Raw genomic sequence first — 56,891 nt, 5'->3', positions numbered from 1 at the left:
CTCCGCCCGGGTCACGACGGCACCACCAGGTTGACCGCGTCGAGCCGGGGGACACCGCGTTCGTCGCCGAGCACCGCCCACGCCGCCGGGTCCATCGCGATGTGCACCCCGCCGGTCGCGGGCAGCCCGATCCAGCGCGCGATCAGCACCCGGGAGAAGTGTCCGTGTCCCACGAGCACGACGTCTCCCTCGGCGAGCCACGGCCGGACGTCCGCGAGCACCGCGTCGGCACGGGCGCCGACGGCGGCGGCGTCCTCGCCGTGCGGACACGGGTGCGTCCACACCGTCCAGTCCGGCACCGTCTCGCGGATCTGCGGGGTGGTGAGGCCCTCGTAGTCGCCGTAGTCCCACTCGTGGAGGCGCTCGTCGACCGCGTCCACCCGCAGCCCCGCGAGCTCCGCGGTCTCCCGGGCGCGGCGCCGCGGGCTGCTCAGTACCCGCACCGGGGGCGGGGCGTCCGGGCGCAGCGCCGCCAGCGTCGGGGCGGCCGCGGCCGCGAGCTCTCGACCCCGCTCGGTCAACGGGATGTCGGTGCGGCCGGTGTGCCGCCCGTTCTGTGACCACTCGGTCTGACCGTGCCGCAAGAGGAAGAGACGTCCCACCCGGCGAGACTAGGCCGCGGTGTAGAGCCGAACGGCCCCTGGCCGGGTATCGCCACTCCCGGGTACCATCCGATCACCATCGGTGAGCGCCAGGGAGGTGGGCCCGTGCTCGATCGAGCGGTCACCGCCTTCCTGCAGGCGGGCTGTCGGATGATGTGGGGCTTCGCGCCGCGCATGATCCCGCACATCGTCGCGGCCATGGGGCCGTGGGGCGCGCTGCGGTGGTTCGCCGCGAACATGCCTCGCTACCTGGTCACCCTGCAGGTCCTCGGGGGCCAGCGGACGCACCTGGCGGGCATGGTCGTGAGCCTGCACAACGGCTGCCTCTACTGCGCCTACGGCCACGGTTACGCGCTGGAGCTGCTCTACCTGCGCGACCGCGACCGGCTCTTCCCGCTCGACGCGCGGACCCTCGAGGCCTGGATCGGGCTGTCCTCGCGGGAGCTCGCCGACCGGGTGCAGGACGTGCTGCGCAACGCCGGGATGCACGCCGAGGCGGTGTGGGCGGACACCACGGTCGCGCTGGTCCGCGGCGAGCAGCAGCCCGTCGACGCCGCCGAGCACCGCCTCGCGCATCTGGTCCGGATGTTCGGCACCATCAACCGGATCGCCGTGGAGGCGGGGTGTCACGCCCCGGACGAGGCGCAGAACCCCGTCAACAAGGACCTCGCGGTGAAGAAGCGCAACGCGGAGCTGCGGGCCACCTCCGTCTAGCTCGGGCTCGGCGCACGATCGTCGGGGGCCTGGCTACGATGCGCCTCGTGGCGCCCCGTCGGTCCTCCCGCTCATGAGTCTCGACGACGCCGCCGTGCGTGCCTCGGGGCTCGAGGAGATCGCCCCCCACCTGCAGACCGCGCAGCGCAGCGTCGCCGCGCTGGGGATCGATCCCGAGACCTTCGTCCCGCGTTTCTACCGCACGCTGTTCGGCTACGCGCCGGGTCTGCGGTCGCTGTTCCCGCTGTCGATGGAGACCCAGCACTCGCGGTTCGGCCGGGCGCTGGTGCACGTGGTCACGCACCTGGACGAGCCGTCGACGCTGATCGGCTTCCTCGCCCAGCTCGGCCGCGACCACCGCAAGTTCGACGTCCGGGACGAGCACTACGCGGTCGTCGGGCAGGCCCTGCTGGTGGCGCTGGCCGACACCGGCGGGGCGGCGTGGACGGACGAGGTGGCCCGGGCCTGGGCCCACACGTACGCGTTCCTCGCGGGCAGCATGCAGGCGGGCGCGCGCAGCGATCCCGGCCCGGCCTGGTGGGGGGCGACCGTCGTCGGGCACGAGCGGGTCGAGCGGGACCTGGCGGTCGTCCGGGTCCGCACGGACGAGCCGTTCGCCTACCGGGCGGGCCAGTACGTGACCGTCGAGACCCCGCAGCATCCGCGGCTGTGGCGCGCGCTCAGCCCGGCCGTCGCCCCCGACCGGTCCGGTGAGCTGGAGTTCCACGTCCGCGCGATCGGCTACGGGAGCGTGAGCCGCGGGATCGTGGCCTCGGCCCGGCCCGGGGACCGCTGGCGGATCGGGCCGCCGATGGGGGCGCTGGACCGCGCCGTCGTCCCCGGCCGGGAGCTGCTGATGATCGGCGGCGGCACGGGCATCAGCCCGATCCGGGCGCTGGTGGAGCAGCTCGAACGGGCCGGTGGGCGCCCCGAGCGGGCGGTCGTGTTCTACGGGGCCCGTGACTGGGACTCGCTGCACGCGCTCGACGGCCTGCGCCGCACCAGCTACCGCAACCCCTGGCTGGACGTGGTGCCGGTCGTCGAGGAGCCGCCCGCCGTGCCCGGGCCGCTGGTCGGCAGGCTCGCGGACGTCGTCACCGGGTTCGGGTCCTGGGCCGACTGCGAGGTGGTGGTCTCCGGTTCGCCCGCGATGATCACCGCGACGATCCGCGCGCTGCGGGTCGCGGGCGCCTCGCTGGACCAGATCCACTACGACCCGTTCGTGACGGACTGATCCCGACCCCGAGCCCCGAGCAGCGCTACGGTCGAGGGGTGATCGCCGCGCTCGCCGACCGTGCCCTGGGCCTCGAGCCCGGCCGCGTCCGCTTCACCCGTCGTGAGGTCCGCACCCCGATGCCGGACGGGATCTCCCTGGTCGGGGACCTCTACCGGCCCGCGGAGGCCACCGGGCCGCTGCCGGTGGTGCTGGTCCGGCTGCCCTACTCGCGGCAGGCCTTCGGCGCGATCATGGCGCAGCCGATGGCCCGCCAGGGCTTCCAGGTCCTGATGCAGTCCACCCGGGGGAGCTTCGGGTCCGGCGGGCAGTTCCGGCCCTTCCGGCACGAGCGGCCGGACGGGCTCGCGACCCTCGACTGGCTCCGCGAGCAGCCCTGGTGCGACGGCCGGATCGCCACCACGGGGGCGAGCTACTTCGGCCACACCCAGTGGATGGTGGCCGGGCAGGCGGACGTCGTGGCGATGGGGCTGCACATCACGGCCTCCCGGATGACCGACACCTTCTACCCGGGTGGCGCCCCGACCCTGCTCAACGGGCTGAACTGGTCCGCCTCGATCGGGAACCAGGAGAGCGACCTGCCGCTGCTCCCGCACCCGCTGCGGACGCGGCGCGTGCAGCGGGCGCTGCGCCGCATGCCGCTGCAGGCCGCGGACCTGGACGTCGCGGGCGCGCCCGTCGGCTTCTGGCGGGACTTCACCGGCCACGGCGACCCGGACGACGAGTTCTGGGAGGCCACCTACGGCGAGCGGGACCGGGACGTGCCGCCGGTCAGCATGGTCACCGGGTGGTGGGACCTGTTCGTCCACGCCCAGCTCAAGGACTTCCAGACGCTGCGCGAGTCCGGGGTGGACGCGCGGATCGTGGTCGGGCCGTGGCTGCACGGCGCGCCCGCCGAGCTGCGCGAGATCGTGCGCACGGACGTCGCGTTCCTCGACCACCACCTGCGCGGTGGGCCCGCCCCGGAGGGCGCCCGGGTGCGGCTGCACCTGCAGCAGGCGGACCAGTGGCTGGAGTTCGACGAGTGGCCGCCGCCCGCCACCCCCCACACGCTCGACCTGGGCGCGCTGGCGGGCACGGAGGCCTCGACCTTCACCTATGACCCCGCCGACCCCACGCCCGCCGTCGGTGGCCCGTTGCTCACCAAGCCCGCCGAGCAGGCGGACCAGGGCCCGGTCGAGGTCCGCCCGGACGTCCTGCTGTTCACCGGCCCCGCGCTGGAGACCGACCTGGACGTGGTCGGCCCGGTCACCGCGCGGCTGTTCGTGCGGCCCTCGGTCGAGTACGCGGACGTCTACGTCCGGGTCTGCGACGTCGACGAGAAGGGCGTGTCCCGCAACGTCGTGGACGGGATCCGCAGGCTGGACCCGCGGTCGGTCCCGGCGAAGGACGTGACGGTGGGACCGGACGGGGTCTACGCGGTCGACCTGGAGCTGTTCCCCACCGCCTACCGGTTCCGCGCCGGACACCGGATCCGGGTCCAGGTGGCGGGCGGGGCGTTCCCGCGGTTCGCGCGCAACACGGGCACCGGCGAGCCGTTCGGCTCGGCGACCAGCGGTGTCCGCTGCCGGACCGAGGTCCTGCACTCGGCGTCGCACCCCTCCACGGTGACGCTGCCCGTCCTCGCGTGAGCGATCTCGACGCTCGCGTGCGCGATCTCGACGCCGTGCTCGACGCGGTCGGCCCCCGGCTGCGGGCGGCGCGCTCGGCCCGCGGGATGACCCTCGCCGAGGTCGGCGCCGAGACCGGCATCTCGGAGAGCACGCTGTCCCGGCTGGAGTCCGGTGGGCGCAAGCCGACCCTGGAGCTGCTGTTGCCGCTGGCCCGCGTCTACCGGGTGGCGCTCGACGAGCTCGTCGGCGCGCCCGAGACCGGGGACCCGCGGGTCCGCTTCACCCCCGTGCACCGGGACGGCCGCACCTACGTGCCGCTCAGCAGGCGGCCGGGTGGGGTCCAGGCGTTCAAGATGGTGATCCCGCCGGGCGGGGAACCGGACCAGAAGGTCCACGAGGGCTACGAGTGGATGTACGTGCTGGAGGGCAGGCTGCGGCTCGTCCTCGGCGACCGGGACATGACGCTCGCGCCCGGCGAGGCCGCCGAGTTCGACACCCGGGTCCCGCACTGGTTCGGCGCGGCCGACCCCCGGCCCGTCGAGCTGCTGGTGCTGTTCGGCACACAGGGGGAGCGGGCCCACCTGCGGGCGCGTGCCGGAGGTTAGGCTCACCTTCGTGATTCGTCGCCTGCTCCCCGCGGCGGTGGTCGGCCTCGCGTTGGCCGGGTGCGCGAGCGCCCCGGCCGAGGACCCCGCCGCCGCCACCCGCACCGTCACCCACGCCCACGGCACCACCGAGGTGCCCGCGGCACCCGCCCGCGTCGTCGTGCTCGAGCCGGTGCAGCTCGACACCACGGTCGCGCTCGGCGCGGTCCCCGTGGGCGCGGCCGTGCTCAGCGAGGCCGCGGGCGTGCCCGCGTACCTCAAGCCCGACGCCGACGCGGTCCAGACCGTCGGGACGGTGCCGACCCCGAACCTGGAGAAGATCGCGGCGCTGCAGCCGGACCTGATCCTGGGCACCGAGTCGCGGCACGCGGAGCTCTACGACCGGCTCGCCGCGATCGCCCCGACCGTGTTCATGGCGAGCCAGGCCGATCCGTGGCAGGACAACGTCCGGTTCGTGGGCCGGGCCCTCGGCCGCGAGGCGGACGCGGAGGCACTGCTGGGCGCGTACACCGACCGGTGCGCCGAGGTCGCGGCCACACACCCCGGGGGCACGGCGCAGCTCGTCCGCCCGCGCGACGGACAGCTGACCCTCTACGGGCCCACCTCGTTCGCGGGCAGCACGCTGGAGTGCGCCGGTTTCCGCACGCCGCCGCGGGACTGGGAGGGCTCGATCTCGGTCGACCTCTCGCCGGAGCTGGTGGTGCAGGCGCGGGCGGACCTCGTGGTCGTCACGGCCGCGAAGGCGGGCGACGAGAGCGCCGTCCCCGCCGAGATGGCCGCGGTGCGCGCCGAGGTCTTCCCGGACCTGCACGTGGTGGACCAGTCGATCTGGATCACCGGCGTCGGACCGCGGGGCGGGCAGGCGGTGCTCGACGACCTCGAGCGCCTGCTCGCCGAATGAGGTCGCTGTTCCGCACGACGGTCCGGGCGGTCACGCGGCCCTCGCCGGGCTTCGTGCGGGTCACCGTCGGCGGCCCGCAGCTGCGCCGGTTCGCGGCGGAGGGGGCGGACCAGCGGGTGAAGGTCGTGGTGCCGGGCCCGGGCGCGTCCGGGCTCGGCGGCCCCGAGCCCGTGCCGCTCGCCGAGTGGCGGGCCCGCTGGCGCGCGCTGCCCGACCGGCCCGCGCTGCGGACCTACACGGTCGCCGCCGCCCGGCCCGAGGAGCTGGACCTGGACTTCTTCGTGCACGCCGCCCCCGGGCCTGCGAGCGCCTGGGCGCCGGCGGCCCGGCCGGGTGAGGAGCTGCTGATCTCCGGTTCGGACCGCCGCGCCGCGACGGGCCCGCTCGCCGTCCAGTGGGCGCCCGGCGCGGCCCGCCGCCTGCTGGTCGCGGGCGACGAGGCCGCGGTGCCGGCGATCCGCGCGATCGTGCGGGAGACCGCCGGCGACCCGATCGTGCTGGTCGCGGCCGCGGACCCCGCGGACGTGCTGGTGCCGGGAGCCGAGCACGTCGCCTCGCTGGTGGCGGCCCTCGACCGGCCGTGGCCGGTCGACTACGCCTGGGTCGCGGGCGAGACCTCGCAGATCGCGGAGATCCGCAGGCTGCTCGCCGGGGTCCCGGTGGTGCAGGCCCAGGGCTACTGGACGAGCGGCCCCCGCTGAGCGTCCGCCCCGCTCAGGCCAGCCGGGACGCCACCGGGGTCGGGTTGCGGAACAGGTCCAGGACGGGGCAGTGCGCGTCCACCGCGTCCTTGAGCCGCGCGTAGTCCTCGGCGGGGGCCGGGCCCGTCAGCGTCACGAGCAGGCGCACCTCACCGAAGCCCGGTCGCACCGCGTCGTCCAGGCCGAAGAACCCGCGGACGTCCAGGTCGCCCTCGGTCTCGACGTGCACGTCGTCGACCGGGATCCCGAGCGTCGCCGCCCAGAACCGGTACGTGACGACCTGGCAGGACACCAGCGCCGCCAGGGCGGACTCGACGGGGTTGATCGCGGCGTCCTGGCCGCCGAGCGCGGGCGGCTCGTCGATGGTCACCTGGTGCCTGCCGATGCGCAGGTCGGTGCGGACGCCGTCTCCGCTGTCGCCGGTGGCGCGGAAGAGCGCGGCGGCCTTGTCGGGGGCGTCGGCGACCGCGGCGGCGGTGGCGTCGACGATCGCGCGCAGCTCGACGTCTCGGGAGGTGGTCGTGGTCATGGGGGTCTCCTGTCGCGGAAGGGGCGGGGTCAGTGGCCCCCGCGACAGAGGGCGGCCCCGGTCCGACACAGGTCGATGTGCCTGCGTTCGGTGAGGTGCCGCCGGATCACGGCCCGAGCACACGCGCTGCGGGCCGCCCCGTCAAGCCCCCTCCCGGATGGCGAGCGGCGGCACCGAATGTCCGGCCCGGCATGTCCGGCCCGACCCCATGATCCACCGACGGGGAGTGGACCGGTCGATCTCCGACCGCCCCGCTCCCGACGAGTGGATCACCGGCCTGAGGCCCGCCCGTCACGGGCCGGTGAAGACGACCCGGTTGCCGTCGGGGTCGTCGAGCCGGAGGATGCGCGACGACGTCGCCTGCTCGGGGGCCGCGTCGGCGATCCCGGCCGCGGTGAGGCGTGCGGCGAGCGCGTCGAGATCGCTCTCGTCCACCACCATGGAGCTGCGGCCCGCGCGGTCGGGTTCGGCCCAGACCTGGACGCCGAAGGTGTCCGACAGGTGCCACTCGAGGAGACCGTCCATCGGTGTCGCATCGGGCGCACGCCCGAACAGCCGCTCGTACCACTCCCGTGCGACGTCCAGGTCGCTCACGGTGGACTGGGCGAGTAGCCGGTCGATGCTCATCACGCCTCCGCAGTGCCGGACCCGGGAACGGTCGAGTCATACCCGCGGGGCGGGCCGGGCAACCCCGGTCGGCCCTCAGGCGCGGCTGCCCGGCGCGGTCCGGCTCCGGCCGTACTCGGCCAGTGCGGTGAAGGCGGCCTTCGGCTCCCACGGCAGCCCGGGGTGGGTGCGTCCGGTGCGGCCCGGTGGCAGGACCCTGACGATCCCGAAGCTCCCCAGGTCGAAGTCCTGCTCGGGATCGTCGGACGTCGGCAGGTGCCGGCAGGCGAAGGTGTACACGAAGGCGGTGTCCACCCCGCCCGCGTCGTAGACGTCGAGGAGGTCGAGCAGGTAGCCGGCCTGTTCGGCTTCGTTGCGCTCGACGGTCTCGGTGAGGTGCGTGGCCCGTCCGCTCTGCTCGTCGTAGCCGATGACGTCCCCGCGGCTGCCCCGGTCGGCGGCCCCGGTGAAGGGGGCGCAGCCGAACTCGGTGACCGCGAACGGCTTGCCCTGAGCGGTCATCGCGGCGAGGGTGGCCGGGAGGCCGGCGGCGTTGGTGGCGTCCCGGTAGCCCGCGTCGGTCGCGATGAAGTCGAAGGGCGCCCAGTCCACCGCCTCCAGAGGGAGCGATGCGTACCCTATGGGTCCGCCGAATCGCGCGCGGGCGCCGTCGACGGCCCGGGCCAGCAGGGCGTTCGTCCTGCGCTGCACCTCCGGGAGGACCTCCCGGAGGCGCGCGGGGTCCGCGAGCACGGCGGACCGCTCGGACAGCGTCGCCCCGGGCATCAGCCCGATCGTCATGATGCTGATCTCCGAACCGGTGAGGAACCGGACCTCCGCCCCCTCCCGTCGGATCCGTTCGGCGCGCTCGGCGGCGTCGAGGAGGAAGTCCAGCAGCTCGTCGGTGGTCAGGTCGTGGGTGAACGGGCAGTACCAGACCTCCAGTCCGACGGCCGCCGCGTGCCGGGCCGCGATCTCCAGGCGGTCCGCGACCCCGCCGGTGATCCGCACGGCGTCCGCGTGCAGCTCCTCACGGATGATCCGCATCTCCTCGCCGACGACGTCCGGGTCGAACGGTTCGTGGGTCGTGCTCCCGCAGCTCGTGAAGCCGGTGTCGTAGGTGACGCCCCAGGCGCGCATCGCAACCTCCTCAAGGTACTGGTCGTACCTTATCAGGCGAGAGGGTACGCTCCGTACCGTGGCGGCGGGGCGGCGGAGAGGCGCGGAGCTGGAGCAGGCGATCCTGCGTGCGGCCGCCGAGGAGCTCCGTGTGTCCGGGTACGCCGGCATGACGATGGACAAGGTCGCTCGGCGCGCCGGCACGAACAAGAACGCGATCTACCGGCGTTGGCCGCAGCGGGCCGCACTCGGTGTCGCCGCCTACAAGTACGTGGCGGACGCCCGCACGCCCACGGTGGACACGGGCAGTCTCCGTGGCGACGCCCTGGAGCTGCTGCGGCAGGCCAACGCCACGTGGTCCTCGCCCCACGGGGCGGTCCTGCGTGATCTCCTGGCGGCCGCCGCGGACGAGCCCGCCCTGCTGGAGCTGCTGCGCGAGCAGGCGGGAGGCGGCGCGTTGAACGCCGCCTGGTTCACGCTCCTGGGTCGGGCGGTGGCGCGCGGCGAGGCGCCCCCGGAGGCGGTGCAGCCGCGGGTGGCGGCCCTGCCGATGACGGTGCTGCGCGGCGAGTACGCCCTGCGTGGTGTCCCGGCCGTGCCGGACGAGGTCCTGGTGGAGATCGTCGACGAGATCTACCTGCCGCTGATCCGCGGACGGGGTGTGCCCTGCCCGAAGTCCCGGCCCGCCGGCTGAGCAGCGGCGCCGCCCGGTCCCCGGATCGTCCCGAGGACACCCGACAACACGAAGCGGCGCCGACGCCGGCCTGGACCGTCTGTGGGTCGTTGGATCACGCCCGCCCGGGCACCAGGTTGCTGACCAAGCTCGCTTCGACGACCTCCTCCACTGCCGCCTGGTCCGGGGTCGCCCCGAGTTCGCCGGCGAGAAGGAGGTGGCCGGTACCGACCAGAGTGCGTGCAAGAACGTCGGGATCGGTCTCGCGCGTGATGCGGCCCCTCTCGCGCTCGACGGAGAGGTAGGTGGCGAGCATCGCCGTCGTTTCCGGCAGGGTGGGGAGGCCGGAGTGGCCGGCCAGTCTCAGCCGTCGGCGTACGCCGTCGCGCGCGATGGCGAGGTTCACGAGCCCGATGGCGACGGGATCGATCGCCTGGATGAGTGTGCGGGCCACGGTGGCGACAACGGATCCCCTCCCTGCAGAGGCGCGGAGTTCGGACGCCCAGCGCTGTGTCAGCGAGAGCCGCTCCTCGACCAGGGTGACGATCAAGTCGTCGATACCGTCGAAGTGGCGGTGGAGGACGCCCTTCGCCAGGCCGGCCTCGTCAGTCACAGCCCGGCTCGTGAGGGCTCCAGGCCCCTGGCGAACGAGAATGTGCTCGGCCGCAGCCAGCAGCGTCGCGCGCGGGTCACGAAGACGTACTCCTGTCGGCACTACCGCTCCCGGTCGACGAGTGGGCACATGCCCACTTAGAGTGGGCGCATGCCCACAGTACCGAGTCGAGGCGACGATCACGCGAGCGACAGCCACCGGTTCCGAAAGATCGCCGAGGGTTTCGGCGCCGACGCGGAGCGCTACGACCGAGCCCGTCCGCGGTATCCCGCTGCACTCGCGAAAGCAGTGCTTGCTGACCTGCCGGGGACTGCTGTTCTCGATGTCGGAGTCGGAACCGGCATCTCTTCGCTGCACTTCGTCGACGCGGGTGCCGTCGTCCTCGGCGTGGATCCCGACGAGCGGATGGCTGCGGTCGCGCGCGCCCGGGGCCTGAACGTGGAGATCGCAAGTTTCGAACAGTGGGAGCCTCGAGAGCGTCGGTTCGACGGCGTGATCTCAGGACAGACTTGGCACTGGGTGGATCCGGTGGCCGGTGCGAGGAAGGCAGCGGCCGTGCTCAATCCAGGTGGAAGTATCACTGTGTTCTGGAACGCGGGTGATCCGCCCGAGAGCCTTGCTGCCCGCTTCGCCGAGGTCTACCGGACCGTTGATACCGGACTCCCCTTCACACCGTCGAAAGGCTCTCAACGAGACGGCTACGCAGCCATGCTCGATCGAGCGGCGGAAGGGTTGGCGGAGGCCGGAGGTTTCGCGAAACCTCGTCGCCTTCGCTTCGACTGGGAGACGGTCGTCAGCCGTGACGTGTTCCTCGACCAGGTTCAGACCTCGGGCGGACACAATCGGATCGCGCCGGAGAAGCTGGCCGAACTTCTCGCCGGGCTCGGCGCGGCGATCGACGCCGTCGGAGGGGAGTTCACCATGCGCTACGCCACCGTGGGACTCGTCTGCGCGCTGGCTTGAGAACGTGTCGGGCCGTCTGGGCCGTCTGGGCCGTGAAAAACCACCCAGCAACGACAAGCGACGCTGACCCACGGGGAACCATCCCCGCTGGTCAGCGCCGCTTTCAGCGCCTGGATCAGGCAGCCTGCTTGGTCTCCCAGAAAATCTTGTCGATCTGGGAGATGTAGTCCAGCAGCTCCTGGCCCGTCTTCGGGTCGTTGGAGCCCTTGGTGCCTGCGGCGCCCGCGGCCTTGGTGGCCTTGTTGAACAGCTCGTGCAGCTCCGGGTACTTCTCGAAGTGCGGCGGCTTGAAGTAGTCGGTCCACAGCACCCAGAGGTGGTGCTTCACGAGGTCGGACCGCTGCTCCTTGATCTCGATGGCACGGGCGCGGAAGTCCACGTCCTCGTTGCCCTGGTACTTCTCCTGGATGGCCTTGACGGACTCGGCCTCGATGCGCGCCTGGGCCGGGTCGTACACGCCGCAGGGGAGGTCGCAGTGCGCGGTGGCCTCCAGCCGCGGGCGGAGAATGCGGGGCAGCCGCATGGGTCCTCCCTGGTGGTGATCTTCTCTGGCAGGGCCGACCCTACTCTCGGGGGTCGGCCGGAGGCATCGCGAGAGGTGGGTGATTGATCTGGCAACGAGATGGCGGCGGGTGACCGTGCGCGGCCCGTCCATGTCCACCACCCTGTCCGACGGGGACGTCGTCCTGGTCCGGTTCGGACGGACCGCCCGCCCGGGTGACGTCGTGCTCGTCCGCTGGTCGGCGCGTCCGGAGCAGCTGTCGGTCAAGCGGGCGAGGCGGCCGGAGGGCGGCGGCTGGTGGGTCGAGGGCGACAACCCCTTCGGCTCCACCGACTCGCGCACGCTCGGCCCGGCGGAGGTCGTGGCCGTCGTCACGCACAGGATGTGGCCCCGCCCACGACGACTCTGAGGTACCGTCCTCCCCCAGTACCCGACAGCCCATCCTCGTGGTCTCGTCGCCGACCCGCGGCGAACCGACGAGGGGCCGTCCGGCACCCGTCCGGCGAGACCCCGCCCGGAGGTGCAGGCGCTTTTCACCGCACCCGATCTTCCGGAGCTCTCCCGTGACCCTCTCTCCCGAACGCACCCTGCCCACCCGCGACGAGATCTTCGCCGCGCACGAGGGCGGCAAGCTCTCCACCGGCCTCGCCACCCCGCTGCGGGACGCGCGCGACCTGGCCATCGCCTACACCCCCGGCGTCGCGGACGTCAGCCGGGCGATCGCCGCCGACCCCGCGCTGGCCCGGCGCTACACCTGGACCGACCGGCTGGTCGCGGTGGTCAGCGACGGCACCGCCGTGCTGGGCCTGGGCGACATCGGCCCGCGCGCGAGCCTGCCGGTCATGGAGGGCAAGTCCGCGCTGTTCAAGACCTTCGGCGAGCTGGACTCGATCCCGCTGGTCCTGGACACCACGGACGTCGACGAGATCGTCGAGACCCTGGTGCGGCTGCGCCCCAGCTTCGGCGCGGTCAACCTCGAGGACGTCGCGGCGCCGCGCTGCTTCGAGCTCGAGCGCAAGCTGATCGAGGCCCTGGACTGCCCGGTCATGCACGACGACCAGCACGGCACCGCGATCGTCCTGCTCGCCGCCGTGAAGGGGGCCTGCGCCGCGACCGGGCGGGACCTCGCCGGGCTGCGGACGGTCATCTCCGGGGCGGGGGCCGCCGGGGTCGCGTGCGCGCGGATCCTGCTCGCGGCCGGGGCGTCGGACGTCGTGGTCCTCGACTCCCGGGGCGTCATCGACACCGCCCGGGGCGGGGAGAAGGGCGCGCTCGCGGCCGAGACCAACCCGCGCGGCGTCACCGGCGGGATCGCCGAGGCGATGCGCGGTGCGGACGTGTTCGTGGGGCTGTCCAGCGCCACGCTCCCGGAGGAGCTGCTGGCCACCATGGCGCCCGACCCGTTCGTGTTCGCGCTATCCAACCCGGACCCGGAGATCCACCCGTCCGTGGCGGGCCGGTACGCCTCGGTCGTGGCCACCGGGCGCAGCGACTTCCCGAACCAGATCAACAACGTCCTCGCCTTCCCGGGCGTCTTCCGCGGCGCGCTCGACGCCGGGGCGCGGCGGATCACCGAGGCGATGAAGCTGGCCGCCGCGGAGGCGATCTTCTCCGTCGCCGCGGACGACCTGGCGGTGGACCGGATCGTGCCGAGCCCGTTCGACCCGCGCGTCGCGCCCGAGGTCGCGGCGGCGGTCGCGCAGGCCTGGGCTGCGGGGTCTACCGGGAGTGATCGGCGGTAGCGGTCCCACCAGGGGCTCTTCCGCCGGTCGGCCCAGCCGATCACACAGAGTGGATCACGGAGACGTACCTCACTCGGGTTGATGTCGGCCATTCGAGGCGGATGACCGGATCGAGTGGAGCAGTCGCTCGTTGGAGTCGGTGACGGCGTCAGAACGGCGCCGGCACGGGCTTACACGGGGGGGCACCGGTGGGCGGTTACGGAGATCGCGACGAGGGGGTCGACGAGCAGGTACCCCCCGGCCTGCCCGATCCCGACGAGGACCCGGTCCGCAGGCTCGGGCGGCTCCGCTCGCGGGCCGAGGCCCCGAAGCCGGAGCAGGCCCGCTTCGCCAACCGGATCGCGCGGGCGATCTCGGCGCCCTCGGGCGGTCGCGTCCCGACCTCGCGCAGGCCGACGCCGGTCCCGGTCGACGCCGACCCCGCGGACGACGGGGACGCCGAGGCCGGGACCGAGCCCGGCACCGTGCAGGTGGTCGCTCCGCCGGAGCAGTACTCCGGCCCGCACCTCCTCCCGCCCGCCGAGATCACCGACCCGGGGGTGCCGCCGACCGTGCGGGACGCCGCGTTCGGCCCGCCGCCCGTGGAGGTGGTGCCGCTGCCGACCGCGCCGTCGGTGGTCTGCGACGCGCGGGACCGGATCCTGCGGGTCAACCCGGCCTTCCTGCGGCTGGCGGCGCACCACGGCCCGGACCCGATCGGGCTCCCGCTCGACCGCATCCTCAGCGGCCCGGACGCCGACGCCCGGCTGCGGCGCGCGGACGGCGTGACCGTCCGGGTGCGGGTCGTGCGCTGGGCGCTGCCGGGCGGGCTCGAGGCCGTGCTGTTCGTCGAGCAGCCCGAGCCCGACCGACGCTGGACGGCCGAGCTGGAGCGGATGGCCCGCGTCGGGACCTGGGGCTACGACCTCGCCACCGCGACCCTCCGGCGCAGCCCCTCGCTGGACCGGCTCTACGCCGAGCTCGGCGTGCGGCCGGACGGGCCGCTCGGCCCGATCGAGGGCGAGCAGGTCGCGGCGCTGTGCCGCGCGCTGCGCGCCGGTGAGGTGCCGGAGGAGCAGCAGGTGGAGCTGCGGGTCGGCGGAGGCGGAGCTCGCGGAGCCGACCATTCGTCCGGTGGTCACGTGCTGACCTGCCGCGCCCGCGTCGAGCGCGGTCCGGACGGGCGGCCGCTGCGGCTGGCGGGCATGGTCCGGGACGTCACGCCCGAGCAGCCGGTCCGACCCCGCTCCGACCACGCCGCCGAGCGGTTCGCGGCGCTCATGGCGACCGTCGCGGACGGCGTCGCCCTGTTCGACGCCTCCGGCCGCCTGACCGACGCCAACCCGACCTTCTGCAGGCTGCTCGACCGCCCCCTCGAGGACCTGCGCTCGCGGACCGCGCTGGCCCTCTCCGCCGACGCCACCCCCCAGCCGGACACCGGCGCCGCCGAGCTGCCCATCTGGCTGCGCCGGATCGCGCCGGGCGGCGAGGGCTACCGGCTCGACGCCGTGCGCTTCGCCCGCGGCGACGGCACCACCCTCACCTGCCGGGTCGGCGTCAGCGCCTCGCTGTCCGACGACGGCGACCCGTTCTGGCTGGTCACGGCCACCCGCCCGGAACGCCCGGCGGTCCCCGCCGCGATGGGCGACGACGACCTCACCGGCCTGCTCGACCGCGCGGGCGCCGTCGCGCTGCTGGCCGACCTGCTCGCGGGCGCGGGCCGCGACCGGGTCGCGGTCGTCTGCGGCGACCTGGACGACTTCGCCCGCGTCAACTCCTCGCTGGGCCACGACGCGGGGGACGACCTGCTGGTCGAGACCGCGGAGCGGCTGCGGCGCGGGCTGCCCGCCTCCTGCACCGCCGCGCGGCTGTCCGCCGACCAGTTCGCGGTGCTCTGCGCCGACCACGCCCTCACCGACGGCCCGGAGGCTCTCGCCCACACGGTCGCGGGCCTGCTGCGGGCCACCGCGCCGGTGCACGGCGCGACGGTCCGGATCACCGCGTCCGTCGGCGTCGTCACCCCGGACGTCCTCCCCGACGGCGAGACGGACCTGCTCCGCTACGCCGAGGTCGCGATGCAGCACGCCAAGCGCACGGGCCGCGGCGAGGTCGTCGTCGCGACGGCCTCGGTGGTGGCCGCCGCGGACCAGCAGCTGGAGCTGGAGGCCGAGCTGCGCGCGGCCCTCGCGGGCGACCAGCTGGTGCTGGAGTACCAGCCGGTCGTCGGTCCGGACGGGACCGTGCTGTCCGCGGAGGCCCTGGTGCGCTGGCGCCACCCCGAGCGCGGGACGGTCAGCCCGGGGGAGTTCCTCCCGGTCGCCGAGCGCGCCGGGATGATGCGCGAGCTCGACCTCTGGGTCCTGCGCACCGCGGTGCGGGAGGCCGCGGACTGGCCCGCGCCGGCCGCCGTCGCGGTGAACCTCGCCGGGCTGCTGCCCAGCGACCCGCTGTTCCTCGCCGAGGTCACCGCGGCCGTGGAGGCGGCGGGTCTGGGCTGGAACCGGCTGATCCTCGAGCTGGTCGAGACCAGCCTCGTCGAGCTGCCGCAGTCCGCGCTCGACGCCATGGCCGAGCTGGTCGGGCTGGGCGTCCGGTTCGCCGTCGACGACTTCGGCACCGGCTACTCCTCGCTGGCCCGGCTCAAGCAGCTGCCCGCCCAGACGGTGAAGGTCGACCGGGCCTTCGTCACCGGCGTGGCGGCGGACCCGGCGGACTTCGCGGTCGCCCGCGCGGTGGTCGACATGGCCAGGGCACTCGGCCGCACGACGGTCGCCGAGGGCGTGGAGACCGCCGAGCAGTTCCACGTGCTGCGCGGCCTCGGCGTGGACGCCTACCAGGGCTGGCTCTTCGCCCGGCCCCTCGAGCCGGACGCCCTGCGCCGCACCCTCGCGGGCGGCCGCCTCGCCACCCCCGCCCGGGCCCTCGGCGCCTGAGGGCCCGCGCGGCGCCGCCCCGACCGGTCCCGATGGGATCACGGTCCGCCATTCGTGTCGCTCTTGTCGGTGGGTGCGGTTAGGGTCCCAGGGCGCCCGAACGGCGGGCGTCTGTGGACGGGGGAATCGACGTGATCGAGTTCCGGAGCGTCACGAAACGGTTCGCCGACGGCACGGTCGCGGTGGACGGGCTGGACCTCGTGGTGGAGTCCGGGAAGATCACCGTGTTCGTCGGGCCCTCGGGCTGCGGCAAGACCACCTCGCTGCGCATGATCAACCGCATGATCGAGCCGACCGAGGGCACGATCACGGTGGACGGGCGGGACGTCATGGCGGGCCACCCCGCCGACCTGCGGCGCGGCATCGGCTACGTCATCCAGCAGGCGGGGCTGTTCCCGCACAAGACGATCCGGGACAACATCGCCACCGTCCCCCTGCTGCTCGGCTGGTCCAAGCCGAAGGCGCGGGCGCGGGCCGAGGAGCTGATGCAGACCGTCGGGCTCGGGCCGGAGATGGCGGGCCGCTACCCGGCGCAGCTCTCCGGCGGGCAGCAGCAGCGGGTCGGGGTGGCCCGCGCGCTGGCCGCGGATCCGCCCGTCCTGCTCATGGACGAGCCGTTCAGCGCCGTCGACCCGGTGGTCCGGGAGAGCCTGCAGGACGAGCTGCTGCGGCTGCAGGGCGAGCTGGGCAAGACCATCGTGTTCGTCACCCACGACATCGACGAGGCCGTGAAGCTGGGGGACAAGGTCGCCGTGTTCCGCACCGGCGGGCACCTCGCGCAGTACGCCGAGCCCGCCGAGCTGCTCGCCCGCCCGGCGGACGACTTCGTGGACGGCTTCGTCGGCCGCGACCGCGGGTACCGCACGCTGGGCTTCCTGTCGGACGAGGTGCCGCTCGGCACCATCACCCCGGTGCACGTGGGGGAGTCCGCGACGGGCGGCTGGACGCTGGTCGTCGACGAGGAGGACAAGCCGCTCGGGTGGGTCACCGGGGCGGGCCCGGTCGCCGAGGCGGACGTGCTGCCCGGCGGCACCCTGCACCCCGTGGCGAGCGGGTCGCTGCGCAGCGCGCTGGACGCCGCGCTGTCCTCCCCGTCCGGGCAGGGCGTGGCGGTGGACGACGAGGGCAGGCTCGCGGGCTCGATCTCGGCGGATGCGGTGCTGGCGGCCCTCGCCGCGGCCCGCGAAGCGGCGTGAGGGGCAGGACCGGCTGATGGTCTGGGACTGGATCCCGCGCAACACCGCGCTGATCTGGGGGGCCTTGCAGGTCCACGTCGTGCTGGCACTGATCCCGGTGGTCGCCGGGCTGGTGCTCGCGGTCCCGCTGGGCTGGCTGGCCAGCCGCAACGGCGCCGTGCGGGCCGTGTTCATCCCCGCGGCCAGCGTGCTCTACACGATCCCGTCGCTGGCGGTGTTCATCGTGTTGCCCGCGATCCTCGGCACCCAGATCCTCGACCCGCTGAACGTCGTCGTGGCGCTGACGATCTACACCGTCGCGCTGCTCGTCCGGTCGGTGGCGGACGCGCTCGCCGCCGTCCCGGCGCTGGTCGTCGCGGCCGCCACGGCGATGGGCTACAAGCCGGGGCGCCGGTTCGTGTCCGTGGAGCTGCCGCTCGCCGTGCCGGTGCTGATCGCCGGGCTGCGGGTGGCCGCGGTGTCGAACATCAGCCTGGTGTCGGTGGGCGCGCTGATCGGCGTCGGCGGCCTGGGGCAGCTGTTCACCGAGGGCTACCAGCGTGACTTCCCGACCGAGATCATCGTCGGGATCGTGCTGATCGTGCTCCTGGCGCTGGTCGTGGACGGGCTGCTGGTCCTGGCGGGCCGCTTCATCACTCCGTGGGCCCGGGTGGCGGCATGAGCCTCCTGTTCTCCTACCTCTTCGACGCGGCGCACTGGTCGGGGCCCACGGGCATCCCGGCGCGGATCGGGGAGCACCTGTTCTACTCGGTGCTGGCCCTGGCCCTGGGCGCGGTCGTCGCGGTGCCCCTCGGTGCGCTGATCGGCCACACCCGCCGCGGCGGGTTCCTGGTCGTCGGGATCGCGAACGGGATGCGGGCGCTCCCCGAGCTCGGCCTGCTCACGCTGCTGGTGCTGCTCATGGGCATCGACCTGCTGCCGGTCACCATCGCGCTCGCCGTCCTGGCCGTGCCGCCGCTGCTGGCGGGCACCTACTCCGGGGTGCGCAACGTCGACCAGGGCGCCGTGGACGCGGCCCGCGGGATGGGCATGCGCGAGTGGCAGATCCTGTTCAAGGTCGAGATCCCGAACGCGCTGCCCCTGATCCTCGGCGGGCTGCGCGCCTCGGCCCTGCAGGTCATCGCCACCGCGGCGGTCGCGGCCTACGTCAGCTTCGGCGGCCTCGGCCGCTTCCTGATCGACGGGCTCAAGTCCCTCGACTACTCCCAGATGGCGGCCGGGGCGATCCTGGTCGCCCTGCTGGCCCTCGCCGTGGAGGGACTGCTCGCGCTCGTCCAGCGCGCCGTGGTCTCACCCGGCCTGCGCGGCGGCGGCAGGCGCTCGCCGACCGCGGAGATCACCACCCCCGACTCGTCCCCCGATTCCACCGACACCACCACTGCGACACCCGAACCGGCAGGAGCGACGCCGTGAACCTCAGACGACCCCTCACTCTCGTGGCCGCAGGCGCGGCCCTGGTGCTGGGCCTCACCGCCTGCGGCGGCGGGGGCAACCCGGTCGCGGGCGGATCCAGCCAGGCGCCCGCCGCGGGCGACACCATCCGGATCGGCTCCGCCGACTTCACCGAGAGCCAGCTGCTCGCCCAGATCTACGCGCAGGCCCTGCAGGCCAAGGGCGTCCAGGTCGAGGTCACGCCGCCGATCGGCAGCCGCGAGGTGTACTACCCGGCGCTCACCGACGGCTCGATCGACATGGTGCCCGAGTACACCGGCACCCTGCTGCAGTACATCAAGAAGGACGCCACCGAGACCGCGCCGGACGCGGTCTACACGGCGCTGCAGTCCGTCGTCCCCGCCCCGCTGACGGTGCTGGACAAGGCCGCGGCCGAGGACAAGGACGCCGTGGTGGTCACCCAGGCGTTCGCGCAGCAGAACAACCTGAAGTCGATCGCCGACCTGGCGCCGCTGGCCGCGAACGTCACCTTCGGCGGGCCCTCGGAGTTCCAGACCCGACCGGACGGCATCCCGGGCCTCAAGGAGACCTACGGCCTCGAGTTCAAGGGCTACACCGCGCTGGACGCGGGCGGCCCGGTCACGGTCAAGGCGCTGGCGGACGGCCAGGTCCAGGCCGCGGACCTGTTCACCACGGACCCGAGCATCGAGGCGAACAACTTCGTGGTGCTCGAGGACCCGAAGAACAACTTCGCCGCGCAGAACGTCGTCCCGCTGATCAACTCGGCCAAGGCGACCGACCAGGTCAAGCAGATCCTGAACGCGGCGCAGGCCAAGCTCACCACCGAGGGCCTGCTGGAGCTCAACAAGACCGCGAACGCGCCGGACAAGCCCAACCTGGACACCGTCGCCAAGAACTGGCTGACCCAGCAGGGCCTCTAGCGGCCCCGCGCCGCCCCTGATCCGCCCCTGATCCGTCCGACGGGAGCGGAGCGGTCGATCTCCGACCGCTCCGCTCCCGACGAGTGGATCATCGCAGTGCTTCGGGGTGTGATCTGTCGCACAGTTGGACCCGTCCGGTCATTCGACGGGTGCGGGGCGGCGCGTCCGCGCCCGCGGGAGGCAGCGCCGACGGCCCCCTCGTGTCGGCGGAGTCCAGGACGAATGTCCGGACCGCTGCCGGTGGTTCCGCCACGGACGTCGGGCTGGGACACTGAAGTGCCCCGACCGCCTGTCACCCGCTGTGGGTACCCGACCACGGAGTGGATTCGATTGCTCCGTTCTGCTTACTCTCCGGCCCGACCGAGCAGTAGTCCGGCCTGAGGGAGTCGACCGTTCATGACCTGGTTCACCGCCCTGCTCGCCGCCGTCTCCCTCGGCCTCGGGCTGCTGCACCTGGTGCGGCTGGCCACGGCCCGCCGAGACGGTCGGCCCGCGGTCGGGGAGGCCTCGCACGCCGCCATGGGCTTCGGGATGGCCGCGATGTTCTCGCCGCTCGGTGACCCGCTGCCCGCCGCCGCCTGGATCGCCGTGTTCGGGCTGAGCGCCGCCTGGTTCGCGGCCTCGGTGCTGCGCACCGGCCTCGAGACGGACGACGCGGGGCATCACGTCGTCTGCGGCGTCGCCATGCTGTTCATGCTCGGGATCGGCCTGCAGACCGAGGCGTCCGGTGCCGGGGCGCACGCCCACCACGGCGGCGGCGCGGCGGGCCCGGGGGCCTGGGCGTCGGTCGTCGCGATCGGGCTGGCCGGGTACTTCGCCTGGCACGTCATGCGCTGCGGCGACCGCTTCGCCGCGGCCCACCGCGCGCACACCGCGGTGCTCGCCACCGCGGGTGGCCCGGCGGAGCAGGAGCCCCACCCCGCCCACACCGCCCACACCGCGGGCTGCGCCGCGCACGCCCCGGCCGTCGAGGGCACCCGGCTCGCCGTCCTGCGGACCCCGCAGGCCGCCGCCGTCGCGCACCTCGTCATGGCCTCCGCGATGGCGGTCATGCTGCTCACCATGATCTGAGGATCGGCCGGCGCAATGGCCGGGTCACGGCGCGCGCGACGAGGCGCAACGACCGTCGACCACCGTCCCCCGTGAGACACCCGCAGGAGGGTGTCCGATCGGGAACGAGGGACAGTGGCCGACGCGCGGATCACCCGTCAGACACCCGCGATCGGCTTCCGCCGCGCCGTGCTGGTGCTGGGGGTGCTGAGCTGGCTCGGGCCCTTCTCGCTCGACGCCTACACACCCGCCTTCCCCGCCATCGCGGTGGACTACCGGACCGACGCCGCGGCCGTCCAGCTGACCCTGACGGCGCTGGTCGTGGGACTGGCCGTGGGGCAGCTGGTGTGCGGGGCGATCACCGACGCGTACGGGCGTCGGCGGCCGCTGCTGTGGAGCCTGGCCGCCTACGCGGTCGCGACCGTCGGGTGCGCGGTGGCGCCGGACGTCTGGACGCTGACCGCGACCCGGTTCGCCCAGGGCGCGACGGTGGCGATGGCCATGGTCGTCGGCCGCGCGGTCGCCCGGGACCTCTTCGAGGGGCGCGCCCTGGCCCGCTGCTACTCCGCCATCTCCGCGGTGACCGCGATCGCGCCCGCCGTGGGCCCGCTCGCCGGGTCGCAGCTGCTGCGCGCCGGGTCGTGGCGGTGGATCTTCGTGGCGGTGACGGTGATGGCCCTCGGCGCACTGCTGCTCTCGGCGATCCTGCTCCCCGAGACCGCGCCCGGGCGGGAACGGGTGCGGGCCGGGGCACGGCTGCGCGCCTCCCTCGCGGCGTTCGGCGGGCTGCTGCGCAGCTCCGGCTTCCGCACGACGGCCCTGACCCTCGGCCTGTCCAGCGCGGTCGGGCTGACGTACGTCGCCGGGGCCCCGTTCCTGCTGCAGGAGGGCTTCGGGCTCAGCCCCGGCCAGTTCGGGTTCGTCTTCGTCGGCAACGCGCTCACCCTCGTGCTGGCCGCGTTCCTCAGCTCGCGGCTCTCCGCCCGGGTCGGGCCGCGGGCTCTCGCGCGGGCCGGGCTCACCCTGCAGCTGCCCGCGACGGTGCTGGCACTGGTCCTGGTGCTCGTCGGCGCGCCCGTCGGGTTCGTGCTGGGGGCGCTCGCGGCGATGGTCCTGGCCCACGGCCTGGTCCAGCCGAACCTGCTGACCCTCGGCATGCAGTCGGAGCCGGACCGGGCGGGCAGCGCGTCGGCCCTGCTCGGGATCGCCCAGTTCGTGCTCGGCGGCATCGCCGCGCCGCTGCTCGCCCTGCTCGCGATCGACGTCGGCCTGGCCATGACCGGCGGCATGGTGGCACTGTGCGTCTCGGCCTGCCTCGCCGCGGTGTGGCTGCCGGGCCCGGCCCGCCGGCGCAATGGACGCGTTAACGCGGCGATCCTCCCGGGTCACGGCCCGACGGTGCACTGAGCACATGTTCCACATGGGCTGGTTCCTGAGCTACGCGGTACAGGCGTGGCGCGCCCCCTTCTCCGGGCGCGCCGAGACGGACTGGAAGGACCCGGGGCTCTACGTCGACGCCGCGCGCGCCCTGGAGCGCGCCGGTTTCGACTACATGATGTTCGAGGACGGCTCGTTCATCCCCGACGCGTTCGGCGGCTCCGCGAAGTGGTCGCTGGCCAACGCGATGACGGCGCCGAAGCACGACCCGCTGGCCCTCGTGGCGACGGTCGGCGCCGCGACGAGCCGGATCGGGCTGATCGCGACGATCACCACGACGTTCTACCCACCGTTCCTCGCCGCGCGCCTGCTGACCACGCTCGACCACCTCACCGAGGGCCGGTGCGGGCTGAACCTGGTGACCTCGCACAACGTGCGGACCGCGCAGAACTACGGGCTCGACGAGCAGATCGAGCACGACCGGCGCTACGCCATCGCGGACGAGTGGATGGACGCCGTGTCGGCCCTCTGGGACTGCTGGGACGACGACGCGCTGGTCATGGACCACGAGACCGGGGTGTTCGCCGACCACACCAAGGTCCGGCACGCGGACTTCGCGGGCGAGTACTTCCGCACCCGCGGCCCGCTCAACGTGCCGCCGGGACCGCAGCGCCGCCCGGTCGTCTGCCAGGCGGGCGGCTCACCCGCGGGCCGGGAGTTCGGCGCGCGGCACGCGGACACCATCATCGCCCAGGCCTACTCCGTCGCGGACATGAAGGCCTACCGCGCGGACATCGACGCCCGGGCCGCCGCCGCGGGCCGCGACCCCAAGGACGTGAAGGTCCTGTTCCTCGCCACCTTCACCTTCGGTGACAGCGAGGAGCGGGCGCGGGAGAAGGCACGGGCGAAGGAGGCCGCCGCGGCCGCCGCGATCGAGCCCAAGCTCGCCTCGCTGTCCTTCGCCAGCGGCATCGACTTCGGGGCCTTCCCGCTCGACGAGCCGCTGCCGGAGATCCGCACCAACGCCGCCCAGAGCGTCACCGCGCTGCACCTGCGCGGCACCGAGGGCATGACGCTGCGGGAGATCGCCGCGCGCCGGATGACCGGTGCGGTCGAGTTCACCGGCACGCCCGACGGGGTCGCGGCGCAGATGGGCGAGGCGATGGCGGAGGCGGGCGGTGACGGGTTCCTCGTCCAGGCCCCGATCACCCGGCGGATCGTCGCCGAGGTCGCCGACGGCCTCGCACCCGCCCTGCGCAGGCGGGGCCTGGTCCGGGACGGCTATGCCCACCCGACCTTCCGCGAGAACCTGCTGGCGTTCTGATGACCTGCGGGAACGACTGGCGCAATAGACCTGGAACCGCGGGCGGGGTCGTCGGTAACGGACAACGACTCCACTGGTGCACAGACCGGACGGAGGGGAGCTGACGTGTTCCACATGGGGTGGTTCCTGGGCTACGGCTTCGGGGTCTACGGCTGGAACCAGACGTGGTCGGGGAACGTGTCGCAGGACGTCGGGAAGCCGGGCCTGTTCGCCGACATGGCGGCCTCGCTGGAGCGGGCCGGGTTCGACTACATGATGCTCGAGGACTCCTCCGTCGTGCCGGACGTCTACGGCGGCTCGATGGAGTACTCGCTGCGCAACGGCGTGGTCCGGTTCGACCCGGTGCCGCTCGTCCCGCTGCTGGCCTCGCGGACCTCGAAGATCGGGATCATCGCCACGGTCGCGACGACCTTCTACCCGCCCTTCCTCGCGGCCCGGTTGTTCAGCACGCTCGACCACGTCACCCACGGCCGGGTCGGGATCAACCTGGTCACCGCGAGCCCGCACGCCGCGGCGCAGAACTACGGGCTCGAGCAGCACGTCGAGCACGACCTGCGGTACCGGATGGCGGCGGAGTGGATGCAGCTCGTCGGCGAGCTGTGGAACTCCTGGGACGACGACGCGCTGGTCATGGACGAGGCGGCGGGCGTCTTCGTGGACCACGAGAAGGTCCGTCCGGTGCACTTCGCGGGCGAGTTCCACCGTTCGCGCGGCCCGCTCAACACCCTGCCCGGCCCGCAGCGGCGCCCGGTCGTGTGCCAGGCGGGCGGGTCGCCCGCCGGTCGCGAGCTCGCCGCCGCCCACGCGGACACGGTGGTCTCCGCCGTCGTCGGGGTGGAGGCGATGAAGGAGTACCGCGAGGACATGTCCCGGCGGGCGGTCGCCCACGGCCGCCGACCCGAGGACATCAAGATCCTCTACTTGGTCGACCCGGTGCTCGGGGACACCGACCGCCAGGCGCGGGACCGCAAGGAGCGCAGGGACCGGGCCGCGGCCGCGAACCTCGAGGGCGCCCTCGCCGGGATGTCCTACGTCAGCGGCATGGACTTCTCGAAGTTCGACCCGGACGAGCCCCTGCCGGACATGTCCCGCAGCAACGGCCACCAGAGCACCGTCGCCGACTACCAGAAGGCGGGCTCGGGCGGGAGGACCCTGCGCGAGGTCGCGACCGGACGCCGGGTCGTGGAGTCGATGGAGCTGGTGGGGTCGGCCGAGACCGTCGCGAGCCGGATGCAGGAGGCCATGGAGTACGCGGGCGGCGACGGCTTCCTGATCGGCAGCGCACCCACCCGCCGCACGATCTCCGAGATCGCCGACGGGCTGGCCCCCGTCCTCCGCCGCCGCGGCCTGATCCGCGACGGCTACCCCCACGACACGTTCCGTCAGAACCTGCTGAGCTTCTAGGAGAGTCCGTTGTTCCACATGGGATGGTTCCTGACCACCGGGTTCGGCGTGTACGGCTGGAACCAGCCGTGGTCGGGCAACGTGCGCGAGGACGTCGGGCAGCCCGACCTGTTCGTCGACGCCGCGACCTCGCTGGAGCGGGCCGGGTTCGACTACATGATGTTCGAGGACTCCTCGGTCCTGCCGAACATCTTCCGGGGCTCGTTCCAGAGCTCGGTCAGCGCGGGCCAGGCGGTCCGGTTCGACCCGATGCCGCTGATGCCGCTGGTCGCGCAGGCCACGAGGCACATCGGGCTGATCGCCACCGCCGCGACCACCTTCTACCCGCCCTTCCTGGCCGCGCGGCTCTACCAGACCCTCGACCACCTGACGAAGGGTCGCATCGGGGTCAACCTGGTCACCGCGAGCCCGCACATGGCCGCCATGAACTACGGCCTGGACAAGCACGTCGAGCACGACGAGCGCTACCGGATGGCGGACGAGTGGATGCGCGCGGTCTCCGCGCTCTGGGAGACCTGGGCGCCCGACGCCCTGCGGCTCGACGAGCACTCGGGGGTCTTCGCCGACCACGACAAGATCCACACCGCGGACTTCGACGGGGAGTTCTACAAGACCCGTGGCCCGCTCAACCTGCCGCCGGGTCCGCAGCACCGCCCGGTGATCTGCCAGGCGGGCGGGTCGGCCGCGGGGCGCGACCTCGGCGCCGCGCACGCCGACACGATCGTCGCGGCGCCGGTCGGCGCGGACGCGATGAAGGAGTACCGGGAGGACGTCTCGCGCCGCATGGTCGAACACGACCGCAAGCCCCAGGACGTCAAGGTCATGTACCTGGTCTCGCCGATTCTCGGCGAGACGGACGAGGAGGCGCAGGAGAAGAAGGCGGCGCTGCGCGCGGCGCAGAAGGCCAACGTCGACGGCGCACTGGCGGCGATGTCCTACTTCACCAGCATGGACTTCTCGACGTTCGACCTCGACGCGCCCATGCCGGACCTGTCGGGCAACAACGGGCACCAGAGCACCATGAACGACATGGCCAAGTCGGGCCGCACGCTGCGCGAGATCGCCGAGAACCACAAGACCATCGAATCGGTCGAGCTGTGCGGCACCCCGGACTCGGTGGCCGTGCAGATGCAGGAGGTCATGGAGCACGCGGGTGGCGACGGGTTCCTCATCGCCAGCCCGGTCACCCGCAAGAACGTGAGTGAGATCGCCGACGGTCTCGCACCGGCGTTACGTCGGCGCGGTCTCATTCGGAGCGGATACCCGCACAGCACGTTCCGCGAGAACCTCCTGGAGTTCTGAGTCGCTGCACGAGGAAGGTGGCACGATGACCGGCGCGAGCGCGGACGCGATCGAGCAAGGTCGGATGGAGCACGCTCGGCACTGGCGCCGCAGGCGGCCGCACCGACGGGTGTCCCCCCGTCGGGCCTACGAACAGCTGCGGGCCGGGATCCGGGTCGGATCCGTGGGACCGGACGCGCAGCTCGGTGAGCTGCTGCTCGGCGAGCAGCTCGGGGTCAGCCGGAACTCGATCCGCGCCGCCCTGCAGATGCTCGCCGTCGAGGGGCTGGTCGAGCGGCGCACGAAGACCGGCACCCGACCCAGCAGGCGCATCGTCGAGATCCCGGTCGGGGAGGTCCTGCCGCGAGACGCCGGGGAATACGCGGCCATCACCGTGCGCCAGCTCGGCCACGCCGTGGTGCACCCGCCGGAGACGGTCCGGGCCCGCCTCGACATCCCGCACCAGCCGGTCCTGGAGGTCGAGCAGCTCGGGGTCTGGCACGGCGAGCCGCTCTACGTCCGCACCGGCTACCTGCCGCTGTGGGAGTCCCCGCAGGTCATCCTGGACCGGATGGCCGAGCTGCACGCCGACCTGCAGTCGTTCACCACCAGCTTCACCCACCTGTTCGGGCGGCCGCCCGGGCGGTGGGAGTGCGCCGTCGAGGCCGTCCCCGCCACCGCACCGTTCGCCGACCTGCTCGGTATCCCCGCCGGGCGGCCGCTGCTGCTGCGCGAGCTCGTGATGCGGGACGACGAGGGCGCGGTCCGCGAGTTCAGCTTCACCCACCTCCGCGGCGACCGTGTGGCACTGTGCGCGGGATCGACGCCCTGACCAGCGACGTTCCGCGCCGGCGGTGGCGTAATCGAGCGGTTACCGCCCGACCCGATCGCGGGCAACACCGGTTACCGAGGATTCCCGGGACGGACCGGACAGACCCCCCGAGAGGGCGCCTACGGCAGCCTCCCTCCCAGCCCCCGGTGTGTACCGGGAATCCACGAGAGGCGGATGCGATGACCACGTCCACCCTGCCCGTCGGCAGTGTGACGGGAGCGGCGGAGGTGTCCGAGCCGTCGGCCGGTCCGCTGCTCGAGGTCGAGGACCTGACGGTCCGATATGCGGGCGCGGCGGATCCCGCCGTCCGGTCGGCGACCTTCGGGATCGGGCGCGGCGAACGCGTCGCGCTCGTGGGGGAGTCCGGATCGGGCAAGAGCACCCTCGGGATGGCGGTCGCGGGCTTCCTCACCCCGGCGGGCGTCGAGGTCACCGCCGAGCGGATCGCCTTCGACGGGGAACCGGTCGTCCGGCCCGCCGGCTCGCGGATCCCGGTCCGCACCGCCGGCATCTCCATGGTCTTCCAGGACGCGATGACCTCGCTCGACCCGGTCGCCACGGTCGGCAGCCAGCTCCGGACGGTGCTCGGTGCGGTCGAGCGGCTGCCCCGCCGGGCGGCGACGGCGCAGGCCGAGGACTGGCTGCGGCGGGTCGGCCTGACCGACACCCGCCGGGTGCTCAGGGCCCGCCCGTACGAGCTCTCCGGCGGGATGCGCCAGCGCGTGATGATCGCGCTCGCGTTGTGCGGCAGGCCCCGGCTGGTGATCGCGGACGAGCCGACCAGCGCGCTCGACGCCTCGCTGGCCCGGGCCACGATGGAGCTGCTGCAGGAGCTGACCCGCGACCTGGGCACCTCGCTGCTGATCGTCAGTCACGACATCCACCTGTGCGCGGCGTACTCCGACCGCATGTTCGTGATGTACCACGGCGAGATCGTCGAGCAGCTGCGGTCGGCCACCGCGCTGGCCGACGCGCGGCACCCGTACAGCACCGGGCTCCTGCAGTGCGTCCCCACGCTCGACGACGCCCGCCGCGACACCCTGCCCACCCTGGACGAGGTCATGGCGGCGGTCGCGACGGAGCAGCCCGAGGTGCAGGCCGGATGAACGACGACGCGTATCTCGAGGTCACCGGCGTCACCAAGTGGTTCGGGTCGGCCCGGCGCCGACACACCGCCGTCGACGGCCTGGACCTGGTCGTCGACCGGACCAGCCGCACCGGTGTGGTCGGCGAGTCCGGCTCCGGGAAGTCGACGCTGTCCCGGCTGCTGATCGGGCTGGAGCACCCCTCGGCGGGCACCGTGACCTACAACGGGGTCCCGCTGCAGCGGATGCTGCGCAGCCGGACGGGGCGGACCACCTTCCGGCGGGCCGTGCAGTTCGTGGGGCAGGACACCACGTCCTCCTTCGATCCCCGCAGGCGGCTGCTGGACTCGTGCACCCGGCCGCTGCGCGACCTCCACGAGCTGGGCCGGGCGGAGGCCGAGGCCGCCGCGCTCGAGACGATCGTGTCGCTGGGACTGCCGGAGGAGCTCGCCCACCGCCATCCCTCGCAGGTCTCCGGCGGTCAGCGGCAGCGCTTCGCGCTGGCCCGCTGCCTCGCCGTGCGGCCGCAGATCCTGATCTGCGACGAGGTCGTGTCCGCGTTGGACGTGTCGGTCCAGGGCGCGATCCTGAACCTGCTCAAACGCTACTGCGCGGAGCACTCCGCAGGTCTGTTCTTCGTCTCCCACGGCCTCCCGGCCACCGCCTTCGTGGCGGACCGGATCGTCGTCATGCACCGCGGGGCGATCGTGGAACAGGGCACGGTCGACGAGGTCCTCGACCACGCGCAGCACCCGTACACCCGGAGCCTGCTGGAGGCGCACGAGGTCGGGTCGGCGTTGCGGGCGGCGTCATGACGACCGTGCTCGACGGGCTGCGCAGGCAGCGGTGGTGGCTCGCCCGGATCGCGGCGCTCCCGGTGCACCTGTTCGTGTTCGTGATCGCCACCTTCTTCCTGGTCCGCGCGGTGCCGGGCGATCCGGTGCTGATCCTGCTCGGGCAGAACTACACCCCCGAGACCTACGCCGCGCTGCAGGCGCAGCTGGGGCTCGACGGCTCGCTGCTCGCCCAGCTCGGCAGCTACCTGGCGAACGTCGCCCGCCTCGATCTCGGCGACTCGCTGATGACCGGGAGGCCGGTCCTCACCGAGATCCGGGACCGGCTGCCCGCCACCCTGGAACTCGCCTTCCTGGCCCTGGCCTGCTCCATCCTGGTCAGCATCGCGGCCGCCTACTTCGTGGTCATGAAGCCCGCGAACCCGGTGTCCCGGGTGGTCCGCGGCTACGCCCGCGCGGCGGGTGCGATCCCCGAGTACGTCCTCGCGATCGTCGCGATCTTCGTGTTCTACGCGACCCTGCGGTGGGCCCCGGCGCCGGTCGGTCGGCTGGCGATCGACGTGGTCGCGCCGCTGCCGATCACCGGGTTCCCGCTGCTCGACGCGCTGCTCGACGGCAACCCGGAGGCCTTCGCCTCCATCCTGGGGCACCTGGTCCTCCCGGTCGGGGTGATGGTGCTCGCCCAGTCCGCGTTGTTGGTGAAGCTGCTGGTCCACGGTCTGGAGGAACAGCTGGACGCGCCCCCGACGCTGTTCCGGATCGCCTCCGGCGCACCGCGGCGGGCCGCGGTGGCGAGCGCCTTCCGCCGGGCCGCCCCGCCGGTCGTCACCATGGCCGGGACGCTGTTCGGCTACCTGCTCGGCGGCGCCGTCGTGCTGGAGAGCCTGTTCGGGTTCACCGGCATGGGCCAGTACGCCGTGGACGCGATGAACACCGGCGACGTGATCGCCACCCAGGGCTTCCTGCTGGTCATCGCCGCCCTCGCGCTCGTGGTGTTCCTCGTGGTGGACCTGCTCAACATGATCGTGGACCCGCGTCGTCGGCCGGGCGTCGGCACGGAAGGGAACTGAGATGGCGACCCTCGCCGTGACCCCCGCGCGGACCGGGCGCGCCCCCGGCGCGCTGCTGCACACCTGGTGGCCGCTGCTGCCGATGCTGCTCATCGTGGTGATCGGGCTGCTCGGCCCGCTGGTCGTGCCCTTCGATCCCGAGCGCGTCGTCGGGGACAGCGCGGTCGCCCCGAACGGCGAGTTCTGGTTCGGCACGGACGCCTCCGGCCTCGACGTGTTCTCCCGGACGATCGTCGCGACCCGGATGAACCTGGTCATCGCCCTCGCCGTGGCGGTGCTGGCCACCCTGATCGGCAGTGCGGTCGGTCTGGTCATCGGGATGAACGAGGCGCGTCGGGGCCCGTTGGGCTGGCTCGCCCGGGGTGGCGCGCGCGTCGTCGACCTCGCCGAGGCGGTGCCCGCGGTGCTCCTCGGCCTGGTGGTGATCTCCCTGTTCGGGGCCACCCCGACGACCCTGACCGTCGCGCTCGCCTTCATCCTCTCGCCGATCCAGATCCGGCTCGTGCGCACCGAGGTGCTGCGGGTGCGCAAGGAGGCCTACCTCGACGCCGCCCGCATCGGCGGGGCCACCGAGTGGGCGCTGACCCTGCGGCACGTGCTGCCGAACTCGGTGCGGCCCGCCTGGGAGAACGCCTCGGTGGTGTTCGCGGTGAGCATCATCGTGACCGCCGCGCTCGGCTTCGTCGGGGTCGGGCTGCCGCCGCCCACACCCGAGTGGGGCTCGATGCTCTCGGCGGGCGCCCAGGACGCCGCCGTCGGGCGGTGGTGGGCCGCGACCTTCCCCGCGCTCGCCCTGGCCGGCACCGTCGCCGCCTTCGCCGGGGGCACCGCCTCGCTGCTCAAGCGCCTTCGCTAGCCGCCAGACCCCTGTTCTCCCGCAGTCCCCGCCCTCGACAGGAGCCCTCATGTCCCGACCACCCACCCGACTGCGGCTGATCGCCGCCGCCGCGACGATCGCCGCCCTGGTGACCGCCTGCGGCGGCTCCGGATCGGGCTCGGGCGACGGCACGACGATCGTCGAGGCCGTCGCGACCGTGCCCGGCGGCCTCGCCTTCGACGCGAAGCCCGGCGGCTACGAGGCCTTCGAGTACACCCTGCTCACCGGGGCGACCCTGATCCGCAACCCGTACCGGCAGGCCGCGGACGACCCGAACGCCCAGACCCAGGACCTGTACGCCTTCGAGGGCGTGCTGGCCGAGAGCTACGAGCTCAGCCCCGACCAGAAGACCTTCACCTTCCACCTGCGCCAGGGGGTGGTCAGCCAGGCGGGCAACCCGTTCGACGCCGACGACGTCCTCTACAGCTACCAGCGCAAGTGGAAGACGGCGAGCATCGCGAAGGCGATCTCGTTCCCGGCGATCAGCGACCCGGACACCCAGCTGAAGAAGATCGACGACCACACCGTCTCGTGGACCGTCGCCGAGGTGGGGCACGGGTTCCCGCTGCTCGCGGTGATCTCCAAGATCAGCGGCGAGATCTACGACAAGGAGCTGCTGGAGCAGCACGCCACCGCGGACGACCCGTACGCGGTGAACTGGTCGAACACCAACGGCAACTTCGGGTTCGGGCCCTACATCATGGAGTCCTACCAGGACGGCCAGCAGATCACCTACCGGGCCAACCCGAACTACCCGCTGGGCAAGCCCCCCACCGACCGGATCATCCAGCGCGTGGTGCCCGACGCCGCCAACCGGGCCTCGCTGGTCCGCAACGGCGATGTGGACGTGGCGGTCCAGCTGCGCCCGTCGGACGTCGCCGCCCTGGGGTCCGCACCCGGTGTCACCACGTTCTCGACGGACACCAACAACTTCCTCTGGGCCTTCATGCAGACCCGGACCGCCCCCTTCGACGACGTGCGGGTGCGGCAGGCCATGTTCAAGGCCATCCCGTACCAGCAGATCATCGACCAGGTCTACAAGGGCCGGGCCAACCCCGTCGTGGGGCTGCTGAACCCGCAGGCGCCGAACTACGTCTCCACCGGGCTCGTCGAGCAGGACTACGACCCGGCGGGCGCGAAGGCGCTGCTGGCCGAGGCGGGCCACACCACCCCGGTGCCCATCACGATCCTGATGAGCAACGCGGTGCCGGACCTGCAGGAGGCGGCCGTCCAGATCCAGTCGTTCGCCGCGGACGCCGGCTTCGCCGTGACCCTCGACGTGGTGCCGCCCGCGGTGTTCCAGGAGCGGCAGACCGGCAAGCAGTACCAGATGATGATGATGCGGGACATGTCGGTGTCGTTCGAGTCGCCGCCGTACAGCCTGCTGCTCGCCTACAACGAGACCGTCGACGCGCGGAACTCCACGATGTGGCGCGACCCGGCGTACTACGCCGCGGTCAAGGCCGGGGTGAACGCCGGCGACGCGCTCTCGCCCGAGGCGATGGCCTACTGGAACCAGGCCGAGCAGGTCTGGCAGGCGGGCCGTCCGCAGGTGCAGATCGCCAAGGCCCAGCCGCTGATGGCCTTCGCCAACGGCACCACGGGCTTCGTGCACCGCACGGACAACGTGCTCGACTTCAGCATGATGTCCAAGACCGCGAGCGACTAGGGCGTGTCCAGCGGTCCGCGGGGCCGCCGGGTGTGCCGGCGGCCCCGTCGGGGGAGAGGAGCGGCCGTGGAGCCCCAGTGTGTCAGCGACCTGCGGGTCCCGATGGGTGAGCTGATCCCGCCGGAGCTCAGCGCCCGCACCGGCGCCCGGCGGATCGAGGTGCGCGAGATCGAGCACGCGATCGTGGACGCCACGCCGTACGTGCGGGAGCGGCTGGAGCGCGTCGAGAGCCAGATGTTCATGCTGGAGCAGCTGGTCGGCTACGGCGACGAGCCGCTCTACGTGCGGGTCGGCTACCTGCCGATCGACGTCCCGCGCTTGTCCGCGCGGGTGACCGAGATCGATCGAGGGGCCCGCATACCGACGCTGCCCGAGGTGTTCGAGTCCCTCTACGGCGTGCCGTTCGGCGGGCACGAGACCGTGGTCGAGGCGGTGCCGTGCGAGCCGCACACGGCGCGGCTGCTGGGGGTGCCCGAGGGCGACCCGATCCTGTTGCGCGAGATGCTCACCCGAGACGCGAACGGGACGCCGTGGGAGCTGAGCTACACCCACTACCGCGGGGACATCCACACCCTCGTCAGCGAGGGGACGGCTTAGTACACCTAGGTCCGTCCCGCAGGGCTTCACTGCCGGTAGCGACACCCACGCGGTACGTTGCTCGCGAAATCATCTGCACAGAGAGGGACGACTGCCGCCGTGGCGAGCATCGAGGAAGTGCGGTCCGGGATCGCGCAGGCCAACGACCGGGCGTCGGAGAGCCTGGGGGCCCTGCAACAGGCCCAGGACTGCATCGAGCAGGCCCAGACCGCGCTGGCCCAGGTGACCGAGGGCAGCAGCCAGAGCGACGTGGAGCAGGCCAACGCCTACTTCGCCGACGCGGCCAGCAAGATCGGGGACGTCCAGCAGGCCGTGAACGCCGCGATGGAGGCCGCCGAGGGCGTCTCCGCGCGCTTGTAGTGTCCCTCGGTGAACTGCGCGCCGCACTGGACGGGATCGGTGGGCTCACCGCCGAGGCCCGTGCGCACACCCTCGTCGCCGCCGAGCGGTTGAGCGAGGCGGCGCGCATCCTGGAGGAGCTCACGGCGCGGGCGGGTACCGACCTGCCCGCCGAGCACCTGAGCCGGGCGCGCGAGGAGGTCGACGACGTGGCGGTCGCGTTGTGCGAGGCGGGAGAGCTGATCGGCGGCCTCGGGGCCGGGCTGTAGATGGCGGGACTGCCCGGTGCGCGGCGACGCGAGCGCGTCGCCGCGGCGTTCGACGCCTTCCACGCCGCCACCGCGCGCGTGCTCGGCGCGGCCGGTGGGCTGCGGGACGAGGCGGTGCGCCGCCAGGCCGTGGCGATGTTCGAGCTGTGGCTGCGCCGCGAGGGGGTCGACGGCGCGGCCCGGGACCCCGGCCTGGGGCCGGCGTTCGGCTCCCGGCTGCTCGGCCCCGTCGCCGCGCGCGCGGAGGCGGACCGCAGCGCGGCGCTGGCGGAGTGGGCCACGGACGGGCCCGGGCGGCTGCGGGACCTCCTCGCCGAGGCCGCGCCCGGGGCCGCGGGTGACCCCGGTCTGGCCTGGATGGGGGACGTGCCGCTGCCCCCGGTCGGCGGCGAGTCCCGCGGGGACGACCCGGTGCGGGGCGGCATCGAGGGCTTCCCCCGGTTGTGGCGGATCGGCGCGGGCCGGGTGGAGGGCGGCGGGGACGACGGGGGCGAGTTCCCGGTCGCGGTCCCGCTGCTGGACGAGGCCCACCTGCGCGTCGACACCACCCCGAACACCCGGGCGGACGGCGAGGCGCTGGTCGAGCGGCTGCTCATGCGGCTGCTGTCCGCCTTCCGGCCGGGGGTGTTGCGGGTGGACGTCTGGGACGGCAGCCAGTACTCGATGTTCCCCGCGATGCACCCGCTCTCGCGGACCGACCTGCTCGTGGCCCACGACCCCAACCGGCTCGACGACCTGCTCGAGGAGCTCTCGGCCCGCATCCGACGGGTGCACCAGCAGGTGCTGATCGAGGGCTACACCTCGGTGTCCGCGCACGCCGCGGCCAAGCGGCAACGCAGCGAGCCGTGGGTGGTCGTGGTGCTGGCGGGCCACCGCTCGGCGCTGCCGGACGAGCAGCAGCGGCAGCTGCAGCGCATCGCGCGCAGCGGCCTGGCCTGCGGGATCGTGCTCGTGCTGCTGGACCTGCCGATCACGGTGGCCGCGCCCGTGGAGAGCGTGCGGCTGACCGAGACCGACGTCCGCTGCTCGATGACCGGGCCCGCCGTGGAGGTGGCCCCGGACCCGCCGCTGGACCGGGCCGCCGTCACCGCGGCCTGCACCACGATCGTCAGCGCGCACGAGCGGTGGCGGGCGCTGGTGCGCCGCTTCGACGACCTGCTCCCGGCCGAACGGTGGGAGGGCGACTCCGCGCCCGGGCTGCAGACCGACATCGGCTTCAACGACGGCACGGTCGTCGAGCTGCGGCTCGACGACAGCTCCCCGCACGCGCTGATCGGCGGACCCAGCGGCTCCGGCAAGACCAACCTGCTGCTGGGCATGATCGCCTCGCTCGCCGCCCGCTACCGCCCCGACCAGCTCGCCTTCTACCTGCTCGATTTCAAGGAGGGCGTCTCCTTCGCGCAGTTCGCGCCCGGCCGCCGGGACCAGACCTGGCTGCCGCACGCGAGGCTGATCGGGATCAACGTCAACACCGACCGGGAGTTCGGGCTGGCGCTGCTGCAGTTCCTCGCGGACGAGATGCGCACCCGCTCCGAGGTCGCGAAGGCTAACGAGGTGACCAAGCTCCAGGAGCTGCGCGGGCTGCCCGACCAGGAGTGGCGGTGGCCGCGGATCGTCGCGGTGATCGACGAGTTCCAGTACCTGTTCGCCGAGAACGACGCGCTGGCCAAGCGGGCGACCAACCTGCTCGAGGACGTCGCCCGGCGTGGACGCTCGCAGGGCATCCACCTGGTCTTCGCCAGCCAGGACGTGTCCGGCATCGAGGCCTTCTGGGGCAGGCCCGCGATCTTCGAGCAGTTCGTGCTGCGCATCGCCCTGCCCCGGGCCCGCCGGGTGCTGGCCCAGCTCAACGAGGTGGCGCTGACGCTGCCCAAGTGGCACGCGGTGATCAACCACGAGTCCGGGATCCGGCACGCCAACGAGATCGCCCGGATCCCGGACGCCGGCGCCGGGTCCGCGGTGCACCAGGTCCAGAAGGAGGCCCACCGCGAGTACGCGACCACGCCGCCGCGGGTGTTCGACGGCGCGCGCTCGCCGTCCGCGGCCGCGCTCGTCGCACGCGTCTCGGCCGAGGACCCCGTCCAGGCGGTGCTCGGTCAGGTGATCGACATCGACGGCACCGCCGCGCGCGTCCGGCTGCCGGACGCGCCGGGGCGCAACGTCGCGGTGCTGGGCAGCAGCGAGGACGCCGTGCGCGTGCTCGCCGCCGCGGCGCGGTCGCTGGCCGTCACCAGCCCGCGGGCCCGGTTCCTCGTCGCCCCGCTGGTCGGGGACACCGAGACGGTGGCGGCCGCGGTGCGGCAGGGGACGTCCGACCCGGATCTGGTCACCGTCGCCCTGACCGGGTTCCGCGCCGCCGTCGAGGACCTCGCGGAGCAGGTGCGCGGCCGCGCCGCCGGCGGCGACCGCAGCCCGGTGTTCCTGCTGGTCCAGGGGGCGGACGCGGCCGATCCCCTGCTCGAGCGCAGCGGCACCGACGCGCTGCGGACCATCGTGCGGTTCGGGCCGGAGGTCGGCGTGCACGTCGTCGGCTGGTGGCGCTCGCCCATGCGGCTCAAACAGCTGCTCACCCTGTCCGCGAGCCCGGACGACGTCGGAGCCTGGATCGGGCTCGACGTCCAGGGCGCCGAGCTCGCCCCGTTCGCCTCGATGACGGCGGTCGCGTGGAGCCCCCGCGCGGGCCGCGGCCTGTTCTTCGACCGGGCCCAACACGCGCGGCCCGAGGTGGTCCTGGTCCCCGGACCGGACGAGGCGGCGCCGGGGCCGGAGGAGACGTCGTGACCGAGCAGTCGCCCGCCGAGCGCTACCGCGCGGAGACGGCCCGGATCGCCTCCGCCGCCGAGGCGCTGCGCAGGCGGGACGCGGTGCGGGCCGCGGAGCTCGAGGACCGGCTCGCGGTGCTCGACGACCGCATGGGCCGGATCGGGGAGCGGGCCGCGATGAGCGAGCTCGCGGCGCGCTCGCACTGGGAGACCGCGCTGGACGCCATGTGGTCGGAGGCGTGGATGACCGTCCGCCCCTTCCCCCGCCCCGACCCGAGCGCGGACCCACGGCGCCTGGCGGAGTACGAGCAGGAGATGTACGCGGCCCACCAGGCCCTGATGGCCCTGATCCAGCGCACCAAGTTCGGCTTCCGCCGCTGAGTTCCCGCCCCGCCGACAGACGAACGGCGCGGTCGCTCACCAGGTGTGAGCGACCGCGCCGTTCGCCTACTCGTCCTCGTCCTGGCGGGCCAGGTAGGTGGCGAGGCGTTCCACCGCGTCCTCGTAGTTCGGGTGCTCGTCGACGAAGTCCCGGAGCCGGGCGGCCAGCCACTCCACGCTGACCGCCTCGTCCCCACGCCGGGAGACCAGCTCCTCGATGCCCCTGTCGGTGAAGTACATCCGACTAGCTGAAGGCCTTGCCGATCAGCTCGCGCTGCTCGACCTCGTGCACCTTCGACGACCCCGCCGCGGGTGCCGCCATCCGGCGCCGCGAGACCCGCTTGATGCTCGCCAGCCGGTCGACCTTCTCCGGCAGCTCCAGGCCCATGTGCGGCCAGGCGCCCTGGTTCGCGGGCTCCTCCTGGACCCACCGGACGTCACCCGCGTTCGGGTACCGCTCGAGGATCTCGGTGAGCTCCGCGTCCGGCACCGGGTAGAGCTGCTCCACGCGCACGATGGCCGTGTCGGTGATCTCGTTCTTCTGCCGGTGCTGGTGCAGCTCCCAGAAGATCTTGCCGCTGCACAGCAGGACCTTCGTGACGCCCGCGGTGTCGCCGCCGGAGCGGAACTGCGGGTCGTCGATCACGGGGCGGAACCGGCTGCCCTCGGTGAAGTCCTCGACCCGCGAGACCACGGCCTTGTTCCGCAGCATCGACTTCGGGGTGAAGACGACCAGCGGGCGACGGACCCCGTCGAGCGCGTGCCTGCGCAGCAGGTGGAAGTAGTTCGCGGGCTCGCTGGGCAGCGCGACGGTCATCGAACCCTCGGCGCACAGCTGCAGGAACCGCTCGATGCGACCGGAGCTGTGGTCGGGACCCTGGCCCTCGAGGCCGTGCGGCAGCAGCAGCACGACGTCGCTCATCTGGCCCCACTTGGCCTCACCGGAGGAGATGAACTCGTCGATGATCGACTGGGCGCCGTTGACGAAGTCGCCGAACTGCGCCTCCCAGAGGACCAGCGCCTCCGGGTTCGCCACCGAGTAGCCGTACTCGAAGCCGACGGCCGCGAACTCCGACAGCGCCGAGTCGTAGGGCAGGAACCGGCCCTGGTCCTCGGAGAGGTGGCGCAGCGGGTAGTACTCCTCGCCGGTCTTGCGGTCGATGACCACCGAGTGGCGCTGCACGAAGGTGCCGCGCCGGGAGTCCTGCCCGGAGAGACGGACGAGCTTGCCGTCCATCGCCAGCGAGCCGAAGGCGAGCAGCTCGCCGAAGGCCCAGTCGATGTCGCCCTCGCGGGACATCTTCTCCCGCTTGACCAGCACCGGCTTGACCCGCTGGTGCGGGGTGAAGCCCTCGGGCAGGTCGACGTGCGCGTCCCCGATGCGGTGCAGCACCTCGAGCGGGATGGAGGTGTCGAGGTCCTTCGGGATGACCTGCTCGCTCTCGACCGAGGTCGAGACGACGGGCGGGTTCTTCTCCAGCTCGCGGACCTCGTTGAACACGTGCTCCAGCTGCGAGGAGAAGTCCTTGAGCGCGTGCTCGGCCTCCTCCATCGTGATGTCGCCGCGGCCGATCAGCGACTCGGTGTAGATCTTGCGCACCGAGCGCTTCGCGTCGATCACGTCGTACATCGCGGGCTGCGTCATCGAGGGGTCGTCCCCCTCGTTGTGGCCGCGCCTGCGGTAGCAGATCATGTCGATCACGACGTCGTTGTTCCAGCGCTCGCGGTACTCGACCGCCAGCTTGGCGACCCAGACGCAGGCCTCGGGGTCGTCCCCGTTCACGTGGAAGACCGGCGCGCCGATCATCTTCGCGACGTCCGTGCAGTACTGCGAGCTGCGGGAGTGCTCCGGGGCGGTGGTGAAGCCGACCTGGTTGTTGACGACGACGTGCACGGTGCCGCCGGTGCGGTAGCCGCGCAGCAGCGCCAGGTTCAGCGTCTCCGCGACGACGCCCTGGCCCGCGAACGCCGCGTCGCCGTGCATCATCAGCGGCAGGACGGTGAACCCGCCCTCGCCCTTGTCGAGGAGGTCCTGCTTGGCGCGGACGATGCCCTCGAGCACCGGGTCGACCGCCTCGAGGTGGCTCGGGTTCGACGCCAGCGACACGACCGTCTCGCCGTCGCCGAACATCCGGAAGTACTTGCCCTCGGCGCCCAGGTGGTACTTCACGTCGCCGGAGCCGTGCGCCTGGCCCGGGTCGAGGTTGCCCTCGAACTCGCGGAAGATCTGGCTGATCGGCTTGCCGACGATGTTCGCCAGCACGTTCAGCCTGCCGCGGTGCGGCATGCCGATGACGACCTCGTCGAGCTCGTTCTCGGCGGCCTTGTCCAGCACGGCGTCGAGCAGCGGGATGACGGTCTCGCCGCCCTCGAGGGAGAACCGCTTCTGGCCGACGTACTTGGTCTGCAGGAAGGTCTCGAACGCCTCGGCGGCGTTCAGCTTCGAGAGGATGTACTTCTGCTCGACGACGCTCGGCTTCTGGTGCGGGACCTCGATGCGCTCCTGCAGCCAGGCGCGCTGTTCCGGGTCCGCGATGTGCATGTACTCGGTGCCGACGGTGCGGCAGTAGGAGTCCCGCAGCAGGCCCAGCACGTCCCGGAGCTTCATGTGGTGCTCGCCGCCGAACCCGCCGACGGCGAAGTCCCGGTCGAGGTCCCACAGGGTGAGCCCGTGGCTGAGCACGTCCAGGTCCGGGTGCCGGCGCTGGCGGTAGTTCAGCGGGTCCGTGTCGGCCATCAGGTGGCCGCGGGTCCGGTAGGACTCGATCAGCTCGAGGACGCGCGCGGTCTTGTCGACCTCGCCCTCGGGGAAGTCCTGCACCCAGCGGATCGGCTCGTACGGCACCCGCAGCGACGTGAAGATGTCGTCGTAGAAGCCGTCGTCGCCCAGCAGCAGGCGGTGGACCCGGCGCAGGAAGTCCCCGGACTCGGCGCCCTGGATGATCCGGTGGTCGTAGGTCGAGGTCAGTGTGATGATCTTGCTGACGCCGATCTGGGCGAGCCGCTCCTCGGACGCGCCCTGGAACTCGGCCGGGTACTCCATGGCCCCGACGCCGATGATCGCGCCCTGGCCCTGCATCAGCCGCGGCACCGAGTGGTTGGTGCCGAGCGTGCCCGGGTTGGTCAGCGAGATCGTGGTGCCCTGGAAGTCCTCGGCGGTGAGCGCGCCGTTGCGGGCCTTGTGGACCATGCCCTCGTAGGCGGACCAGAACTGCGCGAACGTCATGTTCTCGCAGCCCTTGATCGACACGACGACGAGCGAGCGCGGGCCGTTCTTGCCGGGCAGGTCGATCGCGAGGCCCAGGTTGACGTGCTCGGGCGTGACGATCGTGGGCTTGCCGTCGGTCTCCGCGAAGGACTTGTTCATCCCCGGGAAGTCCGCGAGCGCCCGCACGACCGCGTAGCCGATCAGGTGCGTGAAGGAGATCTTGCCGCCGCGGGTGCGCTTGAGCTGGTTGTTGATGACGATCCGGTTGTCCGCCAGCAGCTTGGCGGGCACGGCGCGCACGCTGGTGGCCGTCGGCACGGCCAGCGAGGCGTTCATGTTCTTGACGACCGCGTTCGCGGCGCCGCGGATCGGCGCGACCTGGTCCTTGTTCTCCGCGGCCGGCTTCGCGGCGGCCTGCGAGGTGCTGCCCGCGGCGGGCTTGGCGGGCGCGGCGGCGGGCGTGCGGGTCCCGTTCGCGCGGGTCTCGGTGGCGGACGTGGTGGCGGAGCTGACGGGGGCCACGTTCTGCTTTCCAGTCTCGGCGGCGGCGGGGGTGGAACCGTTGGTGGACGACTTGGCTGCGGGTGCGGCGGGCTCGGCGGGCGCGGCGGCGGCGCGCTCGGCGGCCTGCTCGGCACCGGCCTGCTCGGCGGCCGCCTGCGCGGTCGGGCTGTCCTCGGCGGGGGCGGCGCCCGACAGCGAGCCTCCGGGTCGGTAGTCGGCGAAGAAGTCGTGCCAGGCCGGGTCGACGTCCTTCGGATCGTCGAGGAAGCGCTGATACATCTCCTCCACGAGCCATTCGTTCGGGCCGAAGTCGTTCGCCCCGAATTCGCCGGTATGGCCGGTCGTACTGCCTGTGGACACTCGCTCTCAACCGCCTTGGTTCGCCTGACGCTGCTCGATCGCCGATGACCGGGTTCCCAGGGTAGTCCTCTTCAATCGGGCGTACCCACGGTGTTCGTCGCGTATCACGTGTCCGTTTCGTTGCGCGGGCTAGAACCCGGGCGGTGAACCGATCAAGCCGACCACGGACGTGCGGACCGACGTTTCGGCGATCATGGTTCCCGCCGCCAATCCGCACGGCGAGCTCCGGCGCAGCACGTCCCGCTCCCCGGCGTACTGGCCGTCGACGGGGTCGACGAGGAGCTCGGTGCGGGTCGGCCCGGCGTCGTGCACGAGGGCATGGCAGAGGTTGCCGTCGAGGTCCTTGACCTCGTCGACGAGCGTGACGTCCGGCAGCTCGAGCAGGGCCGCGTACAGCGCGCCGCGCAGGTCGGCGGGCAGCATGCACGTGCGCAGCGCGTCCACGGCGCTGCGGAAGGGGCCGCTGTAGCTGCGCCCGGGCGGGGAGTCCTCCTCGAGCCGGGCGCGCAGGGCGCGCGGATCGCGGGGGAGCAGGGCGACGAACTCCGGCGTCGGGTTCGCCCAGCCGCCCGCGGGCCGCCGCGGCTCGAGCTCGTTCAGCTCGGCGTAGAAGTCGCCGAACGGCGCCCGGAAGCGGCCGACGGGCCAGTGGTCGGTCAGCGTGAACCCGGCGGCGACGGCGGCCTCACCGGACCCCGCCAGCCACTGCACGCGGCCGGTGAGGACCCGGTCGAGGAGCCAGTCGGACTCCTGCATCGCCGGGGTCCACTGCTGGAGCAGGTGCTCGGAGAGGTGGACGTAGCACGACGGGTCCTCCGCGGCGTCGTCCCAGAAGGTCCCCATCCACCACGCGTGCGTCGCGATGTACCGGTAGGCGTCCGCGGCGAGCGGCTCGTCCGAGGTACGTACGGGCAGATCCGGCACCACCCCATTGTGGAACGGGCTCCTCACGCGCCGTGACCGACCCCCCGGGTCATGCCGGGAGCCACTCCTTGACCTGCGACAAGACCTTCGGGGCGTCCGCGGTGACCGGAGTGACCTGCAGGTGCGTGACGCCCGCCTCGTGCAGCGCGGCGATCCGCTCCTTCACGAACCCGGGCTCGCCGACCAGCGTCACGGAGTCGATGAACTCCTGGGGCAGCGCGGCGGCGGCCTCCTCCTTGCGCCCGTCGAGGTAGAGGTCCTGCACGAGCTTCGCCTCGTCCGGCCAGCCCTGTCGCTGCATGACGGTGTTGTAGAAGTTCTTGCCGCGCGCGCCCATGCCGCCGACGTAGAGCGCGAACATCGACCGGGCGGCGTTGCGGGCGTGCTCGAACATCTCCGGCTCGAGGGCGAGGAACCCGCCGCCCGCGATCTGCAGCGGCCCCAGCGCGGGGTCCCGCTTGGCCAGGCCCGCCGCGAGCGGCCCGCCGAAGGCCTGCTGGATCCGCTCCGGGACGACGGCGTGCGGCAGCCACCCCTGGGCCAGCTCGGCGGTCATCTCGAGGTTCTTGTCGCCGAGGGCCGCGACCCAGATCGGGATGTCGCTGCGCCTCGGGTGGTTGACCAGCTTGAGCGGCTTGCCCAGCCCGGTGCCGCCGGAGAGCGGGATGTCGTAGATCCCGTGGTGGTCGACCTTCTCCCGCCGCCACACCTGTCTGCAGATCTCGATCACCTCGCGGGTGCGGGCCACGGGCTTGTCGAACGGCACGCCGTGGAACCCCTCGATCACCTGCGGGCCGGACGTGCCGATGCCCAGGATGGCCCGGCCGTTCGTCAGGGCGTCCAGCCCCGCCGCCGTCATCGCCGTCAGGGTGGGGGTGCGGGAGTAGATCGGCAGGATCCCCGAGCCGATCTCGACCCGCTCGGTGCGGGCGGCGAGGTAGCCCATCACCGAGACGGCGTCGTAGCTGTAGGCCTCGGCGACCCAGACGACGTCGAGACCCGCCTTCTCCAGCTCGACGATCCGCTCGGCCCCGCCGACCGGGTCGTCGGAGTACGGCAGCTGTGTCGAGAGCTTCATGACAGTGAGACTGTCAGATCGTTCCGCGCAGGCACAGGCCCGGTCCGGTCAGACCGTGCGGCGTTCGCGGCCGGCCCAGTACGGGGCGCGGAGGTCCTTCTTGAGGATCTTGCCGGTCGGGTTGCGCGGCAGCTCGTCCACGACGTCGATCCCCTTCGGGCACTTGAACGCGGCCAGGTGCGCGCGGCAGTGGGCGAGCACGGCCGCCTCGTCGAGGCCGCCGGGCGCCACGACGACCGCGCGGGGCACCTCGCCCCACCGCTCGTCCGGCACCCCGATCACCGCGACGTCCGTGATGCCCGGGTACTCGGCCAGCACCCGTTCGATCTCGGCCGGGTACACGTTCTCCCCGCCGCTGACGATCATGTCCTTCACCCGGTCGGTCACGTACACGTAGCCGTCCGCGTCGAGGTGGCCGCCGTCCCCGGAGCGGAGCCAGCCGTCGGGGGTGACGGCCGCCGCCGAGGCCTCCGGCTGCGTCCAGTACCCGGCCATCAGCTGCGCGGACCGCACCCAGATCTCGCCGGGCTCGCCGGTCGGCACCGGGTCCCCGGTCGCCGGGTCCCGGACCTCGATCTCGCAGCCGTGGATCGGCGTGCCCGCGCTGATCAGGCGGTGGGCGACCGACGGGTCCTCGTGGTCCGCCGGGCCGAGCGCCGACACCACGCCGCATGCCTCGGTCATGCCGTAGACCTGGTGCATCCGGCCCGGGAACAGCGGCAGGCAGGCGCGCAGGACCGGCAGCGGCATCGGCGAGGCGCCGTAGGACAGCGTGCGGATCGCCGACAGGTCCCGCTCGGCCACCCCGGGCACCTGCGCGACGCCCGCGAGCAGCGCCGGGACCAGGAACGTGTGCGTGATCCGCTCCTGCTCCAGCTGGGCGACGACCGCCGCCGGGTCCGGCACCCGCAGCATCACGATCCGGGCGCCGTGCGCGATCGCGAGCAGGGCGTAGGACGTGCCGCCGACGTGGAACAGCGGCATCGCCACCTGCACGACGGCGGTCGGGTCGACCTCGAAGCTGTGCCCCACGTTGTCCGAGTGCGCCAGCATCGCGCGGTGGGTCAGCAGGACGCCCTTCGGGAAACCCGTGGTCCCGGACGTGTAGAGCTGCACGAAGCAGTCCGCGGGATCCACCTGGGCGGGGCCCGGCTCCGGCTCGTGCGCGGCGAGCCAGGCCTCGTACTCGTCCGTCCCGACGGTGCGGCGCACGCTCGGGATCCGGTCGCCGATCGCGGCCGCCGCGGCCGCGAACTCCGGCCCGACGAGCAGGAGCGACGCGCCCGCGTCGGTGATCACGTAGACGATCTCCGGCGGCGCCAGCCGGAAGTTGACGATGGCGTTGGCGGCCCCGATCCGCGCGCACGCCAGCGTCATCTCCAGACACGACGGGTGGTTCAGGTCCAGCACCGCGACCCGGTCGCCCGGCCCGATCCCCTCGGCCCGCAGCGCCGCGGCCAGCCGCCGGACCCGCTCGTCGAGCTCGGCCCAGGTGCGGCGCACCTCGCCGAACCGCAGGGCCTCGGCCTCGGGGCGCTCCGCGGTCCAGCGGTCGAGCAGACCGGGGATGTCGGAGACGACGGGGCGTTCGGGGGACAGGGTCATGCGGAGCCTCCTCGTCGAGGTGATCGCGACCACACTATTCGGGTTCCGGACCGGACAGAAGGGCCGAACCGAGCACGCCCCCGCACCCGGCGCCGCAGGCGGGGGAGGCACGATGGGGCGCACGCGAACGAGGGAGTGGGTGTGCAGCCGGACGGCAGCGGGCGGATCCGGGTCGACGGGCTCGGCAAGACCTTCGGGGCGGTCGCGGCCGTGCGGGGGCTCAGCTTCACCGTCGAGCCCGGGGCGGTCACCGGGTTCCTGGGGCCGAACGGCTCGGGCAAGACGACCACGCTGCGGGCGATCCTCGGGCTGGTGCGGCCGACCACCGGGTCGGCGCTGGTCGAGGGGGTCCCGTACGCGCAGCTGGCGCAGCCGGGCCGCGTCGTCGGCGCGGTGCTCGAGGCCCAGGGCGTGCACCCAGGTCGCACCGCGCGCCGCCACCTGGAGGCCGTCGCCGCGGCGGTCGGGGTGAGCGACGAGCGGGTCGCGCAGGTGCTGGAGCTCGTCGGGCTCACCGACGCCGCGGACCGCCTCGCGGGCGGGTTCTCGCTCGGCATGAACCAGCGGCTCGCGCTGGCGACCGCGCTGCTCGGCGACCCGCGCATCCTGGTGCTCGATGAGCCGGGCAACGGCCTGGACCCCCAGGGCATCGCCTGGCTGCGGACGTTCCTGCGCGGCTTCGCGCGCTCGGGGCGGACCGTGCTCGTCTCGAGCCACCAACTCGCCGAGATCGGCCAGACCGTCGACCGGCTCGTGGTGGTCGACGGCGGGTCCTGCGTCTACCAGGGCGGGCTCGACGGCGTCCGCGGCCGCGCCGCCGTCCGGGTGCGGTGTGCCGACCCGGCCCGCCTCGCCGAGGCGCTCGCCGCCCGCGGGGTGCTGGAGATCGACCACCTCGCGGACGGCGAGCTGGCCGTGGCCGCCGACGCCGTGCTCGTCGGGGACACCGCGCTGGCCGCGGGGGTCGCGCTGTACGGGCTGGTCGAGGAACGGGGCGATCTGGAGCAGATGTTCCTGCGGCTCACGGGGGGTGTGGCATGACGCCGGTGCTGCGCTCGGAGGCGCTCAAGGCGCTGACCGTCCGGTCCTGGTGGACCCTCGCGCTGCCCGTGGCGGCCCTGACCATCATGATCAACATCTTCGGCGGGGTGTTCGGTGCGGCCGTCGGGAGCGGCCTCGACGAGGGGCTCCCCGGCGTGCTCCTCGCCTCGCTCGCCTACTCCCTGTCCCTGACGAGTGTGTTCGCCGCGGTGTACGGCGCGGTGTCGGCGACTGCCGAGTTCCGGCACCGGACCGTCAGCACCACCTACCTCACCGGCGGGCGGCATCCCGTGCTGCTGGCCAAGGCGGCGGTGGCCGCGGGGGTCGGGGCCGGGTACGCGCTGCTCGCGGGGGTGCTCGGGCTGTTCGCCGGGCTGCTCGGCCAGGGCGCGGCCCGGCTGCCCCCGGTCGGCCTGCTGCTCGGGGTGATCGCGTTCGGGATCGCCGTGTGCGCCGTGTGGGGGGCACTCGGCGTCGCGGTCGGCACGCTGGTGACCAACCAGGCGGGCGCCGTCGTCTCGCTGCTGGTGTACCTGCTGGTCGCCGAGAACCTGATCGCGCTGGTGCTGCGCTCCGGCGCGGACGACGACCGCGCCCCCGGCGCCGTCGCCCGGCTCTCGTCCTTCCTGCCGGGCAACGCCACCGACATCGCCCTCTACGACCTGCCCGCCCACGAGCTCGGCGGCCGCTTCGGCACGTCGCTGGTGGAGGGCCTGGCGGGCGTCTCCGGGCCGCCGCCGGGCTGGGGCGCGCTGCTCGTCCTGCTGGTCTGGGCGGGCGCGGGGACGGCGCTGGCCTGGGTCGTCGGGGACCGGCGGGACATCACCTAGCGACGGGTTCCGGGGCCGTCGGCGGCCGTGGTCAGCGTCAGCATCGTGAACCAGCCGGTGGTCCCGGCCGTGGCCGGTCGCTCAAACCCGTCGGTGCGCGGGCGTACGTTGGGTCGGTGCCCGACGCTCCCCCCACCCGCTCCTGGATCCGCCGCCTCACCCGCGAGTGTCTGACGCACCGGGGCGTGGCGATCGGCGCGTTGGTCGCCTCGGTGCTGGGGGTCAGTCTCGACGCGCTGGGTCCGCTGCTCACCCGCGCCGCGGTGGACGACGCCGTGGCCGGCGTCACCGACACCCTGACCGTGATCGTCGGGGCGTTCCTCGGCCTCGCCGTGATCCGGTTCGGGGCGTCCTTCCTGCGCCGCTACCTCGCGGGCAGGCTGGCCCTGGACGTGCAGCACGACCTGCGGCGGCAGGTCTTCACCGCCGTGCAGCGGCTCGACGGGCGGCGCCAGGACGCGTTGCGCACCGGCCAGGTCGCCTCCCGGGCCATCACCGACCTGCAGCTCGTGCAGTCCCTGCTGTCGATGGTCCCGCTGACCGCGGGCACGATCGCGCTGGTCGTCGCCTCCGTGGCCGCGATGCTGTGGCTCTCGCCGCTGCTCACCGTGATCTCGCTGGTCATGCTGCCGCTCGCGGCGTACATCACCAGCCGCACCCGCCGGTCGCTGTTCCCCGCCACCTGGTCCGCCCAGCAGCGGGCGGCGGACGTGGCGCAGCAGGTCGAGGAGACCGTCACCGGCGTGCGCGTGGTGAAGGGCTTCGGGCAGGAGAACCGCGAGGTCGCCACGCTGGAGGGCCTGGCGCGGCGGCTGTTCGGCGAGCGCCTGCGCGCGGCGCGGATGACCGCCCGGCTCAACCCGGTGCTGCTCGCGCTGCCCACGCTCGGGCAGGTCGCGGTGATCGGCGCGGGCGGGTACATGGCGATGACCGGGTCGATCACGCTGGGCACGTTCCTGGCGTTCACGACCTACGTCGCCCAGCTCGTGGGGCCCGCCCGCCTGGTGGGCTCGCTGGTGGTGTCCGCGCAGCTCGCGCGGGCCGGCGTCGAGCGGGTGTACGACCTGGTGGACGCGGAGTCGGAGGTCCGGGACCCGGCCGCGCCCCGGGCCCTGCCGGAGGGCCCGCTCGCCGTGGAGCTCGACGGGGTGCGGTTCGGGTACGAGCCCGGCCGCCCGGTGCTCGACGGCGTGTCGCTGCGCGCCGAGCCCGGGGAGACCCTGGCGATCGTCGGCACCGCGGGCTCGGGCAAGTCCACCGCGGCGCAGCTCGTCCCGCGCTTCTACGACCCCTGGGACGGGGCCGTGCGGATCGGCGGCGTGGACGTGCGGGAGCTGCGGCTGCACGACCTGCGCTCCGAGCTGGGGGTGGTGTTCGAGGAGGCGTTCCTGTTCTCCGACACCATCCGGGGCAACATCGCCTACGGCAGGCCGGACGCCACCGAGGACGAGATCCGCGCCGCCGCCGAGGCCGCGCAGGTGGCGTCGTTCGTCGAGGCGCTGCCCGCCGGCTACGAGACCGAGGTCGGCGAGCGCGGGCTCACCCTGTCCGGCGGGCAGCGGCAGCGGATCGCCCTGGCCAGGGCCCTGCTGACCGATCCGCGGGTGCTCGTCCTGGACGACGCGACCTCGGCCGTGGACACCGCCACCGAGGCCGCGATCCACGAGGCCCTGCACACGCTCGTGCGGGGGCGCACCACGATCCTCGTCGCCCACCGGCCTTCCACCATCGCCCTCGCCGACCGGGTGGCGGTGCTCGACGGGGGCCGGCTCGTGGACGTCGGGACCGAGGCGGAGCTGCAGCGCCGCTGTCCGCTGTTCCGCGAGCTGCTCGCCACGGCCGGGACCCGCGAGCCCGTCGCGCCGCCGAGCGCGGGCCCCGCGGCGGATCCGCTCCCCGCGGCGGCGCCCGCCGTCGCCGTGCCCGCGGACGGGATCACCGCCGAGCTGTGGCCGCAGGAGTCCGGGGAGTCCGGGGCATCCGCGGCCGCCGTCGAGTCCGATCGGGCGCTGCGCACCGCCGCCGCCCAGGCGGGCGCGCCGGGGGGAGCGCCGTCGGGCCGCACCGGCCCGGGCGCGAGCGGGATGGTCGGCGGGATCGCGGCCACGCCTGCGCTCCTCGCGGCCGTCGCCGCGCTGCGGCCCGCCCGGGACACCCCGCAGCTCGGGGACGTCGACCCGGTGGCGCCGGACCCCGCGTTCCGGCTGGCCACGCTGCTGCGGCCGGTCCGGTGGACCCTCGCGCTGGGCATGGTCCTCGTCGCGCTCGACGCGCTGGCGACCCTCGCGTTCCCGACCGTCGCCCGCTACGCCGTGGACGGCGGGATCACCGCCGGGGTGTCGCAGGTGCTGCTGATCGCGACCCTCGCCGGGGTCGGCATCGTGCTGGCGGACGCCCTGGTCGTCGGGTTCCAGACGATCGTCACCGCGCGCGCCGGGGAGAGCCTGCTCTACCTGCTGCGGATCCGCAGCTATGCGCACCTGCAGCGGCTCGGGCTGGACTACTACGAGCGCGAGCTGTCCGGCCGGATCATGACCCGGATGACCACGGACGTGGACGCGCTGTCCACGTTCCTGCAGACCGGGCTCGCCCAGGCCGTGGTCAGCCTGCTGACGGTCGGCGGCGTGGCGGTGGCGCTGCTGGTCACCGATCCCGAGCTCGCCCTGGTGGCGCTCGCGGTGCTGCCGGTGCTGCTGGCCGCGACCGTGGTCTTCCGGCGCAAGTCCTCGCGGGCCTACGCCGAGGCCCGCGAACGGGTCAGCATCGTGAACGCGGACATGCAGGAGAACGTCACCGGCGTCCGCGTGGCGCAGGCGTTCGTGCGCGAGGAGCGCAGCGCCGCGGCGTTCACCGCCCGCAGCGACGCCTACCGCCGCACCCGCATCCGGGCGCAGGGCTACATCGCCACGTACTTCCCGGGCGTCGCCTTCCTCAGCGACATCGCGCAGGCCGCGGTGCTCGGCGTCGGGGCCGCCCGGGTGGCGGGCGGCGACCTGACCCCCGGCGTGCTGACCGCGTTCCTGCTGTACCTGGGCCTGTTCTTCGCACCCGTGCAGCAGCTGTCCCAGGTGTTCGACGGCTACCAGCAGGCCCGGATCGGCCTGCTGCGCATCTCGGACCTGCTCCGCACGCCGAGCTCGATCCGCGAGGACCCGACCGTCCCGGCGCCGGCGCGGCTGCGCGGCGCGGTCGAGCTGCGGGAGGTCACGTTCCAGTACCCCGGCGTGGAGGAGCCCGCTCTGGCGGACGTGTCGCTGTCGGTGCGCCCGGGGGAGACCGTCGCCCTGGTCGGGGCCACGGGGGCGGGCAAGTCCACGCTGGTCAAGCTGCTCGCCCGGTTCTACGACGTGGGCTCCGGGTCGTTGCTGGTCGACGGGGTGGACGTGCGGGACTACCCCTTGGAGGGCTACCGGCGCCGGCTCGGGTTCGTGCCCCAGGAACCGCACCTGTTCACCGGGGACGTCGCGGCCAACATCGCCTACGGGCGGCCCTCCGCCGCGCCCGCGGAGATCGAGGCGGCGGCGCGTGCGGTCGGCGCGTTGGAGCTGGTCCGGACCCTGCCGAACGGGTTCCGCCAGCCCGTCGGCGAGCGCGGGCAGGGGCTCTCGGCCGGGCAGCGCCAGCTGGTCGCCCTGGCCCGCGCCGAGCTCGTCGACCCGGACGTGCTGATCTTCGACGAGGCCACCGCCGCGCTGGACCCGGCCACCGAGGCGGCCGTGCTGGCCGCGGGGGACCGGCTCACCGCCCGTCGCACGGCGTTCGTGGTGGCCCACCGGCTCGCCACGGCCGCCGCCGCGGACCGGATCGTCGTGTTGCACCGGGGCCGGGTCGTCGAGGAGGGGCCGCACGCCGAGCTGCTCGCGGCGGACGGGCGGTACGCCGCGCTGTGGCGGGCCGGCGAGCTCGAACCGGTCGCCGACGCGGAGGTCGAGGACGGCTCCACGGTGCGTTCCGCCTGATCCCTGCCCGGAATCGGGCAGCGATTCGGAAAATCCGCGGTCTCATGGCACAGTTCTCCCCGTGCCGCAGCATGCCGAGCTGGTCGAGTACCTGACCGGTACCACCTCGCTCAGCCCGGGGGAGGCCGCCCGCGTGGTCGACGAGGTGCTCACGTACTTCGGCGAGTCCACCGAGGCGTTCGTCCGCAGGCGGCACGCCGAGCTCCGCACGCGCGGGCTCCACAACGACCGGATCTTCGACCGGATCGGCGCCGAGCTGGCGGCGCGCCGGGTGGCGCCCCCCGCGCTGTCCGCGCGCCAGCTCCGGCGCCTCGTCTACGGATAGGAGTGCCATGTGCGGCATCGTGGGGTATGTCGGCAGCGCTGATGCGGCGCCCATCCTGATCGAGGGCCTCAACCGGCTCGAGTACCGCGGGTACGACTCCGCGGGCGTGGCGGTGATCGACCGCGGCCGGCTGAAGCTGTGCAAGGTCAGCGGGCGGGTCGCGGACCTGCAGGAGGAGCTGCCCGCGCGGTTCAAGGGCTCGGTCGGGATCGGGCACACCCGGTGGGCCACCCACGGCGAGCCCACCGTCGCGAACGCCCACCCGCACGTCGACGGGGCAGGCCGGATCGCCGTCGTGCACAACGGGATCATCGAGAACGCCGAGGAGCTGCGCGCCAAGCTGCAGGCGGACGGCGTGGAGTTCACCTCGCAGACCGACACCGAGACCGTCGCGCACCTCGTCGCCGCCGCGCTCGCGGGCGGCGCCGAGGACCTCGAGCAGGCCGTCCGGCAGGCGCTGCGGCAGGTCGTGGGGGCCTACGGGATCGCGGTCGTCGACACGGAGAACCCGGACCGGATCGTCGTGGCCCGCAACGGCTCCCCGGTGCTGCTCGGCGTGGGGGAGCGGGAGATGTTCGTCGCGTCGGACGTCGCGGCGCTCGTCGGCTACACCCGCCAGGTCGTCTACCTCGACGACGGCGAGCTGGCCACCATCACCGCGGGCGGCTACCGCACCTTCACCCTCGACGCGCGCACCACCGCCAAGTCGGTCTCCGAGGTCGACTGGGACGTCGTCGGCGCCGAGATCGGCGACCACGCGCACTTCCTGATCAAGGAGATCGGCGAGCAGCCGCGGTCCATCGAGCGCACCCTGCGCGGCCGGATCGACGAGCGCTTCAACACCGCCCACCTCGGCGGGCTCAACCTCTCCGTGCGGGAGGCCCGCGAGTTCCGTCGGGTGAAGATCCTCGGCTGCGGCTCGGCCTGCTACGCCGGTGACCTCGGCGCCCAGCTCATCGAGGACCTGGCCCGGATGCCGGCCACCTCGGAGTCGGCGAGTGAGTTCCGCTACCGCAACCCGGTCGTCGAGCCGGACACCCTCTACGTCGCGGTGTCCCAGTCCGGCGAGACCGTCGACACCCTCGCCGCGGTGCAGGAGCTGCAGCGCAAGGGCGGGCGGGTGATCGGGATCGTCAACGTGGTGGGCTCGACGATCGCCCGCGCCGTCGACGGCGGCATCTACATCCACGCGGGCGCGGAGATGTCCGTGGCCGCCACCAAGTCCTTCACCTCCACGGTGGCCGCCTTCGCGCTGCTCGCGGTGCACCTGGGCCGGATGCGGGACCTCGCCCCGACGGAGGGCAGGCGCATCCTCGACGGTCTCGCGGCGCTCCCGGGGCAGATCGAGGAGATCCTCGACGCGGAGAAGCGGGACGGGACCATCGAGGCCGTCGCGCAGGAGATCGCGCGGCGCAACTCGGTGCTGTTCATCGGGCGCAGGCGCGGGTGGCCGGTCGCGAAGGAGGGCGCGCAGAAGTTCAAGGAGGTCTCCTACGTGCACGCGGAGGCCTACGCGTCCGCCGAGCTCAAGCACGGGCCGCTGGCCCTGGTCAGCCCCGAGCTGCCGACCGTGGCCTGCGTGCCGGACGACGACCTGTTCGACAAGAACACCTCGACGCTCGCCGAGATCAGGGCCCGCCGCGGCCCGGTGGTCGCGCTGGCCCACCGCCCGCTGCCCGAGGACCTGGCCGACCGCACGATCGTCGTCCCGCGCAGCGAGCCGGAGCTGGACAGCATCCTGATGAGCGTCCCCCTGCAGCTCCTGGCCTACCACGCCGCAGTGGCCCTCGAACGGGACGTCGACCGCCCCAGGAACCTGGCGAAGTCGGTCACGGTCGAATAGCACTATGGAACCTTGATGCGCGGTGAAGCGCTTTCCTTTCGCATCAAGGTTCCATAGTGCTGAGGGCGCCGCGGATCTCCGCGACCATGCGGGCGGGGTTGCGGAGGAGAGCCGCCGTGACGAAGACGACCCGCCACCCCGCCGCCTGGACGCGGTTCAGACGTTCCCGGTCCTTGTTCAACGCCCAGATCTGATTGTCGCGCCACGCTCCGTCGTACTCGACAGCGACCTTGCGCGCGGGGAACGCGAGGTCGACGAGTGCGATCCGCTCGCCTCCGACCTCGATCCAATACTGGGCCACCGGGTCGAGGCCTGCCAGGACGAGATGGACCCGCACCTTCGACTCCGGTACGGAGTCGGCGACGCCCGTGGCCAGTTGCTCGGCCTGCCGAGCCACCACGATCCCGTTGTCGTGACGCGCGCGGAGCGCTGCGGCCAGCTCGGCACGGTCGACGAGACCGCATCGGAGCACCTGGTCGAGGTCGGCGGTCGAGTCGGGCAACGGGCGGCCGAGGAGCAGGTCCAGGCCCATACGCAGCGGCGAGGCGATCAATCCGCCACCCCACGGCGCAGAGTCCTCCGCCCGCAGCTCGGTCCGTCTCAGGAGGACACCGCTTCGGCGACCGATCCGGAGCGTCAACGGCGCCACGACGTCCACCGGATCGTCTCGCCAGGCGACCGGGGCCCCGCGCACGCTCGCGGCCGACCGTCCCGTGATCACCGCCCCCGCTGGAAGGGCCAGTGCGGCCGCCCGGGCCCTCAGCTCGTGGGTGACGGGAATGCCGGACCAGGTGTAGACGTCACGGAACAGGCGTTGAACCCGGGGCCCACGGAGGTCGTTGCGGCTCAGATAGCCGTGCGTCACGGCCTCGGAACCGCGAAACAGTTCGAGATGGGCGATGCCGGCGACGGACGAGGATCTCATGCCGCCATCGTGCGACACCCCTCCCCGAGGCCAGGCGGTCAAGGGCCCGGGAGGCCGAATCCATCCACACGAACCCCGGCCCATCCACAGCCCGAAACCCACCGCACTATGGAACCTTGTTGCTGAATTGACGCGCTTACCCGCGCATTAAGGTTCCATAATGCATTTGGGGCGGGGGCCGGCCAGCCATTCTGTCGTCGGGGTCTGTAGGGCGGTGGTCATCGGGACGTGCTCGGTGCCGACGTAGATCTCGCGCGGGCCCGCGGTGCTCCAGCCGAGGCGGTGGAAGAAGCGCTCGTTGGCCACCTGCACGTGGGCGTGCATGCGGGTGCCGTCGTGGGCGCCCGCGGTCGCCACCGCGAACCGCACCAGCGGGCCGCCGATCGCGGCGGAGCGGAACTCCGGCAGCACCGCCAGGCGGTCGCCCATCCATTCGCCGTCGCCGAGCGGGTAGAGCCGGACCGTGCCCGCGGGGCGGCCGAGGTGGGTGGCCAGCACGTGGACGACGTCGTCCCGGGCGTCGTGCGCGTCGACGTCCGTGCCCCCGTTGTCCCCGAACAGGCCCTGCTCCTCGACGAACACCGCGTGGCGGATCGCGTGGTGCGCGGCCCGGACGTCCGGGCGGCGGGCCGGGCGGACCAGCACCGGGTCCACCCCCACCAGCACGCTCACCGGTGCGACGGGCCGGATCCGGGTCGCCCGCTCGGGGACGACCGCGGTCACTTCCGCATGCCGATCTGGAAGACGCCCGGGGTGCCGCCGCCGGACCCGCACGGCGTGGCCCCGCCGGACTGCTGTACCAGGTTCAGCGACGAGCAGGCCTGGCAGCGCGCGCACCCGGCGACCGCGGTGTCGGCGCCGAGCCCCTTGGCCTCGAGGAAACCGGCCACGCGCCGGTAGATCGGCTCGGTGTACTCCCGGGACGGCGCGGGCACGTCCGCCATCAGCGACCCCGCCACGGGCCGCAGCGGCACCACGAACGGGTACACCCCGATGTCCACCGCGCGCCGGCACATCTCGACGGTGAGCTCGGGGTCCTCGCCCATCCCGAGGATCACGTACGTCGACACCCGGCCCTCGCCGAACAGCGACACGGCCCGCTCCCAGGCGCGGAAGTACGTGTCGATCCCGGTGCGGAACTTGCCCGGGGCGACGCGCGCCAGCACCTGCGGGTCGAACGTCTCGATGTGGATCCCGACGGAGTCGACGCCCATGTCGTGGACCTGGTCGATCACGTCCAGGTCCCGTGGCGGCTCGAACTGCACCTCCACCGGCAGACCCGCGGCCTCCTTCACCGCCTGCCCGCAGCGCGCCACGTACAGCGCCCCGCGGTCCGGCGCGACCGAGGACCCGGTGGTCAGCGTGGCGTCGACGGCGCCGTCGAGGTCGCGGGCGGCCACGGCCACCTCGGCCAGCATCTCGGGGGTCTTCTTCGCGATCGTCGAGCCCGCGGCGAGCGAGAGCCCGATCCCGCAGAAGCCGCACTGGTCGGAGTTGCCCCAGTAGTTGCAGGCCTGGACCACGGTCGAGGCGAGCGAGTCCAGGTGCAGCAGCGCGATCTTGTGGTACGGCACACCGTCCGCGGTCTCGAGGTCGTAGAACCGCGGCCGCTTGGTGCCGGACACCGAGGCGACCTTCACCCCGTCGCGGTAGACCCCCTGGCCGTCGTCCTCGGCGCGCAGCGCGTACGGCGACGTCGGGTTCGGCGGCACCGTGACCGGCACGCCGTCGATCCAGAGGAACCCGGAGTCCGACGGCCCGGCCCCGCCCTTGCGTCCCGTCTCCAGCTCGGTCTCGATCCGCAGGCCCACCGCCTGCAGATCCATGATCAGCTCGGCGGTCTGCGTCGACGTCCGGTCGTCCACCACGGTCATGCGTGGGCTCCTCCACTATCGGACACGGTCGTTTCCCATCAGAGAATTCACTATGGTGGACGCGTGCGCAACATCGTTAATCCGGGGGCGGCAGGAGGCGGAGCCGACGGGGTGGGTGGGCGGGTCGCCCTGATCACTCACTCCACGACTCCCCGTGGCGGCCACGTGCACACGCTCGGTCTGGGGGAGGCGCTGCACCGCGCCGGTCATCCCGTCCACCTGTTCGCCCTCGGCCGGCAGCTCTACCGGGACGTCGACCTCCCGCACACGCTCGTCCCCGGCCCCCGCCGCGACGGGACGACGCTGACCGAGCGCACCCTCGACGGCATCGAACGGCTCACCGTCGCGCTGGCGGAGCACATCGACCGGTTCGACGTCCTGCACGCCCAGGACTGCATCGCCGCCCGCGCCGCGTCCGCGGCCCGCGCCCGGACCGGCGCGGACGTGACCGTGCTGCGCACCGCCCACCACGTGGACGACTTCACCACCCCGGTGCTCGTGGAGTGCCAGCGTCGCGCGATCACCGAACCGGACCGGGTGCTCGTGGTGTCCCGGATGTGGCAGGACATCCTCGCGCGCGACTTCGGGGTCGCCGCGACGATCGTGCCCAACGGCGTCGACCTCCGCCGGTTCGCCACCCCCGTGCCGGTCCCGCGCCCGGCGGGCTTCCTGCTGCTCGCCGTGGGCGGGATCGAGCCGCGCAAGGGCACCGTCCACCTCGTCCGCGCGCTCGCCCGGCTCGGCGAGCTCGCGCCTGCGCTGGTCGTCGTGGGCGGGCACTCGTTCCAGGACTTCGCGCCCTACCGGGACGCGACGCTCAAGGAGGCGGCGGACCTCGGGGTGGCGGTCCACGAGGTCGGCACCCTGACCGACGACGAGCTGGCCGGCTGGTACGCCGCCGCGGACGCGCTGGCCTACCCGTCGGTCGCCGAGGGCTTCGGTCTGGTGCCGATCGAGGCGATGGCGCTCGGCCTGCCTGTGGTGGCGAGCGATCTCGCGGTGTTCCGCGAGCACCTGACCGACGGCGTCGACGCCCTGCTGCCGCCGGTCGGCGACGACGCCGCGCTGGCGGACGCGCTGCGGCGGGTGATCACCGAGCCCGCGCTGCGCGAGTCCCTGCGCACGGCGGGCCGGGCCACGGCGAGCGCCTTCACCTGGGCGAACGCCGCGGCCGCGCACCAGGAGGTCTACCGGACGCTCTAGCCGCGTGCGCGGCGACCTTGTTCCGGTTGCCGCACGCCTCCATGCTGCACCACCGCCGGGTGTGGCTGCGCGAGGTGTCGAGGAACAGCAGCACGCAGGTGTCGTGGTTGGCGCAGCGCCGCAGCAGCCCGCGACCGGTGAGCACCCGGGCGCCCGCGTCCGCCAGTACCCACGGCAGCGCCGCGGGATCCGCCGTCAGGTCCACCCGGGGGAGGAGCTGCAGGCCGTCGGGACCGGCGTGCAGCACGGTGCCGGGGGAGTCCGCGAGCACGGCGTTCAATCGGTCCGTCGGGACGGGCTGCTGCGCGAGGACGGCGTCGAAGGCCTCCTTCAGTGCGCTCCGCACGTCCACCACCGCGGCGTGCACCTCCGGCGACACCGCCGCGGGTGACCCGAGGCCCGCCGCGGCCGTCCAGGCGGCGAGGTCCGCGGGGGTGGGGATCAGGTCGAGCGGCGCCCCGGCCTCCACGATCACCGTGTTCACCAGGTCGAGGGCCGGGTCGCCGCCGCGGAACAGGAAGCTCACGTCGACCACCGTACTCG

General features: G+C 73.3%; 52 protein-coding genes. 37 read left to right on the top strand and 15 right to left on the bottom strand.

The genetic code is table 11. The features are described 5' to 3' along the window. Positions 1–11: 11 nt before the first annotated feature. Positions 12–602 (bottom strand): acid phosphatase, encoded by a 591-nt coding sequence (locus L3X23_RS17070; protein ID WP_237193117.1) that lies wholly within the window; start codon positions 600–602, stop codon positions 12–14. Positions 603–707: 105 nt separating this feature from the next. Between L3X23_RS17070 and L3X23_RS17065 the strand changes: the two genes are divergently transcribed. The 6 genes from L3X23_RS17065 to L3X23_RS17040 all read left to right on the top strand — a co-directional run bounded on the left by L3X23_RS17065 (position 708) and on the right by L3X23_RS17040 (position 6,370). After that, complete coding sequence (locus L3X23_RS17065) at positions 708–1,316, top strand: hypothetical protein (protein WP_237193116.1); 609 nt, start codon at positions 708–710, stop codon at positions 1,314–1,316. Between the two features lie 73 nt (positions 1,317–1,389). After that, on the top strand, positions 1,390–2,550 hold the full coding sequence (locus tag L3X23_RS17060; RefSeq protein WP_237193115.1) for a globin domain-containing protein: 1,161 nt from the start codon (positions 1,390–1,392) through the stop codon (positions 2,548–2,550). Between the two features lie 38 nt (positions 2,551–2,588). Beyond that, entirely contained in the window at positions 2,589–4,181 is a 1,593-nt protein-coding gene (locus L3X23_RS17055; protein WP_237193114.1) for a CocE/NonD family hydrolase, read from the top strand. After that, a complete protein-coding gene (locus L3X23_RS17050; protein WP_374204862.1) occupies positions 4,178–4,768 on the top strand; it encodes a helix-turn-helix domain-containing protein in 591 nt (196 codons plus the stop codon). The genes L3X23_RS17055 and L3X23_RS17050 overlap by 4 nt, the downstream gene beginning before the upstream one ends. A 10-nt stretch (positions 4,769–4,778) precedes the next feature. Beyond that, complete coding sequence (locus tag L3X23_RS17045) at positions 4,779–5,669, top strand: ABC transporter substrate-binding protein (RefSeq protein WP_237193113.1); 891 nt, start codon at positions 4,779–4,781, stop codon at positions 5,667–5,669. Next, positions 5,666–6,370 (top strand): siderophore-interacting protein, encoded by a 705-nt coding sequence (locus L3X23_RS17040; RefSeq protein WP_237193112.1) that lies wholly within the window; start codon positions 5,666–5,668, stop codon positions 6,368–6,370. Before L3X23_RS17045 ends, L3X23_RS17040 begins: the two co-directional genes overlap by 4 nt. A 13-nt stretch (positions 6,371–6,383) precedes the next feature. Here L3X23_RS17040 and L3X23_RS17035 read toward each other — a convergent pair whose 3' ends face one another. The 3 genes from L3X23_RS17035 to L3X23_RS17025 all read right to left on the bottom strand — a co-directional run bounded on the left by L3X23_RS17035 (position 6,384) and on the right by L3X23_RS17025 (position 8,645). Then, positions 6,384–6,899 (bottom strand): OsmC family protein, encoded by a 516-nt coding sequence (locus tag L3X23_RS17035; RefSeq protein ID WP_237193111.1) that lies wholly within the window; start codon positions 6,897–6,899, stop codon positions 6,384–6,386. Positions 6,900–7,190: 291 nt separating this feature from the next. Next, a complete protein-coding gene (locus L3X23_RS17030; protein WP_237193110.1) occupies positions 7,191–7,526 on the bottom strand; it encodes a VOC family protein in 336 nt (111 codons plus the stop codon). A gap of 75 nt (positions 7,527–7,601) precedes the next feature. Then, entirely contained in the window at positions 7,602–8,645 is a 1,044-nt protein-coding gene (locus L3X23_RS17025) for a hypothetical protein (RefSeq protein WP_237193109.1), read from the bottom strand. Positions 8,646–8,793: 148 nt separating this feature from the next. On the opposite strand from L3X23_RS17025, the gene L3X23_RS17020 reads away from it, so the two are divergent. Next, positions 8,794–9,318, top strand: coding sequence for a TetR-like C-terminal domain-containing protein (locus L3X23_RS17020; protein ID WP_237198052.1), 525 nt, complete (start codon positions 8,794–8,796; stop codon positions 9,316–9,318). A gap of 94 nt (positions 9,319–9,412) precedes the next feature. On the opposite strand, the gene L3X23_RS17015 is transcribed toward L3X23_RS17020, so the two are convergent. After that, positions 9,413–10,012: a TetR/AcrR family transcriptional regulator gene (locus tag L3X23_RS17015; protein ID WP_237193108.1), complete on the bottom strand. Its 600-nt coding sequence runs from the start codon at positions 10,010–10,012 to the stop codon at positions 9,413–9,415. A gap of 48 nt (positions 10,013–10,060) precedes the next feature. Between L3X23_RS17015 and L3X23_RS17010 the strand changes: the two genes are divergently transcribed. Then, on the top strand, positions 10,061–10,873 hold the full coding sequence (locus L3X23_RS17010) for a class I SAM-dependent methyltransferase (RefSeq protein ID WP_237193107.1): 813 nt from the start codon (positions 10,061–10,063) through the stop codon (positions 10,871–10,873). A gap of 115 nt (positions 10,874–10,988) precedes the next feature. On the opposite strand, the gene sodN is transcribed toward L3X23_RS17010, so the two are convergent. Beyond that, positions 10,989–11,396, bottom strand: a complete 408-nt coding sequence (sodN, locus tag L3X23_RS17005) for a superoxide dismutase, Ni (RefSeq protein WP_093082297.1) — start codon at positions 11,394–11,396, stop codon at positions 10,989–10,991. Between the two features lie 79 nt (positions 11,397–11,475). On the opposite strand from sodN, the gene L3X23_RS17000 reads away from it, so the two are divergent. From L3X23_RS17000 to L3X23_RS16890, 23 genes are all read left to right on the top strand, one after another. Then, entirely contained in the window at positions 11,476–11,784 is a 309-nt protein-coding gene (locus L3X23_RS17000) for a S24/S26 family peptidase (RefSeq protein ID WP_308116911.1), read from the top strand. A gap of 154 nt (positions 11,785–11,938) precedes the next feature. Next, the gene (locus L3X23_RS16995) at positions 11,939–13,117 is read left to right on the top strand and encodes an NADP-dependent malic enzyme (protein WP_237193105.1); all 1,179 of its coding nucleotides are present in this window, start codon (positions 11,939–11,941) and stop codon (positions 13,115–13,117) included. Between the two features lie 188 nt (positions 13,118–13,305). After that, entirely contained in the window at positions 13,306–16,029 is a 2,724-nt protein-coding gene (locus L3X23_RS36205) for an EAL domain-containing protein (RefSeq protein ID WP_237193104.1), read from the top strand. A 131-nt stretch (positions 16,030–16,160) separates the two neighbouring features. Further along, entirely contained in the window at positions 16,161–17,225 is a 1,065-nt protein-coding gene (locus tag L3X23_RS16985) for an ABC transporter ATP-binding protein (RefSeq protein ID WP_093082731.1), read from the top strand. Between the two features lie 16 nt (positions 17,226–17,241). Further along, entirely contained in the window at positions 17,242–17,886 is a 645-nt protein-coding gene (locus L3X23_RS16980) for an ABC transporter permease (RefSeq protein ID WP_093082725.1), read from the top strand. Next, complete coding sequence (locus L3X23_RS16975) at positions 17,883–18,638, top strand: ABC transporter permease (protein ID WP_093082720.1); 756 nt, start codon at positions 17,883–17,885, stop codon at positions 18,636–18,638. Before L3X23_RS16980 ends, L3X23_RS16975 begins: the two co-directional genes overlap by 4 nt. Then, a complete protein-coding gene (locus tag L3X23_RS16970) occupies positions 18,635–19,558 on the top strand; it encodes an ABC transporter substrate-binding protein (protein ID WP_237193103.1) in 924 nt (307 codons plus the stop codon). Before L3X23_RS16975 ends, L3X23_RS16970 begins: the two co-directional genes overlap by 4 nt. A 396-nt stretch (positions 19,559–19,954) precedes the next feature. After that, a complete protein-coding gene (locus L3X23_RS16965; protein WP_237193102.1) occupies positions 19,955–20,629 on the top strand; it encodes a DUF5134 domain-containing protein in 675 nt (224 codons plus the stop codon). 114 nt (positions 20,630–20,743) lie between these two features. Then, on the top strand, positions 20,744–22,015 hold the full coding sequence (locus L3X23_RS16960) for a multidrug effflux MFS transporter (protein WP_237193101.1): 1,272 nt from the start codon (positions 20,744–20,746) through the stop codon (positions 22,013–22,015). Between the two features lie 4 nt (positions 22,016–22,019). After that, positions 22,020–23,309 (top strand): NtaA/DmoA family FMN-dependent monooxygenase, encoded by a 1,290-nt coding sequence (locus tag L3X23_RS16955; RefSeq protein ID WP_237193100.1) that lies wholly within the window; start codon positions 22,020–22,022, stop codon positions 23,307–23,309. Between the two features lie 114 nt (positions 23,310–23,423). After that, positions 23,424–24,713 (top strand): NtaA/DmoA family FMN-dependent monooxygenase, encoded by a 1,290-nt coding sequence (locus L3X23_RS16950; RefSeq protein ID WP_237193099.1) that lies wholly within the window; start codon positions 23,424–23,426, stop codon positions 24,711–24,713. Between the two features lie 18 nt (positions 24,714–24,731). Continuing rightward, positions 24,732–26,015, top strand: coding sequence for an NtaA/DmoA family FMN-dependent monooxygenase (locus tag L3X23_RS16945; protein WP_237193098.1), 1,284 nt, complete (start codon positions 24,732–24,734; stop codon positions 26,013–26,015). Between the two features lie 25 nt (positions 26,016–26,040). Further along, a complete protein-coding gene (locus L3X23_RS16940) occupies positions 26,041–26,826 on the top strand; it encodes a UTRA domain-containing protein (RefSeq protein ID WP_237193097.1) in 786 nt (261 codons plus the stop codon). A 179-nt stretch (positions 26,827–27,005) separates the two neighbouring features. Next, complete coding sequence (locus L3X23_RS16935; RefSeq protein ID WP_237193096.1) at positions 27,006–27,932, top strand: ABC transporter ATP-binding protein; 927 nt, start codon at positions 27,006–27,008, stop codon at positions 27,930–27,932. Beyond that, the gene (locus L3X23_RS16930) at positions 27,929–28,726 is read left to right on the top strand and encodes an ABC transporter ATP-binding protein (RefSeq protein WP_237193095.1); all 798 of its coding nucleotides are present in this window, start codon (positions 27,929–27,931) and stop codon (positions 28,724–28,726) included. The genes L3X23_RS16935 and L3X23_RS16930 overlap by 4 nt, the downstream gene beginning before the upstream one ends. Next, positions 28,723–29,775 carry an ABC transporter permease gene (locus L3X23_RS16925; protein ID WP_237193094.1) on the top strand — a complete coding sequence of 351 codons (1,053 nt, stop codon included), beginning with the start codon at positions 28,723–28,725 and terminating at the stop codon, positions 29,773–29,775. The genes L3X23_RS16930 and L3X23_RS16925 overlap by 4 nt, the downstream gene beginning before the upstream one ends. 1 nt (position 29,776) lies before the next feature. Next, positions 29,777–30,631 (top strand): ABC transporter permease, encoded by an 855-nt coding sequence (locus L3X23_RS16920; protein WP_237193093.1) that lies wholly within the window; start codon positions 29,777–29,779, stop codon positions 30,629–30,631. A gap of 49 nt (positions 30,632–30,680) precedes the next feature. Further along, positions 30,681–32,321 carry an ABC transporter substrate-binding protein gene (locus tag L3X23_RS16915; RefSeq protein WP_237193092.1) on the top strand — a complete coding sequence of 547 codons (1,641 nt, stop codon included), beginning with the start codon at positions 30,681–30,683 and terminating at the stop codon, positions 32,319–32,321. Between the two features lie 66 nt (positions 32,322–32,387). Next, complete coding sequence (locus L3X23_RS16910; protein ID WP_237193091.1) at positions 32,388–32,918, top strand: UTRA domain-containing protein; 531 nt, start codon at positions 32,388–32,390, stop codon at positions 32,916–32,918. 99 nt (positions 32,919–33,017) lie between these two features. After that, positions 33,018–33,278, top strand: coding sequence for a hypothetical protein (locus L3X23_RS16905; protein WP_093082274.1), 261 nt, complete (start codon positions 33,018–33,020; stop codon positions 33,276–33,278). Next, positions 33,278–33,526, top strand: a complete 249-nt coding sequence (locus L3X23_RS16900; protein ID WP_237193090.1) for a hypothetical protein — start codon at positions 33,278–33,280, stop codon at positions 33,524–33,526. Before L3X23_RS16905 ends, L3X23_RS16900 begins: the two co-directional genes overlap by 1 nt. Next, positions 33,527–36,307 carry an FtsK/SpoIIIE domain-containing protein gene (locus L3X23_RS16895; protein WP_237193089.1) on the top strand — a complete coding sequence of 927 codons (2,781 nt, stop codon included), beginning with the start codon at positions 33,527–33,529 and terminating at the stop codon, positions 36,305–36,307. Further along, a complete protein-coding gene (locus tag L3X23_RS16890) occupies positions 36,304–36,669 on the top strand; it encodes a hypothetical protein (RefSeq protein ID WP_093082260.1) in 366 nt (121 codons plus the stop codon). Before L3X23_RS16895 ends, L3X23_RS16890 begins: the two co-directional genes overlap by 4 nt. Positions 36,670–36,735: 66 nt before the next feature. On the opposite strand, the gene L3X23_RS16885 is transcribed toward L3X23_RS16890, so the two are convergent. The 5 genes from L3X23_RS16885 to L3X23_RS16865 all read right to left on the bottom strand — a co-directional run bounded on the left by L3X23_RS16885 (position 36,736) and on the right by L3X23_RS16865 (position 44,348). Next, positions 36,736–36,909: a DUF6104 family protein gene (locus tag L3X23_RS16885; protein ID WP_237193088.1), complete on the bottom strand. Its 174-nt coding sequence runs from the start codon at positions 36,907–36,909 to the stop codon at positions 36,736–36,738. Between the two features lie 4 nt (positions 36,910–36,913). Beyond that, positions 36,914–40,660: a multifunctional oxoglutarate decarboxylase/oxoglutarate dehydrogenase thiamine pyrophosphate-binding subunit/dihydrolipoyllysine-residue succinyltransferase subunit gene (locus L3X23_RS16880; RefSeq protein ID WP_237198051.1), complete on the bottom strand. Its 3,747-nt coding sequence runs from the start codon at positions 40,658–40,660 to the stop codon at positions 36,914–36,916. 210 nt (positions 40,661–40,870) lie between these two features. Beyond that, positions 40,871–41,665 (bottom strand): hypothetical protein, encoded by a 795-nt coding sequence (locus L3X23_RS16875; RefSeq protein ID WP_237193087.1) that lies wholly within the window; start codon positions 41,663–41,665, stop codon positions 40,871–40,873. Between the two features lie 49 nt (positions 41,666–41,714). Then, positions 41,715–42,743, bottom strand: coding sequence for an LLM class F420-dependent oxidoreductase (locus L3X23_RS16870; protein WP_237193086.1), 1,029 nt, complete (start codon positions 42,741–42,743; stop codon positions 41,715–41,717). Between the two features lie 48 nt (positions 42,744–42,791). Further along, positions 42,792–44,348 carry a long-chain-fatty-acid--CoA ligase gene (locus tag L3X23_RS16865; RefSeq protein ID WP_237193085.1) on the bottom strand — a complete coding sequence of 519 codons (1,557 nt, stop codon included), beginning with the start codon at positions 44,346–44,348 and terminating at the stop codon, positions 42,792–42,794. A 141-nt stretch (positions 44,349–44,489) separates the two neighbouring features. Here L3X23_RS16865 and L3X23_RS16860 point away from each other — a divergent pair, with 141 nt between their 5' ends. From L3X23_RS16860 to glmS, 5 genes are all read left to right on the top strand, one after another. After that, positions 44,490–45,389 (top strand): ATP-binding cassette domain-containing protein, encoded by a 900-nt coding sequence (locus L3X23_RS16860; RefSeq protein ID WP_237193084.1) that lies wholly within the window; start codon positions 44,490–44,492, stop codon positions 45,387–45,389. Further along, positions 45,386–46,219: a hypothetical protein gene (locus L3X23_RS16855; protein ID WP_237193083.1), complete on the top strand. Its 834-nt coding sequence runs from the start codon at positions 45,386–45,388 to the stop codon at positions 46,217–46,219. The genes L3X23_RS16860 and L3X23_RS16855 overlap by 4 nt, the downstream gene beginning before the upstream one ends. A 116-nt stretch (positions 46,220–46,335) precedes the next feature. Next, positions 46,336–50,178 carry an ABC transporter ATP-binding protein gene (locus L3X23_RS16850; protein ID WP_237193082.1) on the top strand — a complete coding sequence of 1,281 codons (3,843 nt, stop codon included), beginning with the start codon at positions 46,336–46,338 and terminating at the stop codon, positions 50,176–50,178. Between the two features lie 61 nt (positions 50,179–50,239). Continuing rightward, complete coding sequence (locus L3X23_RS16845) at positions 50,240–50,503, top strand: hypothetical protein (RefSeq protein ID WP_237193081.1); 264 nt, start codon at positions 50,240–50,242, stop codon at positions 50,501–50,503. Between the two features lie 7 nt (positions 50,504–50,510). Then, complete coding sequence (gene glmS / locus L3X23_RS16840; protein ID WP_237193080.1) at positions 50,511–52,346, top strand: glutamine--fructose-6-phosphate transaminase (isomerizing); 1,836 nt, start codon at positions 50,511–50,513, stop codon at positions 52,344–52,346. Between the two features lie 43 nt (positions 52,347–52,389). Here glmS and L3X23_RS16835 read toward each other — a convergent pair whose 3' ends face one another. Genes L3X23_RS16835 through L3X23_RS16825 form a run of 3 tightly spaced genes read right to left on the bottom strand, consistent with a single transcriptional unit; the run spans position 52,390 to position 55,145 of the window. Further along, positions 52,390–53,373 carry an endonuclease domain-containing protein gene (locus L3X23_RS16835; RefSeq protein ID WP_237193079.1) on the bottom strand — a complete coding sequence of 328 codons (984 nt, stop codon included), beginning with the start codon at positions 53,371–53,373 and terminating at the stop codon, positions 52,390–52,392. A gap of 45 nt (positions 53,374–53,418) precedes the next feature. After that, the gene (locus L3X23_RS16830) at positions 53,419–53,994 is read right to left on the bottom strand and encodes an MSMEG_0567/Sll0786 family nitrogen starvation N-acetyltransferase (protein ID WP_237193078.1); all 576 of its coding nucleotides are present in this window, start codon (positions 53,992–53,994) and stop codon (positions 53,419–53,421) included. After that, positions 53,991–55,145: an MSMEG_0568 family radical SAM protein gene (locus tag L3X23_RS16825; protein WP_093082219.1), complete on the bottom strand. Its 1,155-nt coding sequence runs from the start codon at positions 55,143–55,145 to the stop codon at positions 53,991–53,993. The genes L3X23_RS16830 and L3X23_RS16825 overlap by 4 nt, the downstream gene beginning before the upstream one ends. Positions 55,146–55,310: 165 nt before the next feature. Between L3X23_RS16825 and L3X23_RS16820 the strand changes: the two genes are divergently transcribed. Next, positions 55,311–56,348, top strand: coding sequence for an MSMEG_0565 family glycosyltransferase (locus L3X23_RS16820; RefSeq protein ID WP_237193077.1), 1,038 nt, complete (start codon positions 55,311–55,313; stop codon positions 56,346–56,348). Here the strand turns inward: L3X23_RS16820 and L3X23_RS16815 are convergent. Next, on the bottom strand, positions 56,296–56,874 hold the full coding sequence (locus L3X23_RS16815; RefSeq protein WP_237193076.1) for a CGNR zinc finger domain-containing protein: 579 nt from the start codon (positions 56,872–56,874) through the stop codon (positions 56,296–56,298). The two genes, L3X23_RS16820 and L3X23_RS16815, sit on opposite strands and share 53 nt — an antisense overlap. Positions 56,875–56,891: the final 17 nt, after the last annotated feature.

Source organism: Pseudonocardia sp. WMMC193 (genome assembly GCF_021728735.1).
GTDB lineage: Bacteria > Actinomycetota > Actinomycetes > Mycobacteriales > Pseudonocardiaceae > Pseudonocardia > Pseudonocardia oroxyli.
This window is presented reverse-complemented; position numbering and strand designations above follow the sequence as displayed.

What these genes read in the sequence shown, in the direction of transcription:
- L3X23_RS16825 (WP_093082219.1), bottom strand. Translation starts at nt 55,145, where the DNA reads ATGACCGTGGTGGACGACCGGACGTCGACGCAGACCGCCGAGCTGATC.
- L3X23_RS17030 (WP_237193110.1), bottom strand. Translation starts at nt 7,526, where the DNA reads ATGAGCATCGACCGGCTACTCGCCCAGTCCACCGTGAGCGACCTGGAC.
- L3X23_RS16925 (WP_237193094.1), top strand. Translation starts at nt 28,723, where the DNA reads ATGACGACCGTGCTCGACGGGCTGCGCAGGCAGCGGTGGTGGCTCGCC.
- L3X23_RS16870 (WP_237193086.1), bottom strand. Translation starts at nt 42,743, where the DNA reads ATGAAGCTCTCGACACAGCTGCCGTACTCCGACGACCCGGTCGGCGGG.
- L3X23_RS16855 (WP_237193083.1), top strand. Translation starts at nt 45,386, where the DNA reads ATGACGCCGGTGCTGCGCTCGGAGGCGCTCAAGGCGCTGACCGTCCGG.
- L3X23_RS16935 (WP_237193096.1), top strand. Translation starts at nt 27,006, where the DNA reads ATGACCACGTCCACCCTGCCCGTCGGCAGTGTGACGGGAGCGGCGGAG.
- L3X23_RS17025 (WP_237193109.1), bottom strand. Translation starts at nt 8,645, where the DNA reads ATGCGCGCCTGGGGCGTCACCTACGACACCGGCTTCACGAGCTGCGGG.
- L3X23_RS16980 (WP_093082725.1), top strand. Translation starts at nt 17,242, where the DNA reads ATGGTCTGGGACTGGATCCCGCGCAACACCGCGCTGATCTGGGGGGCC.
- L3X23_RS16920 (WP_237193093.1), top strand. Translation starts at nt 29,777, where the DNA reads ATGGCGACCCTCGCCGTGACCCCCGCGCGGACCGGGCGCGCCCCCGGC.
- L3X23_RS17040 (WP_237193112.1), top strand. Translation starts at nt 5,666, where the DNA reads ATGAGGTCGCTGTTCCGCACGACGGTCCGGGCGGTCACGCGGCCCTCG.
- L3X23_RS16950 (WP_237193099.1), top strand. Translation starts at nt 23,424, where the DNA reads ATGGGGTGGTTCCTGGGCTACGGCTTCGGGGTCTACGGCTGGAACCAG.
- L3X23_RS16945 (WP_237193098.1), top strand. Translation starts at nt 24,732, where the DNA reads ATGGGATGGTTCCTGACCACCGGGTTCGGCGTGTACGGCTGGAACCAG.
- L3X23_RS16885 (WP_237193088.1), bottom strand. Translation starts at nt 36,909, where the DNA reads ATGTACTTCACCGACAGGGGCATCGAGGAGCTGGTCTCCCGGCGTGGG.
- L3X23_RS16965 (WP_237193102.1), top strand. Translation starts at nt 19,955, where the DNA reads ATGACCTGGTTCACCGCCCTGCTCGCCGCCGTCTCCCTCGGCCTCGGG.
- glmS (WP_237193080.1), top strand. Translation starts at nt 50,511, where the DNA reads ATGTGCGGCATCGTGGGGTATGTCGGCAGCGCTGATGCGGCGCCCATC.
- L3X23_RS16955 (WP_237193100.1), top strand. Translation starts at nt 22,020, where the DNA reads ATGTTCCACATGGGCTGGTTCCTGAGCTACGCGGTACAGGCGTGGCGC.
- L3X23_RS16865 (WP_237193085.1), bottom strand. Translation starts at nt 44,348, where the DNA reads ATGACCCTGTCCCCCGAACGCCCCGTCGTCTCCGACATCCCCGGTCTG.
- sodN (WP_093082297.1), bottom strand. Translation starts at nt 11,396, where the DNA reads ATGCGGCTGCCCCGCATTCTCCGCCCGCGGCTGGAGGCCACCGCGCAC.
- L3X23_RS17060 (WP_237193115.1), top strand. Translation starts at nt 1,390, where the DNA reads ATGAGTCTCGACGACGCCGCCGTGCGTGCCTCGGGGCTCGAGGAGATC.
- L3X23_RS16880 (WP_237198051.1), bottom strand. Translation starts at nt 40,660, where the DNA reads ATGTATCAGCGCTTCCTCGACGATCCGAAGGACGTCGACCCGGCCTGG.
- L3X23_RS16895 (WP_237193089.1), top strand. Translation starts at nt 33,527, where the DNA reads ATGGCGGGACTGCCCGGTGCGCGGCGACGCGAGCGCGTCGCCGCGGCG.
- L3X23_RS16930 (WP_237193095.1), top strand. Translation starts at nt 27,929, where the DNA reads ATGAACGACGACGCGTATCTCGAGGTCACCGGCGTCACCAAGTGGTTC.
- L3X23_RS16915 (WP_237193092.1), top strand. Translation starts at nt 30,681, where the DNA reads ATGTCCCGACCACCCACCCGACTGCGGCTGATCGCCGCCGCCGCGACG.
- L3X23_RS16975 (WP_093082720.1), top strand. Translation starts at nt 17,883, where the DNA reads ATGAGCCTCCTGTTCTCCTACCTCTTCGACGCGGCGCACTGGTCGGGG.
- L3X23_RS17035 (WP_237193111.1), bottom strand. Translation starts at nt 6,899, where the DNA reads ATGACCACGACCACCTCCCGAGACGTCGAGCTGCGCGCGATCGTCGAC.
- L3X23_RS17010 (WP_237193107.1), top strand. Translation starts at nt 10,061, where the DNA reads ATGCCCACAGTACCGAGTCGAGGCGACGATCACGCGAGCGACAGCCAC.
- L3X23_RS16940 (WP_237193097.1), top strand. Translation starts at nt 26,041, where the DNA reads ATGACCGGCGCGAGCGCGGACGCGATCGAGCAAGGTCGGATGGAGCAC.
- L3X23_RS17020 (WP_237198052.1), top strand. Translation starts at nt 8,794, where the DNA reads ATGACGATGGACAAGGTCGCTCGGCGCGCCGGCACGAACAAGAACGCG.